Annotated in this window: 36 protein-coding genes and 10 pseudogenes; 33 read left to right on the top strand and 13 right to left on the bottom strand. The window is 65.0% G+C overall.

Annotation, left to right across the window (positions count from 1 at the left end; all coding sequences use genetic code 11):
* The 5 genes from FUT88_RS20615 to FUT88_RS20595 form a co-directional block, all read left to right on the top strand.
* On the top strand, nucleotides 1-1,997 hold a 1,997-nt coding region (locus tag FUT88_RS20615), incomplete at its 5' end, for a TonB-dependent receptor plug domain-containing protein (protein ID WP_261797235.1).
* Nucleotides 1,994-2,566 (top strand): YfiR family protein, encoded by a 573-nt coding sequence (locus tag FUT88_RS20610; protein WP_147217891.1) that lies wholly within the window; start codon nucleotides 1,994-1,996, stop codon nucleotides 2,564-2,566. The genes FUT88_RS20615 and FUT88_RS20610, both read left to right, overlap by 4 nt.
* Nucleotides 2,563-4,575 carry a putative bifunctional diguanylate cyclase/phosphodiesterase gene (locus FUT88_RS20605; protein ID WP_147217889.1) on the top strand — a complete coding sequence of 671 codons (2,013 nt, stop codon included), beginning with the start codon at nucleotides 2,563-2,565 and terminating at the stop codon, nucleotides 4,573-4,575. Before FUT88_RS20610 ends, FUT88_RS20605 begins: the two co-directional genes overlap by 4 nt.
* A gap of 73 nt (nucleotides 4,576-4,648) precedes the next feature.
* Entirely contained in the window at nucleotides 4,649-4,948 is a 300-nt protein-coding gene (locus tag FUT88_RS20600; RefSeq protein ID WP_147217887.1) for a type II toxin-antitoxin system MqsR family toxin, read from the top strand.
* Between the two features lie 2 nt (nucleotides 4,949-4,950).
* Nucleotides 4,951-5,352, top strand: a complete 402-nt coding sequence (locus tag FUT88_RS20595) for a type II TA system antitoxin MqsA family protein (protein ID WP_147217885.1) — start codon at nucleotides 4,951-4,953, stop codon at nucleotides 5,350-5,352.
* Nucleotides 5,353-5,414: 62 nt separating this feature from the next.
* Here the strand turns inward: FUT88_RS20595 and FUT88_RS20590 are convergent, their stop codons facing one another.
* The 4 genes and pseudogenes from FUT88_RS20590 to FUT88_RS20575 form a co-directional block, all read right to left on the bottom strand.
* Nucleotides 5,415-6,302 (bottom strand): EamA family transporter, encoded by an 888-nt coding sequence (locus FUT88_RS20590; RefSeq protein ID WP_147217883.1) that lies wholly within the window; start codon nucleotides 6,300-6,302, stop codon nucleotides 5,415-5,417.
* A gap of 394 nt (nucleotides 6,303-6,696) precedes the next feature.
* A pseudogene (locus tag FUT88_RS20585) lies at nucleotides 6,697-8,335 on the bottom strand (rhodanese-related sulfurtransferase).
* Nucleotides 8,332-8,999 (bottom strand): annotated as a pseudogene (locus tag FUT88_RS20580) (cysteine dioxygenase). Before FUT88_RS20580 ends, FUT88_RS20585 begins: the two co-directional pseudogenes overlap by 4 nt.
* A 60-nt stretch (nucleotides 9,000-9,059) precedes the next feature.
* A complete protein-coding gene (locus tag FUT88_RS20575) occupies nucleotides 9,060-10,268 on the bottom strand; it encodes an acyl-CoA dehydrogenase family protein (RefSeq protein ID WP_147217881.1) in 1,209 nt (402 codons plus the stop codon).
* Between the two features lie 197 nt (nucleotides 10,269-10,465).
* Between FUT88_RS20575 and FUT88_RS20570 the strand changes: the two genes are divergently transcribed.
* The 7 genes and pseudogenes from FUT88_RS20570 to FUT88_RS20540 all read left to right on the top strand — a co-directional run bounded on the left by FUT88_RS20570 (nucleotide 10,466) and on the right by FUT88_RS20540 (nucleotide 17,500).
* The gene (locus tag FUT88_RS20570) at nucleotides 10,466-11,557 is read left to right on the top strand and encodes an LLM class flavin-dependent oxidoreductase (protein WP_102067707.1); all 1,092 of its coding nucleotides are present in this window, start codon (nucleotides 10,466-10,468) and stop codon (nucleotides 11,555-11,557) included.
* Nucleotides 11,558-11,566: 9 nt separating this feature from the next.
* A pseudogene (locus FUT88_RS20565) lies at nucleotides 11,567-12,405 on the top strand (class II aldolase/adducin family protein).
* A 67-nt stretch (nucleotides 12,406-12,472) separates the two neighbouring features.
* Entirely contained in the window at nucleotides 12,473-13,480 is a 1,008-nt protein-coding gene (locus FUT88_RS20560) for an ABC transporter substrate-binding protein (RefSeq protein WP_102067705.1), read from the top strand.
* Nucleotides 13,481-13,523: 43 nt separating this feature from the next.
* The gene (locus tag FUT88_RS20555; RefSeq protein WP_147217879.1) at nucleotides 13,524-14,561 is read left to right on the top strand and encodes an ABC transporter permease; all 1,038 of its coding nucleotides are present in this window, start codon (nucleotides 13,524-13,526) and stop codon (nucleotides 14,559-14,561) included.
* Nucleotides 14,555-15,352, top strand: a complete 798-nt coding sequence (locus FUT88_RS20550; protein WP_147217877.1) for an ABC transporter ATP-binding protein — start codon at nucleotides 14,555-14,557, stop codon at nucleotides 15,350-15,352. Before FUT88_RS20555 ends, FUT88_RS20550 begins: the two co-directional genes overlap by 7 nt.
* 14 nt (nucleotides 15,353-15,366) lie before the next feature.
* On the top strand, nucleotides 15,367-16,533 hold the full coding sequence (locus FUT88_RS20545) for a c-type cytochrome (RefSeq protein ID WP_147217875.1): 1,167 nt from the start codon (nucleotides 15,367-15,369) through the stop codon (nucleotides 16,531-16,533).
* 25 nt (nucleotides 16,534-16,558) lie between these two features.
* A complete protein-coding gene (locus FUT88_RS20540; RefSeq protein WP_147217873.1) occupies nucleotides 16,559-17,500 on the top strand; it encodes an ABC transporter substrate-binding protein in 942 nt (313 codons plus the stop codon).
* On the opposite strand, the gene FUT88_RS20535 is transcribed toward FUT88_RS20540, so the two are convergent.
* Together FUT88_RS20535 and FUT88_RS20530 are read right to left on the bottom strand one after the other, a co-directional pair.
* The gene (locus FUT88_RS20535; protein WP_147217871.1) at nucleotides 17,497-17,862 is read right to left on the bottom strand and encodes a hypothetical protein; all 366 of its coding nucleotides are present in this window, start codon (nucleotides 17,860-17,862) and stop codon (nucleotides 17,497-17,499) included. The genes FUT88_RS20540 and FUT88_RS20535 overlap by 4 nt on opposite strands.
* Nucleotides 17,863-17,917: 55 nt before the next feature.
* Entirely contained in the window at nucleotides 17,918-18,814 is an 897-nt protein-coding gene (locus FUT88_RS20530) for a LysR substrate-binding domain-containing protein (RefSeq protein ID WP_147217868.1), read from the bottom strand.
* Between the two features lie 117 nt (nucleotides 18,815-18,931).
* Between FUT88_RS20530 and FUT88_RS20525 the strand changes: the two are divergent.
* The 9 genes and pseudogenes from FUT88_RS20525 to FUT88_RS20485 all read left to right on the top strand — a co-directional run bounded on the left by FUT88_RS20525 (nucleotide 18,932) and on the right by FUT88_RS20485 (nucleotide 30,343).
* A pseudogene (locus FUT88_RS20525) lies at nucleotides 18,932-19,992 on the top strand (SMP-30/gluconolactonase/LRE family protein).
* 183 nt (nucleotides 19,993-20,175) lie between these two features.
* The gene (gene kdgD, locus FUT88_RS20520) at nucleotides 20,176-21,114 is read left to right on the top strand and encodes a 5-dehydro-4-deoxyglucarate dehydratase (RefSeq protein WP_147217866.1); all 939 of its coding nucleotides are present in this window, start codon (nucleotides 20,176-20,178) and stop codon (nucleotides 21,112-21,114) included.
* 27 nt (nucleotides 21,115-21,141) lie between these two features.
* Nucleotides 21,142-22,713 (top strand): aldehyde dehydrogenase (NADP(+)), encoded by a 1,572-nt coding sequence (locus FUT88_RS20515; protein WP_147217864.1) that lies wholly within the window; start codon nucleotides 21,142-21,144, stop codon nucleotides 22,711-22,713.
* A 99-nt stretch (nucleotides 22,714-22,812) separates the two neighbouring features.
* Nucleotides 22,813-24,165 carry an MFS transporter gene (locus FUT88_RS20510; RefSeq protein ID WP_147217862.1) on the top strand — a complete coding sequence of 451 codons (1,353 nt, stop codon included), beginning with the start codon at nucleotides 22,813-22,815 and terminating at the stop codon, nucleotides 24,163-24,165.
* Between the two features lie 18 nt (nucleotides 24,166-24,183).
* The gene (locus tag FUT88_RS20505) at nucleotides 24,184-25,593 is read left to right on the top strand and encodes an enolase C-terminal domain-like protein (protein ID WP_147217860.1); all 1,410 of its coding nucleotides are present in this window, start codon (nucleotides 24,184-24,186) and stop codon (nucleotides 25,591-25,593) included.
* A gap of 41 nt (nucleotides 25,594-25,634) precedes the next feature.
* Entirely contained in the window at nucleotides 25,635-27,236 is a 1,602-nt protein-coding gene (gene garD / locus FUT88_RS20500; RefSeq protein ID WP_147217858.1) for a galactarate dehydratase, read from the top strand.
* A 1-nt stretch (nucleotide 27,237) separates the two neighbouring features.
* Nucleotides 27,238-28,082: pseudogene (locus tag FUT88_RS20495) on the top strand (NAD-dependent epimerase/dehydratase family protein).
* Nucleotides 28,083-28,086: 4 nt separating this feature from the next.
* Nucleotides 28,087-28,989: an SMP-30/gluconolactonase/LRE family protein gene (locus tag FUT88_RS20490; protein WP_147217856.1), complete on the top strand. Its 903-nt coding sequence runs from the start codon at nucleotides 28,087-28,089 to the stop codon at nucleotides 28,987-28,989.
* A gap of 52 nt (nucleotides 28,990-29,041) precedes the next feature.
* On the top strand, nucleotides 29,042-30,343 hold the full coding sequence (locus FUT88_RS20485; RefSeq protein WP_147217854.1) for an MFS transporter: 1,302 nt from the start codon (nucleotides 29,042-29,044) through the stop codon (nucleotides 30,341-30,343).
* An 18-nt stretch (nucleotides 30,344-30,361) separates the two neighbouring features.
* On the opposite strand, the gene FUT88_RS20480 is transcribed toward FUT88_RS20485, so the two are convergent.
* On the bottom strand, nucleotides 30,362-30,943 hold the full coding sequence (locus FUT88_RS20480) for a hypothetical protein (RefSeq protein WP_147217852.1): 582 nt from the start codon (nucleotides 30,941-30,943) through the stop codon (nucleotides 30,362-30,364).
* Between the two features lie 257 nt (nucleotides 30,944-31,200).
* On the opposite strand from FUT88_RS20480, the gene FUT88_RS20475 reads away from it, so the two are divergent.
* From FUT88_RS20475 to FUT88_RS27090, 3 genes and pseudogenes are all read left to right on the top strand, one after another.
* Entirely contained in the window at nucleotides 31,201-31,986 is a 786-nt protein-coding gene (locus FUT88_RS20475; RefSeq protein WP_147217850.1) for an MHYT domain-containing protein, read from the top strand.
* Between the two features lie 95 nt (nucleotides 31,987-32,081).
* Nucleotides 32,082-32,375, top strand: a pseudogene (locus FUT88_RS27215) (DNA translocase FtsK 4TM domain-containing protein); the annotation flags it as partial.
* 188 nt (nucleotides 32,376-32,563) lie between these two features.
* Nucleotides 32,564-34,812 (top strand): annotated as a pseudogene (locus FUT88_RS27090) (DNA translocase FtsK); the annotation flags it as partial.
* 240 nt (nucleotides 34,813-35,052) lie between these two features.
* Here the strand turns inward: FUT88_RS27090 and FUT88_RS20465 are convergent.
* From FUT88_RS20465 to tssJ, 6 genes and pseudogenes are all read right to left on the bottom strand, one after another.
* Nucleotides 35,053-35,565, bottom strand: coding sequence for a hypothetical protein (locus FUT88_RS20465; RefSeq protein WP_147217848.1), 513 nt, complete (start codon nucleotides 35,563-35,565; stop codon nucleotides 35,053-35,055).
* The gene (locus FUT88_RS20460) at nucleotides 35,519-36,148 is read right to left on the bottom strand and encodes a hypothetical protein (protein WP_147217846.1); all 630 of its coding nucleotides are present in this window, start codon (nucleotides 36,146-36,148) and stop codon (nucleotides 35,519-35,521) included. Before FUT88_RS20460 ends, FUT88_RS20465 begins: the two co-directional genes overlap by 47 nt.
* A 204-nt stretch (nucleotides 36,149-36,352) precedes the next feature.
* Nucleotides 36,353-39,057 (bottom strand): annotated as a pseudogene (locus tag FUT88_RS20455) (type VI secretion system Vgr family protein).
* 69 nt (nucleotides 39,058-39,126) lie between these two features.
* The gene (icmH, locus tag FUT88_RS20450; protein WP_027678922.1) at nucleotides 39,127-39,912 is read right to left on the bottom strand and encodes a type IVB secretion system protein IcmH/DotU; all 786 of its coding nucleotides are present in this window, start codon (nucleotides 39,910-39,912) and stop codon (nucleotides 39,127-39,129) included.
* Nucleotides 39,909-41,254: pseudogene (gene tssK, locus FUT88_RS20445) on the bottom strand (type VI secretion system baseplate subunit TssK). Before tssK ends, icmH begins: the two are co-directional and overlap by 4 nt.
* Nucleotides 41,255-41,269: 15 nt before the next feature.
* Nucleotides 41,270-41,968, bottom strand: a complete 699-nt coding sequence (tssJ, locus tag FUT88_RS20440; RefSeq protein WP_147217893.1) for a type VI secretion system lipoprotein TssJ — start codon at nucleotides 41,966-41,968, stop codon at nucleotides 41,270-41,272.
* Between the two features lie 334 nt (nucleotides 41,969-42,302).
* On the opposite strand from tssJ, the gene FUT88_RS20435 reads away from it, so the two are divergent.
* The 9 genes and pseudogenes from FUT88_RS20435 to FUT88_RS20395 all read left to right on the top strand — a co-directional run.
* Nucleotides 42,303-42,935 (top strand): hypothetical protein, encoded by a 633-nt coding sequence (locus FUT88_RS20435; RefSeq protein WP_092975583.1) that lies wholly within the window; start codon nucleotides 42,303-42,305, stop codon nucleotides 42,933-42,935.
* Between the two features lie 34 nt (nucleotides 42,936-42,969).
* Nucleotides 42,970-43,482, top strand: a complete 513-nt coding sequence (tssB, locus tag FUT88_RS20430; protein ID WP_009241817.1) for a type VI secretion system contractile sheath small subunit — start codon at nucleotides 42,970-42,972, stop codon at nucleotides 43,480-43,482.
* Nucleotides 43,475-44,959: a type VI secretion system contractile sheath large subunit gene (tssC, locus tag FUT88_RS20425; RefSeq protein WP_027678926.1), complete on the top strand. Its 1,485-nt coding sequence runs from the start codon at nucleotides 43,475-43,477 to the stop codon at nucleotides 44,957-44,959. Before tssB ends, tssC begins: the two co-directional genes overlap by 8 nt.
* Nucleotides 44,960-45,064: 105 nt before the next feature.
* Nucleotides 45,065-45,567: pseudogene (locus FUT88_RS20420) on the top strand (Hcp family type VI secretion system effector).
* 68 nt (nucleotides 45,568-45,635) lie between these two features.
* Nucleotides 45,636-46,109 carry a type VI secretion system baseplate subunit TssE gene (tssE, locus tag FUT88_RS20415; RefSeq protein WP_009241814.1) on the top strand — a complete coding sequence of 158 codons (474 nt, stop codon included), beginning with the start codon at nucleotides 45,636-45,638 and terminating at the stop codon, nucleotides 46,107-46,109.
* A 78-nt stretch (nucleotides 46,110-46,187) separates the two neighbouring features.
* Nucleotides 46,188-48,038 (top strand): type VI secretion system baseplate subunit TssF, encoded by a 1,851-nt coding sequence (gene tssF, locus FUT88_RS20410; protein WP_027678927.1) that lies wholly within the window; start codon nucleotides 46,188-46,190, stop codon nucleotides 48,036-48,038.
* Entirely contained in the window at nucleotides 48,002-49,093 is a 1,092-nt protein-coding gene (gene tssG, locus FUT88_RS20405; RefSeq protein WP_147217844.1) for a type VI secretion system baseplate subunit TssG, read from the top strand. The genes tssF and tssG overlap by 37 nt, the downstream gene beginning before the upstream one ends.
* A 39-nt stretch (nucleotides 49,094-49,132) precedes the next feature.
* On the top strand, nucleotides 49,133-51,856 hold the full coding sequence (tssH, locus tag FUT88_RS20400; protein ID WP_147217842.1) for a type VI secretion system ATPase TssH: 2,724 nt from the start codon (nucleotides 49,133-49,135) through the stop codon (nucleotides 51,854-51,856).
* 21 nt (nucleotides 51,857-51,877) lie between these two features.
* Nucleotides 51,878-53,114: type VI secretion system Vgr family protein (locus tag FUT88_RS20395; protein ID WP_147217840.1), on the top strand; the 1,237-nt coding region annotated here is incomplete at its 3' end.

Raw genomic sequence — 53,114 nt, 5'->3', positions numbered from 1 at the left:
CGCTCGACCCGAAGCGATGCGCGCAAATGTTTGCGGTGGCGGGTGCGTTGCTTTCACACGCGGCGCTGGCACAAACGGAAGTTGCCGACCTCACCGCATTGCCCATCGAGCAACTCATGCAGGTGCAGGTCGTCACCAGCGCATCCAAGTACGCGCAAGCCGCAAATGAGGCGCCAGCCAACGTCTCGGTCATCACCGCGGCCGACATCAAAGCCTACGGCTGGCGCACGCTGGCCGACATTCTGGGCAGCCTGCCGGGGCTCTACACCAACTACGACCGCAACTACACCACGCTCGGCGCACGCGGCTTCCTGCGCGCGGGCGACTACGACACGCGCTTCTTGTTGCTGATCGACGGCCATCGCACCAACGACCCGATCTTCGACCAGGCATCCGTCGGCTCCGAAGCCATCCTCAACGTCGATCTCATCGAGCGGGTGGAATACGTGCCCGGAGCCGGCTCGGCGGTGTACGGATCCAACGCGTTGTTCGGCGTGATCAACATCATCACCAAGCGTGGCCGTGACATTGACGGCGTGCAGGCCAGCGGATCGACGGGTAGCGCCAATGCGCGCGATGCCCGCGTGACGTGGGGCAAGCGGGCCGAGAACGGCGCCGAGTGGCTGCTGTCGGCCAGCGTGAACGATGCCCCCGGCCGCGACCTTTACTTTGCCGAGTTCAATCAGCCCGGCGTGAGCGACGGCGTCGCCCGCGGCATGGATTACGACCGCGCCAAACGCCTGTTCGCCAAGGGCAGTTTCGGCGAGTTCGGGCTGACCTTCGGTTACGTCGACCGCACGAAAGGCGTGCCGACGGCCCCGTACGACCAGAGCTTCAATGACCCGCGCTCGCGCACCGTCGATACGCGGCAGATGTTCAACGGCACCTGGCAGCACGCGCTGGACGACACGACCGACGTGTCGGCGCGGCTGTTCTGGGGGCGCTATGTCTCGCAGGGGGATTACGCATACAGCCCCCCTCCGGTCGGCATCAACCGCGATGTGTTCGACACCGCCTGGTACGGCACGGAACTCAAGCTCGTGACGCGCCGCATCGAACGCCACACGCTGGTCATCGGCACGGAGCTGCAGCGCGACTACCGTGATGCGATGCGCAATTTCGATACGGTGCCGTACGCGAGCTACCTGGACGACCATCGGAACAACAACCGCGTGGGCCTGTACGTGCAGGATCAATTCATGCTCCATCGGGACTGGGTGCTGGATACGGGCCTGCGCTACGACCACACGAGCTTCGCGCCGGGCATCTTCAGCCCGCGCGTGGGTTTGATCTGGCACGCCGCCCCAACGACCACCGTCAAGGCGATCTACGGCATGGCCTATCGCGCGCCGAACGATTACGAGCTGAACTATCAGACCAGTGCGCCCGGCGGCCAGCAGGTCACCAACGGACTGTCGGCCGAGCGCATCCGCACGTATGAAACGGTGCTCGAACAACAAGTGGCTGCCGGCGGCAAGGCGACGTTGTCGGTGTTTCAGAACAACGTTTCCAACCTCATCAGCCAGAGCGAAGACCCGAACACCGGGCTGCTCTTTTTCAGCAACGTAGCGCGCGTGCGCACGCGCGGCGCAGAACTCGGCTACGAGCAGAACTGGCCGGGCGGCACGCGGCTGCGCACGAGCTACTCCTTCCAGCGTTCCGAAGATGTCGATACCGGCCAGACGCTGAGCAACTCGCCGCGCCACATGCTCAAGCTCAACGCCACCACGCCCGTGTGGCGCGACGATTGGCGCGCCGGGCTCGAGGCGCGGTACATCAGCAACCGGCTGACGACGGCGGGGCAGGTGGGCGGCTACTGGATCGCCAACCTGACCTTGCTGGCGACACGGTTGGCGCCCAATCTGGAAATGTCGGCCAGCGTCTACAACCTGTTCGATCGACGCTATGCCGATCCGGCCGGGCCTGAGCTGATGCAGCGGTCCATCGAGCAGGATGGCCGTGCATTCCGCGTGAAATTCACCTACACCTTCCGATGAACAGCCCGCACGGCACCGCCCGACGCGCCCGATGGCCACGCACGCGCAGGTTGTGCGTGGCGCTGGGCGCCGTGCTGGCAGGCGTGGCATGCATGGGTGCCGCGCACGCGCAGATGCAGGCCAGCGAGGTGCAGGTCAAGGCGGCGTTCATCTACAACTTTGCGCTGTTTACCAACTGGCCGGCCGATGTCATGCAGGCCGATGCCCCGATGGTGGTGTGCGTGACAGCACAGCACCCGTTGCAGGCGGCCTTGGAAAAACTGACAGGAAAACCCGTGCGCGGACATCGCCTGGAAATCCGAAAGATCAATGACGGCACCGTTACCGGCTGCCATGTCCTCGTGTTCGACGCACGTGCCTCAAACGGTGTGCGCGTCGATCCGGCCTCGCCCGTGCTGACGGTGTCCGACAGCCCAAAGAGCCAGCGCGCACCCGGCAACCCCGACCCGATGATCGCGTTGGCGCTGCATGAGAATCGCGTGGTCTTCGACATTGATGCAGTGGCTGCCCGGCAAGCCCATCTGCAGCTCAGCTCGCAACTGCTGCGCCTGGCAAGGACGGTGCAATGAGCGAATCCATCACGACCCCGCGGCCGCGCCTGGGGCACTCCATGGTGCGGGCCAATATGGCCGGTGCCGGCGCGGCGCTGACCATCGCCGGCTTCCTGCTCATCGTGTTTCAGTTCATCGCACTGCATGCGGCGCTGGTGCGCGACGTGCATGTGCAGGCGCGCATCGTCGGGGCCAACAGCGTGGCGGCGCTGCTCTTCAATGACCGTCGTGCGGCAGAAGAAACGCTTGGCGCGCTGGAGGCATCGCCGTCGCTGCGCGCGGCCGGCATTTTCAGTGCACTTCGCAAGCCCTTGGCGCTGTATCAGCATGGCGACGCGGCGCCCGTGCTCGCCCCCGATGCCGCCATGCTGCGCGACTCGCATGTCTCCACGCTCACCACGCTGGAGGTGGTCGAACCGGTGGAGTCGGAGCGCCGCGTGATCGGCTATGTGGTGGTGCGCTCCAGCCTGACCGAGCTGTACATGCAACTGCTCGGCTATGCCGTGCTGACGGTATCGGTGGGCATCGGCGCGATGGGTCTGGCGTATCTGGTGATCGCCCGCATGCGCCGTGCGGTGCTGCAGGCCGAGGCGCACCTGGACTACCTCGCCCATATCGATTCCGTCACGGAACTGCCGAACCGGCACGCCTTCAATGAACGCCTGCAGGTCTCGCTCAAACGCGCGGGCCAGGCGGGCGCGGTGGGGCTGCTCCTGCTGGATCTGGACAACTTCAAGGTCGTCAACGACACACTGGGCCACAACAACGGCGACCGCTTGCTGCGACAGGTTGCGCGGCGGCTGAACGACGTGATCGACCAGGCCAACCTGCGCGCCGTGTTGTGCCGCATCGGCGGGGATGAGTTTGCGGTCATCGCAGAGCTGTCGGGCCGCGCGCAGATTGCCGAGACGGAAGCGGCAACGCTGGCCGATGGATTGGCCAAACGCATTCTGGCCGCGCTCGCGGCGCCGTTTGCGCTGGATCTGCATCAGATCTACGTGACGGCCAGCGTGGGCGTGAGCCTGTATCCGCATGATGCGCGCGACGTGCAGGCGCTCACGCGCAACGCCGACACGGCGATGTACCACGCGAAGAATCACGGCAAGAATGCGGCCGCAAGCTTCACGTCGGAGATGGATCAGCAGGCGCGCCGCCGCCTGCGCGTGGAAGCCGACCTGCGGCGCGCGCTCGACCGCGACGAACTGCTGCTGGCCTATCAGCCGCAGGTGCGCCTGCGCACCAAAGACGCACACGACGCCGTCATCTCCAAGGCCAACGTCTACGGCGTGGAGGCGCTGGTGCGTTGGCGCCATCCGGAGATCGGGCTGATCGGCCCGGGCGAGTTCATCGCCGTGGCGGAGGAAACCGGCCTCATCGTGCCGCTCGGACTGTGGGTGCTGCGCACCGCGTGCGAACAGGCCGTGCGCTGGATGCGCGAAGACGGCATCACGCTGCAGGTGGCCGTCAACCTGTCGGCGCGGCAGACCCGCGATCCGGCGCTCGTTGAAAACGTCATGGACGTGCTGCGCGAAACCGGCATGCCGCCGCATCAGCTCGAACTTGAAATTACCGAGAGCGTGCTGATGGAAGACATCGAAGACAACATCGCGCTGCTCGAATCCCTGCATGCGGCCGGCATCAGCCTGTCGATCGACGATTTCGGCACGGGGTATTCGTCGCTGGCGTATCTGCAGCGCTTCCCGATCCAGAAGCTCAAGATCGACCGCAGCTTCGTGCAGCGCATGCCCGGCGACGGCGAGGCCATTGCCGGCGCGGTGATCGCCATGGCGCACAGCCTGCGCATGCAGGTGGTGGCCGAAGGCGTGGAAGACCCCGACCAGCTCGCATTGCTGCGCGACGCCGGCTGCGATCTGGGGCAGGGCTACCTGTTCTCGCGTCCGCAGCAAGCCGACGCGTTGCTGGCGTGGCTCAACCGGCTGGACAATCCTGCGGACAGCGGCACTGTCGACGGTGCCGAAGAGGACGCCGTGCCCAGCGGCTCGTTGCCGTCGTCGTTGGCCGGATAACTTCTCTCGCAGAAACGTCGTTTTCGGAATTAACCTATTTGGTATACTAACCAACTAGGTTAAGTTGGCGTGCATGGAAAAACGTACGCCGCACGCCAAACTGTCGCTCATTCGCGAACTGATCCGATCGGGCAGCGTACGGGCGACACGCAGTGCATACGAGGGGGCGCTGGAACTCGGTATCACGGACTTGGCAGGCATGTGCGCAGTCGTCATGACGGTGACGCCGCAGTGCTTCTACAAGAGCATGACAACCCATGCCGACCACCGCGTGTGGCAAGACGTCTATCACGCCAGGGCGCACGGCCAGGACGTCTACCTGAAGCTGACCGTGGTTGATGGCGTGCTGATCGTTTCCTTCAAGGAGCTTTGACCATGAAATGCCCGAGCTGCGGTGCCGCCGAGCTGATTCATGACACACGCGATGTGCCGTACGCCTACAAAGGCGAGACGACTGTCATCCCGTCCGTCACTGGATCGTTCTGCCCTGCATGCGACGAGATCGTGCTCGAACGCGGGCAGGGCGACCGGTATGGCGAACTGGTGTCGGCGTTTCAGCGCCAGGTGAATGCCACCTATGTTGATCCGGCCTACATTGCGGCGGTGCGACGCAAACTGAATCTGGACCAGCGCGAGGCCGCCGAGATTTTTGGCGGCGGCGTCAATGCGTTCTCGCGCTATGAGACCGGGAAGACGAAACCGTCTCTGGCGCTGGTGAAACTCCTGAAGCTTCTCGACCACCACCCCGATCTGCTGGCTGAAATCAAGGCAGCTTGATCGCCCTCCAAAGAAAAAGCCCGCCAATGTGCGGGCTTTTTTTCGACCACCATCGGGCACGTTCAAGCAGCCGCCCGCCGCGCCGCCCGCGTAGCCCCAGCCGTCAGCACCACCACGGCCGCCAGGATGATGCCCGTTGCGCCCAGCGTCTGCGGCGCGACCACTTCATCCGCCAGCCATGCGCCCATCAGCAGGGCGATGGGCGGGTTCACATACACGTAGCTTGTTGCCATGACGGTGGACACGCGTTCCACCAGCGCCATGTAGGCGGTGAACGCGATGGCCGAGCCGAACACCACCAGGTAGCCCCATGCGAGCGCGGCATGCATGCCGATGTGGCTGGGCCACGCTTCGCCGGTGAGCAGGCTGAGCACGACGAGTGCCACGCCGCCAAAGGCCATCTCCAATACGAACGCCGTCATGCCCTTGGGCATGTCGATGCGCTTGGAGAGCTGCGAGCCGAACGACCATGACGCAATGGCCGCGGTCAGCGCGAGCACGCCGACCGTGCTGGCCTGGAACTCCGCGCCACGAAACAGCACCGCAATCCCGATGCTGCCCAGCGCAATCGCGCCAATCTCATAGGCACGCAGGCGGCCGCCGGCCAGCAGCGTCCAGAGCGTGGAGAACAGCGGCATCGACGCGATCATCACCGTGGTCGCACCCGACGAGATGGTCTGCTCGGCCACCGCCGTCATGCCCATGCCGCCCACCAGCATGAACGCGCCGATCAATGCGCAGTTGCGGACCTGGCGCAAGGTCGGCCGCTCTTCGGGCTGCTTGCGCTGTCGCAGGATGACCAGCGGGGCGAGCAGCACCGCCGCAGCCAGAAAACGCGAGCCCATCATCAGAAAGGGCGGCAGATCGGTCAGCGCAAAGCGGATGGCGAGATACGTTGTGCCCCACACCACGTAGGTGATGAGCAGGCACAGGGCGATGAAGGGGGACATGCCGGAACCTCTGCGAGGAAGTCCCGATGCTACTCAACGCCGGCTTATGCGCAAAACGAGTTTTGTTATCGCTCGTTGTGAGCGGCGTTAGCAAGCAAGTGAGCGGAGGCGTATGTGGAGTTTGAGACGCCAATCACGGGGTTCCAGACCTCACGTTCGGGGTGACGAACCCGGCGTGCGGGGTTTGGAACCCCATGCATGGCGTTCAGAACCTCAATGTTGGCGTTCGGACTACGAGATATCGAGGTTCTGAACGCCACCGGTCACGTTCCGAACGCCACCGATGGAGTTCGGAACCTCAAGCGCGGCGTCTGGAACCTCAAGCGTGGCGTGTTGGAACCCCAAGTGTCGAGTTCAGAACGCCAAGCGTGACGTTCCGAACCTTTGCGGCCCCTCAGATGACCCGGAACCCGTGCGTTCCGTCGCGCCGCAGCTGCTCCACCAGACCGAACTCCCAGTCGAGATAGGCCTGCATGGCGGTGCGCGGCGCGCTCGTGCCTTCATACGGGCGGCGGTAGCGGTCGATGCGGGGTGAGGCCAGGCGGGTCTCGCCGGCTTCAACGGGCAGACCGGCGGCCACCCATGCTGCGGTGCCTCCGTCGAGCACCCACACCTCGGCCTGCGTCAGCTTGGCAAGGTCGGCGGCGGCAAAGCGGGCGAGCTGGCTGGAGCCGCACGTCAGCACGTAGCGGCGGGCCGCCGGGATGCGCGCCAGCGCCGCGGGCAAGTCGGAGCGCACGGCAAACCACGCCCCCGGAATATGCCGCGCAACGTAGTTGGCGCTGCGCGTGACGTCGATGACGGCGGTGTCGCCCGCTTCCAGCCAGCCGGCCAAGGCGCGGGCGTCGACCGTGCGCACGGCCGGAGATTGTGGAGCGGGCGTCTGCCACGTGCCGGTGACGTTGCGCTGGCTGGCGTCGATCGGATCGACGACATAGACCTCCCAGCCCATTTGCGCGAGCCACGAGGCGGACATGTCGGCGCGCACGCCGTCGTCATCGGCCAGGACGATGCGGGCGCCGCGCACGGCAGCCGTGTGGTCGGTTTCCTGCACGAGCTGGCCGCCGGGCGCGCTGGCAAAGCCGGGCAGGTGGCCGGCGGCATATTCCTCGGGCGTGCGCACGTCGAGCTTGTAGACCGTGCGGTCCGGTGTCTCGAGTTTGGCAACCTCAGCCAGCGCAATGCGCGGCACGTTGGCGCGTTCGGCCACGGCGCGTGCATCGGCCTGGGCCTGCGCGCGCGTTTCGGCAGACACGTCCTGCGGGTGACGGCGCTGGCGCCATGGTCCAGCACTTGGTCGGCCAGCAGCCAGCCGATGGTGCCGTTGCGCAGTGCCGCCACCGGGTTGGGAATACCGGCATTCACGAGCGATTGCGTGCCGATGATGCTGCGCGTGCGCCCCGCGCAATTGACGATGACCTGCGTGTTCGGGTCCGGCGCCAGCTCGCGGATGCGCAACACCAACTCGGCGCCCGGCACGCTCGTCGCCGTGGGGATGCTCATGGTCTGAAATTCTTCATAGCGGCGCGCATCGACGATCATCACGTCGCGCTTGGCATCAAGCAGCGCCTTGACTTCCTGCGCGCTGAACGACGGCGTGTGGCGATGCGCTTCCACGTATTCGCCAAAGGCCTTGCTGGGCACGTTGACGTCCTGGAACACTTCGCCGCCGGCGCGCGCCAGCCATCGAGGCCGCCTTCGAGCAGGTACACGCGCGTATAGCCCAGTTCAGCCAGCTTGGCCGCCGCGCGCGGAGCGAGGTCCACGCCATCGTGCACGCCGTACAGCACGATCAACGTATCGCGGCGCGGAATGCGCGACCACGCTTCCAGCTCCAGCCGGGAGAGCGGCAGGTTGGCTGCCCACAGCGGGTGCGCTTGTGCGTACGGGTCTTCCTCACGGACGTCGACCAGCGCGATCTCCTTGCGGGCCAGCAGGGCGGCGCGCACGTCGGCATACGCCAGTGTCGGCACGTGGGTTTCGGCCAGCGGTGCAGCGACCGGCGATTCGATGGCGTCGATGGTGGTGCTCATGATGCAGGCGTGTCCTTGGAACGGTCCCAGAGATTGGGCAGATGGGTATTCGAATAGCCGGAGACGAAAGGCTTGCGTTCGCCGTCTTCCGTATAGACGGAGCGGTGGATGCCGCCGATGTTGCCGCCGTAGACGTGGATGCTGATCGACGTGCGATCGTCAAAGGCGTTGTGCACGCGGTGGATGTCCCCCACGCGCGGCGAGACGTGTTCCACAGCGCCCGGCTCCAGGCGGATGGCCGGGCCGTCGGGTTCCGGTTTGCCTTGCGCGTCGAGCTTGAACGGTTGCGAGTATTCAGCGCCGCGCAGCATGCCGATCAGGCCCCACGTGGTGTGGTCGTGGATCGGGGTGCGCTGGCCGGGCCCCAGACAAAGCTGACGATGGAAAAGCGCTCGCCGGAATCGGCATGCAGCAGGAACTGCTGGAAGTGCTCGGGGTGCGGCTGCGCGTATTCAGCGGGCAACCAGTCGTCGCGGGCGACAAGCGCGCCGAGCAGGGCTCCGGCGCGCGAGAGGATCTCGGCTTCGGTCGGCTGCTGATCCAGCAGGCGCGACAGCGCAGTCACGAAATCACGCAGCGGTGCGATGGACTGGATTGCGGGTGCCGCAGAGGAAACGGCAGCGGAAACAGCAGCGGAAGCGGCAGCGAGGGCGGGCGTGCTCATCGGCGGGTTCCTGATGTGGGGTTTCGGTGCATCTTGCTGGACTTGATGGGCGACGTCCAGCTAAACCCCGAGCGCAGTGCGGCCGGCTGCCAGCAGGATGGAATCGTTCTGCGGCGTGTGGATGCGGCTGCACAGCACATCGCGATAGTGGCGCTCGAGCGGGTTGTGGCGCGACAGCCCATGGTTGCCGGACAGCTGCAACGCCAGCTCCACGGCGCGGATCGCGTTGGTGGTGACGGTGTACTTGAGCAGCCCGCTGTCGGTCATGGAAAGCGGCGAGCCGGCATCTGCGGCCTCAGCTGCGTGATCGAGCAGGACGCGGTTGGTGCGCAGCGCGGCGGCGATCTCGCCCGCGGCTTCCTGCATGCGCGGCAGCGTGGCCAGCGGCCCGCCCAGGTTGGCCGGCGCACGCGTGTTCAGGAACGCGACAAGCCAGTCGCGCGCGGCCTGGGCCACGGCGTCGTACAGGCTGCCGAGCAGCACGTTCATCCAGGCTTGCTGGTCGAGCTGCGCGCTGGTGTCGGCTTGTGCGGCGCCGTGTACCGGCCATTCGGCAGCAGGGCGGATGTCGACGGCGTGGTCGAGCGGAATCTCCACATCTTCCAGGACGACGTCGTGGCTGCCCGAGGCACGCAGGCCCAGGTGGTTCCAGGTTTCTTCAATGCGGATGCCCGGCGTTTCCGGCAACGGGCGCGGCACGAGAAAGATCCCCACGCGCGGCTCGGCTTCATCGGTGCGTCCCCACACGGCCAGCCAGCGCAGCGCAGGGCTGCCGGTGCTGTAGAGCTTGCGGCCCCGGATGCGCCAGTTGTTGCCCACGCGCGTCGCCACGGTGGCGGGCAAGCCGCCGCGTGCGGGCGTGCCCAGGTCGGGCTCCACGCGCAGCGCGTTGATGAGCGCGCCTTCATTCAGGGCGGTGGCAAACACCTGTTGCCTCACGTGTGTGGGCCAGCGTGTATCGGCACGTGCGATGGCGCGGTGCTGCAGGTACGTCATGGTCAGCACCAACGCGGTGGCTGCATCGGCATGGGCGATGGACGCAATGATCTGGCGTGCCGTCTGCAGGCCGGCGCCACCACCGCCATGCGTTTGCGGGATGACCTGTGCAATCAGGCCCGAGGCGTGCAGCAGCGCGAAGTTGTCATGCGGGAAGCTGCCCTGCACATCATGCTCTGCGGCTGACGCGGCCAGCTGCGGAGCAATGGTGGCCAGCACTTCGGCAAGCCGGTCGGGCGGCGTTGGCAGGCGATGCAAGGGAGCAGGCGACATGGCGATGCAATGTGCGAAGCAGGTGACATTGGCGCACAGCGTATCCGGGTTGCCACGCGCCGCGAACGACCTATGCCGTATATGCAGCGTTGAAATTATTCGTTAGTGCAATGCGGGTGGTGACGTAACTTCATTCGCATTCATGGCGGGGCGCATTGCCTCGCAAGTCTTCTAACGATATGCGGAATGGAGCCAGCATGAGCGTCGATTTCATCGGCATGATCCAAAGCCAGAAGCAGTCGGAAATTCACCCGCCCGATCCGAACGGGCCCGTGATCGACCGCGATTACGTACGTGCCTTTGCACAGGCGCACGAGCAGGCCGGCTTTGATCGCATCCTTGTGCCGCACCATTCAACGGGGCCGTCGGCCACGCTCACGATTTCGTATGCAGCCGCGTTGACGGAGCGCATCCACTTCATGCTTGCGCACCGGCCCGGGTTTACCAATCCGACGCTGGCCGCGCGCCAGATTGCCACGCTGGATCAGTTCACCGGTGGCCGCCTGGGCGTGCACTTCATCTCGGGCGGCTCCGACAGCGAGCAGCGTCGCGATGGCGACTACCTCGACCACGACCAGCGCTATGCACGCACGGACGAATACCTGGGCATCCTGCGGCGCATCTGGACAGAGTCGAAGCCGTTCGACCACGAGGGCACGTTCTATCGCTTCGAGCAAGGTTTCTCTGAAGTGAAGCCCGCGCAGAAGCCCCATGTGCCGATCTACTTCGGTGGTGCTTCGGACGTGGCCGTCGAGGTGGCCGGCAAGCATGCCGACGTGTATGCGCTGTGGGGTGAGTCGCTCGACCAGGTGCGCGATCTGACAACGCGCGTGCGGGCGGAAGCCGCCAAGCACGGCCGCAGCATCCGGTTTTCTGTGTCGTTCCGCCCAATCCTGGCGGAAACGGAAGACGCCGCCTGGGCACGGGCAGAGAACATCCTTGAGCGGACGCGCGCGCTGCGTGTGCAGCAGGGCTACAGCCGAGGCGGCCCGCAACAGAGCGAGGGCGCACGCCGCCTGCTCGCGGCAGCCGAACAAGGCGAGCGCGTCGACAAACGTTTGTGGACGGCCATCGCCAAGGAAACCGGCGGACGCTCCAATTCCACCGCGCTGGTCGGCACGCCGGAGCAAGTGGCCGATGCGCTGCTCGACTACTACGACCTGGGCGTCACCACCTTCCTGATCCGCGGTTTTGATCCGCTGGAAGACGTGGTGGATTACGGCCGCACGCTCATCCCGCGCGTGCGCGAGCTGGTCGCGCAGCGTGATGCGCAGCGCAAGGCCGCGTGAGGCACGGGCATGAGCGCAGTCCTTTCCATCGAGCGCCCGGCATCGTCCACGCTCAAGCTGAACAGCACGCCGCAGCAGAAGTTCTGGTTTGATCCACCCGCCACGCGGCCGACGCTCGAGGCCGAGCGGCGCCATCGGCAGGAGCGCCTTGCAGGCGCGTTCCGCCTGTTTGCGCGGCACGGCTTCGACCTCGGGCTGGCGGGGCACATCACCGCACGCGATCCGGAGTTGACGGACCACCTCTGGGTCAACCCGCTGGGGGTGCATTTCTCGCGCATCAAGGTGTCGGACCTCCTGCTCGTGAACGCGCGTGGCGAGACCGTCATCGGCAACCGGCCGCTCAACAAGGCGGCGTTTGCGATTCATGCGGCGATTCACGAAGCGCATCCGCACATCGTGGCTGCGGCGCACACCCATTCGACCTACGGCAAGGCGTGGTCGACGCTGGGTCGGCCGCTGGATCCGCTCACGCAGGATGCATGCTCGTTCTATGAAGACCATGCGCTGTTCGACGACTTCACCGGCATGGTGGTCGATTCCAGCGAGGGCGAGCGCATCGCGCATGCGCTGACCAAGCCCGACGGCGGTACGCACAAGGGCGTGATCCTGAAGAACCACGGCATTCTCACGGCCGGCCCGACGGTGGAAGCCGCGGCATGGTGGTACATCGCGCTGGACAACGCTGCCCACACGCAACTGCTGGCCGAGGCCGCCGGCACACCGCAGCCGATCGATGCCGCCACGGCGCGCCACACGCACAGCCAGGTGGGCGGGCAGGAGGGCGCGCTGCACGCATTCGAGAGCCTGTACGCCGGCCTGGTCGCGGCGAGCCGGACGTGCTCGATTAAGCCGCCGCCTGACAGAACAGGTCGAACACATCCAACACATCGAACACATCATCACGGGGAGCATTCAATGAGCGAAGAGACCGCGGGCATCTCGCGCCGCAAGCTATTGCACGCAGCGGCCGCCACTGCGCTAGCCGCACCGGCATTGATCCTGGGCCGCAAGGCCTACTCGCAACAGCGCAAGCTGACGTTTGCCTGGAACCAGAACTCGTTTTGCCTGACGCCCATCGTGGTGGCGCAGGAACGCGGCTTCTTCGAAAAGAACGGGCTGCACGTCGACCTGATCAACTACAGCGGCTCGACCGATCAACTGCTCGAATCCATCGCCACCGGCAAGGCCGACGCGGCAGTCGGCATGATCCACCGCTGGCTCAAGCCGCTGGAGGCGGGCTTCGACGTGAAGATCATCGGCAGCTCGCATGGCGGTTGTGTGCGGCTTGTGGGCTCCAAGGCGGCGGGCGTCACGAACCTGGCGGCGCTCAAGGGAAAGACCGTGGGCGTGAGCGATCTTGCCGCGCCGGGCAAGCACTTCTTCACCATCTTGCTGGCCAAGAACGGCATTGACCCGGACAAGGACATCACCTGGCGCCAGTACCCGGCCGACCTGCTGGGCGTGGCAGTGGACAAGGGCGAGATCCAGGCGATTGCCGACGGCGATCCGAATCTCTACCTGCTGGAGAAGCGCACGAACGGCGCCTACGTGGAACTGGCCACCAACCTCTCCGGTGAATACGCGCGCAAGGTCTGCTGCGTGATCGGCGCACGCGGCGAACTGGTCCGCAATGACCGCCCGACGGCATCGGCACTGGCGCGCTCGATTGTGCAAGCCACGGATTTCGTCAACGAAAACCCGAATGAGGCCGCCAAGGTGTTTGCCAAGTATTCGCCCAAGGTGGCGCTTGACGACTTGCGCAAGCTCTACGCCACGCTCACGTACACACATCACCCGACCGGCGTCGACCTGCGCGACGAGATCGCTTTCTACGCGGAAGACTTCCGCCGCATCGGCGTCATCAAGAAGACCACCGATCCGCAGCGCCTGGCGCAGCACGTGTACGTGAATGTGCTGGCATGACGCACGGCGCGTGAGCATGTGAGTACATGAGGAACACATCGACATGAGCACCATCCCGCAAACACTGGAGGCGCCCGCCGCGCTCTCCAACCCATTTGCCGATGCCGTCGAGCGCGGAGGGGCATGGCGCACCGGCGCTGTGGCCGCATTGGCCTGGGCCGCCTTCGGGCTGCTGACGTGGCGCTGGCCCAACCACGTGGTCGGCTTCAGCGACTGGGCGTTCACGGCGGAGCTGGGCGTTGCCGCGTTGATTGTTGGCCTTGCGCTGTTCGTGGTGGCGTTGGCGGCGGGCCATGTGGCCCCGTTGCGCCCCGTGCAGGAAGCGCTGCAACCGGCCGGGCCATGGCTGATCGCCGTGCCTGCGGTGCTGGCGTTGTGGGAGGTGCTGACGGCCAAGTCCGGCGCATTGCCCACACCGTTCTTTGCGCCGCCGCAGGCGTTGATCGAGGTCTATTCGGAAGATTGGCCGCGTCTGGGCGACAGCGTGTTGAATACGCTCAAGCTGCTCGGCATCGGTTATCTGCTGGGCGCGTTGACGGGCTTTCTGGTGGGCGTGTCGATCGGCTGGTCGCGCGCGGTGGGCTACTGGGTGCATCCGGTGCTGCGCATTCTGGGGCCGCTGCCGGCGACGGCGCTGTTGCCGATCACGTTCTACTTCTTTCCGTCGAGCTATTCGGCGGCGGCTTTCCTGATCGCCCTGGCTTCCGGCTTTCCGGTGGCGGTGCTCACGTGGTCCGGCGTGGCGGGCGTGAGCAAAAGCTACTACGACGTGGCGCGCACGCTGGGCGCATCGAATGCGTTCCTGGTGCTGCGTGTGGCGATTCCGGCAGCGCTGCCGCAGGTGTTCGTGGGTCTGTTCATGGGGCTGGGCGCCTCGTTCACGGTGCTGGTGACGGCGGAAATGATGGGCGTGAAGTCGGGCCTCGGCTGGTACCTGACCTGGGCGCAAGGCTGGGCATCGTACGTCAACATGTACGCCGCGCTGATCGTCATGGCGCTGCTGTTCTCCAGCATCATCACGCTGCTCTTCAAGGTGCGTGACCGCGCGCTGGTCTGGCAGAAGGGGACGCTGAAATGGTAGCCGTGCTGGAACGCGAGGCGCCGGTTGCAGCCACTGTCGGGGCGCGCATCGACGTGCAGGGCGTCAGCCACTGGTTTGGCAGCCGCGCCAATCCGCTGCAGGTGCTCGACGGTGTGAGCCTGACCATACAACCGGGCGAATTCGTTGCGCTGCTTGGGCCAAGCGGCTGCGGCAAGTCCACGCTGCTGCGCCTGATTGCGGGGCTGGAGCCGCCCACGCGCGGCCGTATCCTGCAGGACGATGCGCCCATCAACGCGCCGGACCCTTCGCGTGTGGTCGTCTTCCAGGATCCGACGCTGTACCCCTGGCGGCGCGTGTGGGACAACGTTGCGCTGGGCTTGCAAGCGCGCGGCGTGCTCAACGCAGAGCGTGACCGCGTGGACGATGCGCTGGAACGCGTGGGCCTGGGCGGCTTTCATCGGGCGTTTCCCCATGAGCTGTCGGGCGGCATGGCGCAACGTGTGGCGCTGGCGCGTGCGCTGGTCAACGATCCGCAATTGCTGGTGCTGGATGAGCCGCTGGGCAAGCTGGATTCACTCACGCGGCTGGCCATGCAGAGCGAGCTGGTGACGCTCTGGCAGCGCGCGCGCTTCTCGACCGTGCTGGTGACGCACGATGTGGAGGAGGCGCTGTTCCTGGCGCAGCGCGTGGTCATCTTCAGCCCGCGCCCTGCGCGCATCACGGCGGAACTGACGGTGGATCTGCCTTACCCCCGCCATCGCGGCGACCCGCGCTTGAGCGCGTTGCGGCGCGAGGCGCTCGGTCATCTCGGCCTCGGCGAGACCTGGTAGATGGCGGCACCATCATGAGCGGGCCGCAAGCGACGGTCTGGCTCAACGCGCTGCTTGGCTTTCTGCAATGGGCGCAGCACGGCGTGCTGGTGCTGCTGCACACGCTGGGGCTGACCGGCGAGGCGCACGGGCAGCCGGCATGGCCGTGGGACGTGCGCATCGCCGGCGAGACTCTGTTGATCGATCTCGGGCAAGCGCGGCAGCTCGGCCTGACGCTGATTGCCTTGATGCTGGCATTGCTGGCCGTCGTGATCGCCGTGCTCGTGCGGCGGTGGCGGCCGGTGTCATCCGGCGTCGCGGCGGGCCTGCTTGTGGTGGCGCCGTGGCCGTCGGCGGTGGTGGTGGCGCCCGCCGTGCCGACGAGTTTCCATGTGAGCCCAACGGCGTTTTCGGTGGCGTCCATCACGCAGGGCACGCGCATCTACAACGCCGCGTGCGCAAGCTGCCACGGCGCAGACGGCCGGGGCGAAGGCCCGTTGGCCGCCACGCTCACGCGCTGGCCACCTACGGTGGTCGGCCCATTGCTTGGCCGTCATGCCGATGGCGAGCTGTTCTGGCATATCGCCCACGGCATGCAGGACACGCAAGGCGCATCCACCATGCCTGCATTTGCCGGTCGACTGAGCGACGCCGATATCTGGGCCGCACTCGACGCCATGAAGGTGCTGGCTGCGCGTGGCGGCGTGCGTGCCGGCGGCTGGCCACTGCCCGTGGCGCTGCCCGCGTTGTCGGTGCGCTGCGCAGACGCGCTGCCTCAATCCCTGGCGACGTGGCGCAACGGCCAGCGCGTGCGGGTGGTGGCCGTGGATGCGGCATCGCGCACCGACATCCCGCTGGAAGATCCGCGTTTCCAGACGTTGTTGATTACACCGGATGGCACGTTGCCGCCGCCAACGCGCGCTTTTGAGGCGCGTTGCGTGGCTGCAGGCGCTGACGCCTGGAACGTTTTCGCCACCATCGCCGGCGCCGAGCCCCAAGCGTTTTCCGGCACGCAGTTGCTGGCCGATCGCAACGGCTGGTTGCGTGCACGCGGCGCACCGGGCACGACGTGGTCCGATGCCGATTTCCTCTGCACCTCCGCTGCACGCGAAACCGCCCGCAGCACGAGCGGCCTCGATTCCTTGATCGCCCGCATGGACGCCGAACCGGTGCGCTATGTGAAAGGCGGCTTCATCCACTGACCCTCGACCGCATCGCTCCATCACCATGCCGCAACATCGACGACGTTTTCTGCAATCCACGCTGGCGCTTGCTGCCGCGCCTGCCTTGTCCATCGCGCAACCCCGCCTCGTGCTCAAGGCGGGCGACCAGAAGGGTGGCCTGCGCGCGCTGCTGGAAGCGGCCGACGCGCTCAAGGGCGTGCAGTACGACATCCAATGGACCGAGTTTCCGGCGGCTGCTCCGCTGGCCGAAGCGCTCAACGCGGGTGCAGTCGACCTGGGCCCGATTGGCGATGCGCCAGCCATCTTTGCCTTGGCGGCGGGTACGCGCATCAAGCTGATCGGCGCCAACCGATCAGACCCGTACGGCACGGCGGTGCTGGTGCGGCCCGATTCTCCGTTGAAGAGCGCGGCGGATCTGAAGGGTAAATCCATCGGTACCAACCGCGGGTCGATCGGGCATTTCGTGGCGCTCAAGGCGTTGGAGTCGGCGGGGCTGGGTCCGGACGATGCCAACTTCCGTTTCCTGCCGCCGGCCGATGCCAAGCTTGCGCTGGTCAACGGGTCGATCGATGCGTGGTCAACGTGGGAGCCCTACACGGCGATGGCCGAAACGGCAAAGCATGCGCGCGTGCTCGTCAGCGGGCGCGGGTTGTGGTCGGGCCTCAGCTACCTGGCAGCCACCGACGCTGCGCTGGCGGCCAAGCGCGATGCGCTGCGCGACTTTTTGCAGCGCGTGGTGCGTGCGCAGGTGTGGTCGTACCAGCATGTCGACAGCTTTTCGGCCACGCTGGCCCGCATCATCGGCATCGCGCCGGAGGCTGCGCGGCTGCAGTTCGCACGTCGACAGACGGTCTGGCGCGCCATCGATCCGCAGCTCATTGCGGAGCAGCAGCGCACGGCCGATTTCTACGTGAAGGTGGGCCTGCTCAAACAGCGGCTGGAGGTGGCCACCACGTTTGACACGGGGTTTCCGCTGATCGCCTAGCGGGCGTTGCCCGAATGGGATTCCGCACTGGGCCGCGAGCCGCCATGCGGGCCCGCCGTACCCGGCGCTTCTGCGACGTTCTTGGGCAGATTGGTGGCCGGCGTGACAGCGTCTGGCGCGTTGTTGCCGCCCTTGCCAAAGCGCGCCGCCAGACGGTCTTGCACTTCGGTCAGCTGCGCCTGCTCCTGCGCTTTCTGGGCGCGCTCCGTCTCGGCCTGTTGGGCAGCGGCGGCTTGCTCAGCCGGTGTGGGCGGCGGCAGTTTGCCGTGGGCGGGGTGCGACAAGGCAACCACGGTCAAGCCGATGGCCGCGGCGGCGAGCCAGATGGCGGTGCGTGGAATGGTCTGGGGTGTTTGCGGCATGGCGGTCTCCGTATCGGGGTCGCCATGGCTCCAGCAAGTGCGGTGCCGTGTGAGTTCAGCGCCGCTCGGCGAGGGCGTTGTGCAGCACCGTCTTGAGCACGTTGAAGACGGGGTTGTCGTTGTCCTTGCGATAGGCCATCCAGAGTTCCACCGGCTTGGCCGGCGTCGTGCGCACCGGGCGATAGACCACGCCCTCGAAGTGCAGCATGGCCGCTGCTGCGGGGATGAGCGCCACGCCGATGCCGGCACGCACCAGCGCCAGCATCGAGTGAATCTGGCTGACGTATTCCACGATGTCGGGCAGCACCTCCGCACGCTCCAGCAGGCCGCTGACCATCTGGTGGAAATAGCGCGCTTCGTATGGCGAATACATCAGCAGTGGCTGGCCCTCGCAATCGCGCAGGCTGGGGCGTTGCGGCCAGCTGTCGGCCACCGCTTCCGGCAGGGCAATCACGAGCGCTTCCTGCGAGCACGGCACGGCAATCAGCTCGCCGTGCTCCACCGGCGGGCGCAGCAGGCCGACGTCGATTTCGCGCGCATCCAGCGCCGCGAGCTGCGCGCCGCTCACCATCTCCTTCAGCGTCAGCCGCACGCCCGGTGAAGCCGCCCGCACGGCGCTCACGAGCGAAGGCAATTTGCCGTAGCCGACCGACGCGGTAAAGCCGATCGCCAACTGTCCGGCCGCGCCCGTCGCCACACGCCGGGCCGTGGCCGCCGCCTCATCCGCCAGGCGCAGGATGCGCGATGCGTCGGGCAGAAAACTGCGCCCAGCCGCCGTCAGCTTGACCGAGCGGCTGTTGCGCTCCAGCAGCTCCGTACCGACCTGGTGTTCCAGCAGGCGCACCTGGCGCGACAGCGGCGGCTGCGTCATGTGCAGGCGTTCTGCGGCCCGCCCGAAATGCAGTTCTTCGGCCACGGCGACGAAGCAGCGGAGTTGGCTGAGTTCAAACATCGATTCAAAACCTGTATGGATTGAGTCAGTGCTTATCTTGAAGCGGAAAGATCGCCGGTGCAAGAATCGGCTCGCCCTTCGGCTTGAAGGGCCAATGACAACCATCAGGAGACGAGCATGTCCATGGAAAGCGCGGAAGTTGGCCGTCGCAGGTTTCTCAAGAACGTGGCAGGGGCAGGGCTTGCAGCGGCCAGCGGCTTGGCCGGCGCGCAGAAGATCGAAGGGTTCAAGCCGAACGCGCGCTACCCCGACGTGGCGGTGGAAGTGCTCGACCCGAGCTTCCTGAAATACCGGCTCTACAGCAGCTCGGTAGAACAGCTTGCCACCGGCATGCGCTGGGCCGAAGGGCCCGTTTACTTTCCCGCCGGGCGCTACCTCCTGGTGAGCGACATTCCGAACAACCGCATCATGAAGTACGACGAGACGAACGGCGCGTTCAGCGTGTTCCGCGAGCCGTCGAACTACGCCAACGGCAATACGCGTGACCGACAAGGGCGCCTCGTCACGTGCGAACACTCCGTTACGCGCCGCGTCACGCGCACCGAATTCAACGGGAGCATCACGGTGCTGGCCGATCAGTACCAGGGCAAGCGGCTGAACGCGCCCAACGACATCGTCGTCAAGTCTGACGACAGCATCTGGTTCACCGACCCGACGTTCGGCATCAACGGCAACTGGGAGGGCTTCAAGGCGCCGCCGGAGCAGGCCACCACCAACGTCTACCGGATCGATCGAACGGCAGCATCCGCGCGATCATCACCGACCTCGTCAACCCGAACGGGCTGGCGTTTTCGCCCGACGAGAAGAAGCTCTACGTGGTCGAGTGGAAGGGCACGCCGTCGCGCAGCATCTGGAGCTACGACATCGCGCCCGACGGCACGGCGTCCAACAAGACCAAGCTGATCGACGCCAACGGCGCGGGCGCGTTGGATGGCTTTCGCGTCGACAAGGATGGCAATCTCTGGTGCGGCTGGGGCTCAGACGGGCGCGCGGGCGTCAACTCCGCCGACTACGACGGCGTGAAAATCTTCAACGCGCATGGCAAGCCGATCGGCTTCATCCACTTGCCGGAACGCTGTCCCAACCTGACCTTCGGCGGCCCGAAGAACAACCGCCTGTACATGGCGAGTTCGCACTCGCTGTATGCCCTTTACGTGGAGGCCGAGGGCGCGGTGTAAGGCGGCACTGACCGGACGCGGCCGCCCCGTCACGTGCGGCCGCAGCATCGGGATCAGCGACCTAGGGAAGACCCTGTATCAATACAAGATCTGTATTGATCGAGTTATTAGTTGGCTTGGACTTGAATCGATGCGGGTGCAAGAATTCGCTCATCAACAACACGCATTCATCGCGAGCGAGACATGTCCCGATACAGCCCCAAAGAATTCGCCCAACAGATCGGCTCCGGCCTGCTGTCCTTCCCGGTCACGCACTTCAAGGCCTCTGACCTGTCGTTCGACGAGGCAGCGTATCGCGCCAACCTGAACTGGCTGTTCAGCCACGATGCCGCCGGCCTGTTTGCAGCGGGCGGCACGGGCGAGTTCTTCTCGCTCACCGCGGCTGAAACCGACCGCGTGGTGCGCGCAGCCGTGGCTGAAACCGGCGGCAAGATTCCGGTGATCGCCCCGGCGGGCCGTGGCACGGCTGAATCGATCGAATACTGCAAGGCGGCTGAAGCTGCCGGCGCAGACGGCATCCTGCTGCTGCCGCCGTACCTGACCGAAGCGTCGGCCGACGGCGTGGCCGCGCACGTGGAGCAGGTCTGCAAGTCGACCAAGCTGGGCGTGATCGTCTACAACCGCGCCAACCAGATCCTGGACGAAAACCACCTCGAACGCCTGGCCGACCGCTGCCCGAACCTGGTCGGTTTCAAGGACGGCGTGGGCGATCTGGAACTGATGACCCGCATCTACGCCCGCCTGGGCGACCGCTTTACCTACGTTGGTGGCCTGCCGACCGCCGAGACCTTTGCTTTGCCGTACTTGACGATGGGCGTGTCGACGTATTCGTCGGCCATCTTCAACTTCGTACCGAAGTTCGCGCTAGAGTTCTACGCCGCCGTGCGCGCATTCGACAATGCCAAGGTCTACAAGATGCTCAACGCGTTCGTGCTGCCGTACATCCAGCTGCGCAATCGCAAGCGTGGCTATGCGGTGTCGATCGTCAAGGCCGGTATGAAGGTCATCGGCCGTGACGCAGGTCCGGTCCGTGCTCCCTTGACCGACCTGACCGACGCCGAAATGGCAGAACTGTCGGCGTTGGTGTCGCGCATTGCCGAAGTGGAAAAGCTGGCGGCCTGAGCGCAACCGAAAACACAAGGAATCGATATGCAATTGAGCGGCGAACTGTTGTTGGGTGCTGCCCGCGTAGCGGGTGGTGCCGGCAAGGTTCGCGCCATGAACCCCGCTACCGGGGAATGGCTCGAACCGGAATTCACCCTGGCCTCAAAGACTGATGCCGCACGTGCCGCCGAACTGGCCGCCGCGGCTTTCGACGTTTACCGCGAGACCGCGCCGGAAGCCCGCGCAGCGTTCCTGGAAGCCATTGCCAGCCAGATCGAAGCGCTGGGCGATGCGCTGATTGAACGCGCGATGGCGGAATCGGCATTGCCGCGTCCGCGCCTGGAAGGCGAGCGTGGCCGCACGTGCAACCAACTGCGCCTGTTTGCAAGCGTGGTGCGTGCCGGTGACGCCGTGGGCGCGCGCCTTGATTCGGCCCTGCCGGAGCGCAAGCCGCTGCCGCGTTCCGACCTGCGCATGCGCCGCATTGCGCTGGGCCCGGTGGCCGTGTTTGGCGCAAGCAACTTCCCGCTGGCGTTCTCGGTGGCCGGTGGCGATACCGCGTCTGCTCTGGCTGCAGGCTGCCCGGTGGTCGTAAAGGCGCATCCGGCACACCCGGGTACGTCCGAACTCGTGGGCCGCGCCATTCAGGCCGCGGTCGTGCAGTGCGGACTGCCGGAGGGTGTCTTCTCGCTCATCCTGGCGGACAACGATGTGGCGGGCGCACTGGTGGCGGATCCGCGTATCCAGGCCGTCGGCTTTACCGGCTCGCGCGCAGGCGGTCTGGCGCTGTTGCGCATTGCGCAGGCACGCCCGCAGCCGATTCCCGTGTATGGCGAACTGAGCGCCATCAACCCCGTCTTCCTGCTGCCCGATGCGCTGGCCAAGCGCGCTGCGGCGCTGGGTCAGCAGTACGTGGCGTCGCTCACGATGGGCGCGGGCCAGTTCTGCACGAACCCGGGTCTGCTGCTCGCCATCGATGGGCCGGAATTGGATGCCTTTGAAGCGGCTGCCGCTGCCGCCATGGGCGACGTGGCTGCGCAGCCGATGCTCACCGCGGGGATCCACACTGCCTACACGCGCGGTGTCGACAAGCTGGCTTCCGAGGCAAACGTGCGCTGCGTCGCGCGCGGGCAAGGCAGCGACCAGCCCAACCGCGGGCAAGCCGGCTTCTACGTGACCGATGCCAAGAGCTTCCAGGCGCAACCGGCGCTGCACGACGAGATCTTCGGCGCCACCGGCCTGGTCGTGCGCTGCCGCGATGCAGAAGAGTTGCGCACGCTGGCCGAATCGCTCGAGGGCCAGTTGACCGCCACGCTGCATCTGGACGCCGGCGACACGGCGATCGCACGTTCGCTGCTGCCGATTCTGGAGCGCAAGGCGGGCCGCATTCTGGCCAACGGCTGGCCGACCGGCGTCGAGGTGTGCCACGCCATGGTGCACGGTGGGCCGTGGCCGGCGACGACGGATGCACGCACGACTTCGGTCGGCACGGCGGCCATCGAGCGCTTCCTGCGCCCGGTGTGCTACCAGGATCTGCCGGCCGAACTGCTGCCCGAAGCCCTGCAAGATGCCAACCCGCTCAAGCTGCGCCGGCTGGTGGACGGAAGCTGGGCCTGAAGCCGTAACAGTCGAATAGCAAAAACAACACGCCGGGCCGCACAGGACCCGGCAACTTGACCCGACCGGCACGACGGGTGCCGGCTTAAGGAGGAGACGATGGACATCAAGGCCCCCGCAGTGGGAGCACAGGCCGTGCCGCGCGCTGAGCGCATGAGCCGCGTGCGTTTCGTGATCCTCGCGATGCTGTTTATCGTGACGACCATCAACTATGCCGATCGGGCGACCATCTCCATTGCCGGCTCGGCCATGCAGAAGGAACTCGGCATCGACGCCGTGTCGCTTGGCTACATTTTCTCGGCGTTTGGCTGGGCTTATGTGATCGCCCAGATTCCGGGGGGCTGGCTGCTCGACCGCTTCGGTTCCAAGCGCGTGTACACATTCAGCATTCTGCTGTGGTCGCTGTTCACGTTGGCGCAGGGCGCGATCGGCTTCTTTACCGGCGCCACCGCCATCGTCATGGTGTTCTGCCTGCGCTTCCTGGTGGGTGCGGCCGAGGCGCCGTCCTTCCCGGCGAACAGCCGCATCGTGGCAGCGTGGTTCCCGGCCAATGAGCGCGGCACTGCGGCGGCCATCTTCAACTCTGCGCAATATGCCGCCACGGTGGTGTTTGCTCCGCTGATGGCGTGGTTGGTGCACGCGTTCGGCTGGCATCACGTGTTTATCGTGATGGGCGTGGTCGGCATCGTCATGGCGGTCGTGTGGCGAGCCTTCGTGCACGAACCGAAGGACCATCCGGGCGTCAACCGCGCAGAAATCGAGTACATCGAAGCCGGCGGCGGCCTGGTCAACATGGACCGCGCGGGTGTGGCCAAGGCCGAAGGGCCGAAGCTCGGCTACGTGAAGCAGCTCCTGCAGAACCGCATGCTGATGGGCGTGTACATCGCGCAGTACTGCATCAATGCGCTCACGTACTTTTTCATCACGTGGTTCCCGGTGTACCTGGTGCAGGCGCGCGGCATGTCGATCCTGAAAGCAGGGTTCGTTGCGTCGATTCCGGCGGTGTGCGGCTTCCTGGGCGGCATCCTCGGCGGGATCATCTCTGACGCGCTGCTCCGCCGTGGCGCCTCGCTGTCGGTGGCGCGCAAGGTGCCCATCGTGCTGGGCATGCTGCTCTCCATGACCATGGTGATCTGCAACTACGTCGATGCGCAGGCTGTCGTGGTGGCGGTGATGGCGCTGTCGTTCTTCGGCAAGGGCCTCGGCGCGCTGGGCTGGGCGGTGAACTCCGATACGGCGCCCAAGCAGATTGCGGGCTTGTCGGGCGCGCTGATGAACACCTTCGGCAACCTGTCGAGCATCACCACGCCCATTGCCATCGGTTACATCGTCAACACCACGGGTTCGTTCAACGGTGCGCTGGTGTACGTGGGGATCCATGCGCTGGTCGCCATCGTCTGCTACCTGTTCATGGTCGGCGAGATCAAGCGTGTGGAACTGAAGCCGCTGTAAGCCACGGGAGCCTTGTAAGTGACGTTGCAATCGATCGAGTCCGGCGCGCGCACCCACACACCGCGGGTGACGGAGATGCAGGTGATTCCCGTCGCAGGCCGCGACAGCATGCTGCTGAACCTGTGCGGCGCGCACGCCCCGTTCTTTACGCGCAATCTCGTCATCCTGAAGGACAACGCCGGGCGCACCGGCGTGGGTGAGGTGCCGGGCGGGGAGGGCATCCGCCAGGCGCTGGAGCGCGTGATTCCGCTGGTGGTCGGTCAATCGATCGGCCGTACCAACGGCGTGCTGAACAGCATCCGGCGGGCGCTGGCCGGTGGCGGCAATGCCGCGCATCAGGCGACGGTGCACCAGGTGACCTCCGCTTCGGAAGCCGCCGTGCTGCGCCAGCCGCACGAGATCAACCTGCGCATGGACAACGTCATCACGGCGGTGGAAGCGGCGCTGCTCGATCTGCTTGGCCAGTTTCTGGAGGTGCCGGTGGCAGAGTTGCTCGGTGCCGGCCAGCAGCGCGATAGCGCCCCGATGCTCGCCTACCTGTTCTACGTGGGCGACCGCCGCAAGACCGATTTACCGTATCTGGATGGCGCGAACGGCACCGACGACTGGCTGCGCCTGCGCCACGAAGCTGCCATGACGCCCGCCGCCATCGCACGACTCGCCGAAGCCGCCACCGACCGCTACGGCTTTGCCGATTTCAAGTTGAAGGGCGGCGTGATGCGCGGTACGGATGAGATGGAAGCGATCGCCGCCATCAAGGCGCGCTTCCCACAGGCCCGCGTCACGTTGGACCCGAATGGGGCATGGTCGCTCAACGAGGCCATTGCGCTGTGCAAAGGCCAGGCGCATCTGCTGGCCTATGCCGAAGACCCGTGCGGCCCCGAAGCCGGCTACTCGGGCCGTGAGGTGATGGCCGAGTTCAAGCGCGCCACCGGCATCCCGACGGCCACCAACATGATCGCGACCGACTGGCGGCAGATGGGCCACGCCGTGCAGCTGCACGCGGTCGATATTCCGCTGGCCGATCCGCATTTCTGGACCATGCAAGGCTCCGTGCGCGTGGCGCAGCTGTGCGACGAGTGGGGCCTGACGTGGGGCTCGCATTCCAACAACCACTTCGATGTGTCACTGGCGATGTTCACGCATGTGGCCGCCGCCGCCCCAGGCAACATCACGGCCATCGACACGCACTGGATCTGGCAGGAAGCCGAGGAACGCCTGACGCACGAGCCGCTGCGCATCCAGGGCGGCCACGTGGCCGTGCCGGAGCGCCCGGGCCTTGGCATCGAAATCGACATGGACCGCGTCATGGCCGCCCATGCGCTGTACAAGACCCTGGGCCCTGGCGCGCGTGATGACGCCATGGCCATGCAGTACCTCGTGCCGGGCTGGACGTACGACCCGAAACGTCCGAGCTTGGGACGTTGAAACGAAACCCGTTTGAGTTTGAATCAATCACGGAGTCTGTGATGTCTGAACCGACGCTGGCCCCCGAGGCCGGCAACGCAACTGAAAAGGCGCTGACGATCCGCGTGCACGACGGTGACAACGTCGCCATCGTCGTCAACGCACGCGGCTTGCCTGCCGGCACGGCGCTCGCCGATGGCACGGTGCTGGTCGAAGGCGTGCCGCAGGGGCACAAGGTCGCGCTGGTGGACTTGGCCGAAGGCGATGCGATCATCCGGTACAACGAGGTGATTGGCTATGCCGTGAAGCCGCTGCCGCGCGGTAGCTGGGTCAACGAGCATGCCGTGAAGCTGCCGTCTGCCCCCGCGCTGGATGAATTGCCGCTGGCCACGCGCCCCGACCCCAAGCTCGCCAAACTCGAGGGCTACACCTTCGAGGGCTATCGCAACGCAGACGGCACGGTGGGCACGAAGAACGTGCTCGGCATCATGACCAGCGTGCAATGCGTGGCGGGCGTGACGGATTACGTGGTGGGCCGCATCAAGCGCGAGCTGCTGCCGCGCTTCCCCAACGTCGACGATGTGGTGGCGCTGAACCACGTGTACGGCTGCGGTGTCGCCATCAACGCACCGGCCGCCATCGTGCCCATCCGCACGCTGCAGAATCTGGCGCTCAATCCGAACTTCGGCGGCGAGATCATGGTGATCGGCCTGGGCTGCGAAAAGCTCGTGCCCGAACGTCTCGTGCCGGAAAAGCTCGCACCGGGCGGGCGCATTCCGATCGAAGTGGCCGGCACCGCAGATTCGCCGGTGCTGCGTCTGCAGGACGAAGCCTTCGACGGCTTCATCGGCATGACCGACGCCATCATGGAGATGGCCGAGCGCCGCCTGGAACATCTCAACAAGCGCCAGCGTGAGACCTGCCCGGCATCCGATCTCGTGGTTGGCGTGCAGTGCGGCGGCAGCGATGCGTTCTCGGGCGTGACGGCCAATCCGGCGGTCGGCTTTGCGGCGGACCTGATCGTGCGCGCGGGCGGCACCGTGATGTTCTCGGAGGTGACCGAGGTGCGCGACGCCATCCATCTGCTCACGCCGCGCGCCGTCGATGAAGACGTCGGCCGCGCGCTGCTGCGCGAGATGGCCTGGTACGACAACTATCTCAGCGGCGGCCAGACCGACCGCAGCGCCAACCCGTCGCCGGGCAACAAGAAGGGCGGGCTGTCTAACGTGGTGGAAAAGGCGCTGGGTTCGATCGTCAAATCGGGCGGCACGCCCATCGTCGATGTGCTTGGCCCCGGTGAGAAGGTGCGTCGCAAGGGCCTGATCTTTGCGGCGACGCCCGCCAGCGATTTCGTGTGCGGCACGCTGCAGCTGGCCTCCGGCATGAACCTGCAGGTGTTCACGACTGGCCGCGGCACGCCGTACGGCCTGGCCATGGCGCCGGTCATCAAGGTGTCGACGCGCAAGGCGCTGTCCGAGCGCTGGCATGACCTGATCGACCTTGATGCCGGCCGCATCGCCACAGGCGAAGCCAGCATTGCCGACATCGGCTGGGAGCTGTTCCACCTGATCCTTGACGTGGCGAGCGGCCGCAAGCAGGTTTGCGCCGACAAGCTCGGCCTGCATAATGCGCTGGCCCTGTTCAACCCCGCCCCGGTGACCTGATATGACGACTGAAGTGAACGTTCAAAACGATCCGCTCGACGGCGTGACCACGCGCTGCCACCGCCTGCTGCTGACCGGCGCCGGCGGCAACCTCGGCAAGGTGCTGCGCGAGCGTCTGCCCAAATACGCCGATTCTTTGCGCTTGTCTGATATATCAAATCTCGGCGAGGCGCGAACCGGTGAGGAAATCGTGCCGTGTGACCTGGCTGACGCGAAAGCCGTCGATGCGCTCGTCGCTGGCACCGATGCATCGTGCATCTGGGCGGCGTATCGGTCGAGCGGCCGTTTGAAGAGATCCTGCCGGCCAACATCGCAGGCACCTACAACCTGTACGAAGCCGCGCGCCGTCATGGCGTGCGCCGCATCGTGTTCGCCAGTTCGAACCACACCATCGGCTTCTACAAGCAGGGCGAGGTGATCGACAGTACCGTGCCCACCAAGCCCGATGGCTACTACGGGCTCAGCAAGGTGTTCGGCGAGCAGCTCGCCAGCTTCTATTTCGATCGCTACGGCATCGAGACGGTGGCCATCCGCATCGGCTCTTCGTTTGCCGAAGCGAAGGACCGCCGCATGCTCGTCACCTGGCTCGGCTATGACGACCTGGAGCAGCTCATCCGTCGCGCGCTGTTCGTGCCAAGCGTGGGCTTTACGGTCGTCTACGGCATGTCGAACAACCGCGACCGCTGGTGGGACAACCGCCATGCCGCGCACCTCGGCTATCAGCCCACGGAGACGAGCGAGATCTTCCGCGCGCAGGTCGAAGCCCAGCCGCCGCTGCCTGCCGATGACCCGGCCGCGCAGTATCAGGGCGGGGCGTTCGTCAAAGCCGGCCCGTTCGGAGACTGACGCAATGCAGCGGAACGTAGAGCCGACCGTCGAACGGATTGGCAACATGCAATGCGGCGTCGGCGAAAGCCCGATCTGGCACGCTGGCGAGCAGGCGCTGTATTGGACGGACATTCCGGGCCGCAAGCTGTGGCGCTGGAATTACTTCTCGGGCCAGGCAGACAGCTGGGCGCTGCCCGAGATGGCCGGCTGTATTGCCATGGCGTCCGACGGTTGGGCGATGGCAATGGAGACCGGCATCTTTCTCGCGCCACCGCCCCGCGCCGGCACGCAGCTTGGCCCGCTGCAGCGCCTCGCCACGGTGGAGCACGCACGCCCCGACATGCGCTTCAACGACGGCCGCTGCGACCGCCAAGGCCGGTTTTGGGCCGGCACGATGGTTTTCGACACGTCGCTCGGTCTGCCGCTCGGCAAGCTGTATCGGCTGGATGCGGAGGCTGCTCGCGCCGGCCGCGTCGACGTCGTCATCGACGATCTGATCGTGCCGAACGGCCTGGCCTTCAGCCCGGACGGCAAGACGATGTATCTGTCCGATTCGCACGCGAGCCGCCAGATCATCTGGGCCTTCGACTATGACATCGACAGCGGCATGCCGCACAACCGCCGCGTCTTCATCGACATGAACGCGCACCGTGGGCGCCCCGATGGCGCCGCGGTGGACGCCGACGGCTGCTACTGGATCTGCGGCAACGATGCGGGGCTCGTGCACCGCTTTGCGCCGGACGGCCGCCTCGATCGCAGCATCGCCATTCCCACGTCCAAGCCTGCCATGTGCGCATTCGGCGGGCCTGGGCTGGACACGCTGTTCGTGACGTCGATCCTGATCGGCGACGACCCGCTTTCGGGCGCCACGTTTGCAGTGCGCCCGGGCGTGACTGGTTTACCGGAACCCGTCTTGCACCTCTGAAACCGCAGTACGCCCCATACACAAGAAGAACGGGGGCTTTAGGAGACAACACATGAAACCCATCAAAGGCTTGCGCTGGTGGATCATCGGCCTCGTGCTGAGCGGCCTGATCATGAACTACCTGGCGCGCAACGCGCTGGCCGTGGCGGCGCCTGAAGTGAACAAGGTGCTGAACATCAGCACGCAGCAGTACGGCTACATCGTCGCGGCGTTCCAGGCGGCATACATGGTGATGCAGCCCGTGGCGGGGTACGTGCTTGACGTGCTGGGCACCAAGCTGGGTTTTGCGCTGTTTGCGGCGGCGTGGTCGGTGGTCTGTCTGCTGCACAGCACGGCGGGCGGTTGGCTGTCGCTGGCGGCGTTCCGCGCGATGCTCGGGATGACGGAGGCGGCCGGTTTCCCATCGGCACTGCGGGCAACGGCAGAGTGGTTCCCGGCCAAGGAGCGGTCGATCGCAACCGGCTGGTTCAACATCGGCTCGTCCGTGGGCGCGGTGGTGGCACCGCCACTGGTGGTTTGGTGCATCCTGCACGGCAACTGGCGCTTCGCCTTTGCCGTGATCGGCGGGCTCGGGCTGGTGTGGAGCGTGCTGTGGTTCCTGCTCTATCGCGTGCCGGCCAAGCACCATCGCTTGTCGGAAGAAGAGCGCAACTACATCCGCGCAGGCCAGGAAACACCCGATGACAACGCCAACGTGCCAAAGCCATCGTGGGGCAAGATCGTCAGCGGCCGCCGCTTCTGGGGCATCGCCATCCCGCGCTTTCTGTCGGAGCCGGCGTGGCAGACGTTCAACTATTGGATTCCGCTTTATATGGCCACCGAGCGCCATATGAACCTGAAGGAGATCGCGCTGTTTGCGTGGCTGCCGTTCCTGGCCGCAGACGTTGGCTGTGTGCTGGGCGGGTATCTGGCACCGTGGTTCCAGAAACGTTTTTCGGTGTCGCTGGTGACATCGCGCAAGCTGGTGATGGTGACGGGCTGCCTGTGCATGATCGGCCCGGCCTGCATCGGGCTTGCCACGAGTCCCTACACGGCGATTGCGCTGTTCTGCGTGGGCGGCTTTGCGCACCAGACGCTGTCCGGCGCGCTGTACACGCTCACGTCCGACATGTTCGGCAAGCACGAAGTCGGTACGGCCGTGGGGCTGGCGGGCATGTCGGGCTACATGGGCGGCATGCTCTTCTCGCTGGCGGTCGGCACGCTGGCCACGACCATCGGCTACAACCCGCTGTTTGTGGCGCTGGCAGTATTCGACATCGTGGCGGCCATCCTCGTGTGGACGATGCTCAACGATAAGCAGGCGCGCCCCGTGCCGATGCAGCCGGGCGGGACGGCACCGAGCACCGCGGCTTGATTCTGCTGCTCGCCCCGATCAAGCGGCCCGCTGAGCGACCTTTGGGTTGAGCTTGGCCGGGCTGAGCGGATCGAAGTCGACCCACTCGCCGTTGCGCCAGCGGCCTGCGGCTTCTTCGACATCCATACCGCCGACGCTGGCGAGGATACGCGCGGCTTCGGCTTCCCGGTCCGGTGTCACGCGCACGGCCAGCAGGACGCCGGAATGCCGCGTGCGCAACGTGGCATCGGCCGGCTGTGCGGGGTGGGGCTCGTCGCGTGTGGCGACCATGGCACCCGCCAGCGAACCGATATAGGCGCCCACCCCGGCCGCCACCACCGAGAACAGCACGGCCACGTGCAGCGCAATCAGCACGACCACCCCCGCGACAGCGCCAATCGCGGCGCCGATCGCCATCCCCTTGCCGGCGCCGGCATGGGCGCGTGCCGCACCCGGGTCGGCGTTGCGGTCGCCGCCAATCGGAAATGCCGCATGCTGGCCGGACGGGTTGACGAAGAAGACGTTCACGTCGTCCTCGGAAAAGCGTTGGGCGAACAGTGCACGCGCGGCCTCTTCGGCGCGTTCAAACGTATCGAAACGGGCTGCGACGATGAGCGACATGGGAACTCCTGAGAAACGCATTTCCCATAGCGCAAGCAAGTCGGGGGCCCGCGCCAAAAGTCGACCCAAAGTTACCTAGATCAGGTGATTGGCCGGGCAATCACTCGTGGCCATACTTGGCCCCCAAGGCCCGCTCGAGGCCATGCCAAATCCAGACAGACGATAACGAAAACGTGGCCGTCCAGAGCAACGGGCGGCCGGCCGATACCGCCCGGCAATCCGGCGGTCTTTTGGTATTCAAAACGGGAGGGTGTGTCATGTTCAACGGCTTTTCTGCGGTGCCGGGCGCGATCGTGCCTTATGCATACGACTGGCTGCTGGTGGGGCTGTCGTATCTGATCTCGGTGGCGGGGGCGTATGTGGGCTTGCGATGGTCAAGACGCGTGCGCAACAAGAACGGCACCCTCGACATGGACCGGTTGATCTGCGCCAGCGTGGCGCTCGGCGGCGGGGCGGTCTGGTCGATGCACTTCATCGGCATGGCGGCTTACCGGACACCCGTCCGGATCGAGTTCGATCTCTTCATGACCATGATGTCGCTGCTGGTGGTGATGGTGTTTGCCGCTGGCGGGCTCGTCATTGCGTCGCGCACCACGGGCAACCGCCTGCGCAACATTGCCGAGGGCGGCGTGCTGACCGGCCTCGGCGTGGCGGTGATGCATTACACCGGCATGGCCGCTGTGCATACGAACAGCAACTTCGACTGGGACGTCTCCATCATGGGCGTCTCGGCCTTGATTGCGGTCGTGGTATCGATGGTCGCGCTGTGGCTGGCAACAACCGTCAAGACACGCGGTCAGCAGTTGGGTGCGGCGCTGATCATGGGCGTGGCCGTCTGCGGCATGCACTACACGGGCATGACGGCCGGCACGATGATCTGCACGGGGCAGAGCTACTCGCCGTCGCTGTTCGCCATTGAAGGCAGCAATATCGGCTACGCGGTGTTTGCGCTGGCCGGCACCGTCCTGATGATCATTCTGCTGATCGAGGCGTCGCGCAGTGCAAGCAGCGCACGCGCCACCGCATCGGGCACGCTGCGCTGAAACGTGTTGCCAGAACGCCCGGCCGGGTGTTTTTCGGCTGGGCGATTCTCATGGCGGTGGCGCGCACCGCTACAATCGCGGCCTGGCATTTGTAGATGGCGTTTGAAATGGTGCTTGGCTGGTTTGGCATTTCCACCGTGTGGCTGCTGCCGCTGGTGTGGCGGTATGTAACGCGCGCGCTGGCGGGGGAGCGGGATTTCCTCAAAGGCCGGGGCACCGTGCGGCTCTGGCTGGTGACGCTCGTCGCGTTGAGCGCCAGCGCCGCGCTTGAAGCCCTGACTTCTGGCGCCGACCCGCAGGACAAGGCCGGCGGTGCTGCCGGGCGCGCATTGTCGTCGCTGTTCTCTCACATGCTGGGCTGGACGGGCGCGTTCCTCCTGATGCTCGGCGTGCTTGTCTGGGTCGCCCCCATGGTGTTCGGACGATCGTGGGGCCAGGTGCTGAACCGCCGCCGCGCCGCTGATGCCGAGGCGTCTTCCGAGCCGGTCACCCGCCACGACGAACCCGTTGACGATGGCTTGAAGCCGACCGCGCTCGGACTCGGCGGGGCAGGGGAGACGCGTTGGACCGCTAATGCCGGCCCCGCGCAGCCGGCGGTGCGTCACCGTGGCATCGAGGCGGTTTCTGCCCGACGCCAGCCCGCATGGCAGCCGCCCCCGCGCACGCGCCCCTCGCCGCCGCAGCCCGGCGAGATCTGGCCGCTGATCGATGCAAAGAAGGGTGCGCCGGCAGAGACGCCAGCAAGCGCCAAGGCGCGGCCCGCAGCTCCACCCACTCCGCCGCAGACGCCCGCGGCACGCCCAAAACCGCGTGCCACCATCGTCAGCAGCCCGTTCCATCAACCGCAACTTGGTCTGCAGACGCAGGCGCCAGCGCCAGCTCCGGCGGCCTCTGTGCCGCAGGCCGTGCCCGCTGCCGAGCCGCTCGTGCTCGCCGAGCCGACGGCGCCGGAGTTGGTGGAGGCGAAAGCCGACGTCGCAGAAACGCCCACCGTCGATCTGGATGCCGTACGCCAAGAAGCCGAGGCGCTCCTGGCCGAACTGCGCGGCCTGATGGCGCCCGCCGTAGCACCGACGCCCGCGCAGGAGGTCGCCGAGCCGATCGTGGAAGCTGAAGCCGCCCCGATTGTTGAAGCACTGCCCGAGGTCGAAGCGCTGCCCGCAGCACCGTCCATCGAACCGGCCGCGCAGCCGGAAGTCGCGCCTGCCGTGCCTACGCCCAAGCCGCGCATCGTCTTGCCGGCGTGGTGGGGGAGGTGGTGTCGCGCGCGGCGCCGGTCATCGCCTCGCGCCTGCGCCCGCACCCGCGCCAGCTGCAGCACCTGCGGCGCCACGCATCGTCGACTACCGCCTGCCGGGCGCCGGATTGCTGACCGCCGCATCCCCCAGCGCGGAATCCGTCTCCGCCGAGCATCTGGAAGAGACCAGCAACCTGATTGCCCAGCGTCTGGCCGAGTTCAAGGTGCCGGTCACGGTCGTTGGCGCGTCGGCCGGGCCGGTCATCACGCGTTTCGAGGTCGATCCGGCGATTGGCGTGCGCGGCGCGCAGGTCGTCGGGCTGATGAAAGACCTGGCGCGGGCGCTGGGCGTGACGTCCATCCGCGTCGTCGAAACCATCCCCGGCAAGACATGCATGGGCCTGGAGTTGCCCAATGCCAAGCGCGAAATGATCCGCTTGTCGGAAGTCGTGAACGCAGCGGATTTCCAGTCGCATGCGTCGCACCTCGTGCTGGCCATGGGCAAGGACATCACCGGCAACCCGGTGGTGACGGATCTCGCACGCGCCCCGCACCTGCTGGTGGCCGGCACGACGGGCTCCGGCAAGTCGGTCGCCGTCAACGCGATGATCCTGTCGATGCTGTACAAGGCCACGCCAGATGACGTGCGCATGATCATGATCGACCCGAAGATGCTGGAACTCTCGGTGTACGAGGGCATTCCGCATCTGCTCGCGCCGGTCGTCACCGACATGAAGCAGGCCGCGCACGCGCTGAACTGGTGCGTGGGCGAAATGGAAAAGCGCTACCGCCTGATGTCGGCGCTGGGTGTGCGCAACCTGGCCGGCTACAACCAGAAGATCCGCGCGGCAGAACAGGCCGGCCGCAAGGTGCCGAATCCGTTCTCGCTGACGCCCGATGCGCCCGAGCCCCTCTCGACGCTGCCGATGATCGTGGTCGTCATCGACGAACTGGCCGATCTGATGATGGTGGCCGGCAAGAAGATCGAAGAGCTGATCGCGCGCCTCGCGCAGAAGGCCCGTGCCGCCGGCATCCATTTGATTCTGGCGACGCAGCGGCCGTCGGTGGACGTCATCACCGGCCTGATCAAGGCGAACATTCCGACGCGCGTGGCGTTCCAGGTGTCTTCCAAGATCGACTCGCGAACGATTCTCGACCAGATGGGCGCCGAATCGCTGCTCGGCCAGGGCGACATGCTGTTCCTGCCGCCGGGCACCGGCTACCCACAGCGCGTGCACGGCGCGTTTGTCGCCGATGAAGAAGTGCACCGCGTGGTCGAACACTGGAAGCAGTTTGGCGAGCCCGAATACGACGACGCCATCCTCGCCGGTGATCCGGGGGAAGCTGCCGCGAGCGGCGATTTGTTCGGTGGCGAAAGCGGAGATGCGGAAGCTGATCCGCTCTACGACGAGGCTGCGGCGTTTGTGCTCAACACGCGCCGCGCGTCGATTTCTTCCGTGCAGCGGCAACTGCGCATCGGCTACAACCGTGCCGCGCGGCTCATCGAACAGATGGAAGCGGCCGGGCTGGTGTCGCCGATGGGGCGGAATGGGCAGCGTGAGGTGCTGGCGCCGGGAGGCGGGGAGTGACAGGCGGGTGTCTGCCACTCCTGAGCGGTGCGGCGCGACCGATTCATTGCGTCTTGCGGCGGACCTGAAGACCTTTGGCCGACTGGCGGTTTCCCAGAAACCCGGTCGGGTATCAACCGCCGCGATGTCGATGGTAGCTAGCAGCCGTGCAATCGCTACGCCGACTTGAGTCGGCACGCTTTGAGGTGCAATAGACAGATGCATGCCCGCCGAGCCATGGTAAGCGCAAAGATATCGGAGCTATGGAGCAACATACTCCACGTAGAACAACCAGTGATTTTTGCCCGTACGGATCGCCATAGCACGCTTGGCGTGCCTTGTAACCAGTGAACTCACGTCGCGGACTGGAACGCCATTACCAACTGACGGGCCCAAGAGAAAGGACCTCTCGTCGCCGGTAAGCCAAGGCCGGACAAAGTTCTGAAGAACCGAGGTGCTCCCAGAGTAAACCGGCAACGCAAGGATAGCAGTTTCGCCTGAATCTGCTATCACTGCGGATGCGACCAAAGAAACATAGTCAGTTGGACCAGGGATAGAGTCTCTCCCGCCTTCCGGAAGCGTGACCAATTCAAACTTTACCGTTTGAAGTTCACTATTGAACTTCATATATTTTGAAAATGACTCTTTATCGGTGTTTTCTTGCATTTCGCTTCTGGAGCAGCTGGTAAAAATAACCGCAAAGATAGCCGCAAAAAAGATATTTAATTTATATTTTATTGCGAATTCGACGGTTATCTTGAGGGCGCCTATCACTGACTTCTCCACTCTTGTTTGTGGTGGCTTCGATATTTCTTCCATCGCCTTCCCACCATGTCAATGTTCGGGATATTTTCCCGCGATTTGTGTACTGCTGGGCGAGACCTGTTATTTCAAAACGTCCATTGTCCGAATCTGGTATGCCGGTGGCGATATCCTTTGCGCCAGGATTGAAATTGTATCTGTCTTCCATGTGGATAACAATATCGGCTATGTATTTATCCTTGCCGGCTTTTGTGTCATGTTCTATTCGAATTTTTCCAGATAGCCAAACGAAATGGGCGCCAATGGCCTTCTGCCAGTTCTCCGTTCTCGGGTATGGCAATTCTGCGCTGGAACCTACCGCATAAGGATCGCCTGTAATCTCAAAAGAGTCTCTATTCTGACCGATCTTCTCTGCGTGGTATTTGAAGTCACCTTCAATAGAAATTAACGTGCGCCGTCCGCTTGGATCATTGTCTATGTAGCGCTGATAGCTGATGACTCGATCGGCACCATTCCCAAATAGAAAATGCCTGTAGGCTGCGGTCGCATCGGCAAGATCAGGGCGAAACGCTTCGGCACCTTCAAGCTTCGCCACCCATTTTGCAAGTGCTATGCGATCCGACGCCGTGGGGTCCCGTTTTGGATAGACATCGAGAAATCCGTTATCGTGCTTAATATGAGGCGGCGTCTCTGGCCCGAGATGGTATCGTCCCGACCTGTCAACCATTTGTATGTCAATGATGGTCGCACTGTTCTTTGTCTCATTGGTGGTGTTGGTGACAGTAGATCCCATAATTGATCATGCGATTTTTGCTATTCGTTTGCGAGCCTCTTTCCCCCAATGACATTGGACCATTTGGTCTTGAAGGGAAAGAGCCAGGTCGGTGTATCCATCTTTATCTGAGCGGCCGTGAACAAATGAGCCGTCTCGCAGTTCAATAAAGTATGGTAGGTCTGGAAGAGGTGATCCGTTAGCGGCATCTCTCAATTGGAACTTGCGCTGGAACGGCCCTGTTATTGCTGCTCCTGGTAGTTCGGCCATTTTGATGTAACTGCGATTTGGCCCCTCAAACGGATGCCCAGCCCCCTTCACCGACAACAACCCCGACGTCTCAAACGTCACCGCATTTCCTTCCAGCCGGATCAACGAATCCCCGCCATGCAGCACGATGTTCTGCTGCGCGAGGATCTCCACCGAATCGGCTGACGACGTAACAGTGACGGCCTTGTCTGCCAGCACGGCCAACGCATCGGTATGCGCCTGGATGGACACCGGCCCGCCTTCGGCAATCGCGCGGATGCCGTTGCGTTGGGCAAACAGGCTCACGCCCTTTGCAGCGGCAGCGGCGATGACATTGCCAGCGGCGAGGTGCCAGTCGGCCTGCGCGGTGCCGTGCAAGTGCCGCCCGGCGTAGACGGTGGTGGTGGCCTGCGAGGCGAGCGCGATGCTGGAGGGCGATTCGGTCACCAGCAGCGGCTGGCCGAATTTATCGACGGGCTGCTGTGAATCCTGGCCATTGACGTTGCTGGGGTACTTGCCGTCTTGCGCAGGGTCGAGCGCCTTGTCGATCGGCTCGAACGCTTCGTTGGCCGCCAAGGGCAGCGCTTGCTGGCTCGCGGCGGCATCCGACAAGCGCTGTGCAGTCTTCTGCGCGGCGGTGAGTTGCCCGCGCGCTTCATGGGCGTCGAGCAGCGTGCCGACGGCTTGAGCACGCGCGGTAGTCGAGAGCAGCAGGCCACCGCCGGCGCGGACCACCGCCCAGGCATCGGTGCGCAGTTCGGCGCCGGTGCCGCGCCACGTGCCGCGGTCTCCGCCCGTGGCGCCGTGCGAGGTGACATAGCCGAGATTGAGCTGGCTGTTGGCGGTCGAGCTGGCCAGGCGCGTGCGCAACTGGCCGGGGTGATCGTCAACGACCCACTGGTTGTAGCCGTCGCCGCCAAGGCCGTGCGAGTGCCAGCCGGACAGGGCTTGCCCATGCGGCGCATCGGCAGGGGCCCAGGGCAGGGCGTCTTGCGTGTTGTGCAACTGCATGGCGATCATCGGCCGGTCGATGTCGCGTCGATAAACGTCAGCAGCACCTGCGTGCCGCCGCGCGGCAAATGATTGCCGCCCCAGTTCGGGCCCGCGCTGGCGCTGGCCACGCGCACCCAGGCGGTGACTTGCGTGCGATCGTTGCTGGACGGGTCGGAAAACGCATTGACCTCCGGCGCGCGCAGCCACGGGAAACGCACGCGCACGCGATGATCGCGGTCGGTGGTGAGCGGCGCGCCATCGTCGGCAATGACGACGGCGGCCTGGCCTTCAGGCGCAGTCGGGCGGCGTCGATAGGGCGGCACGATGGGCGCCTCGGCCGGCACGGCGACGAAACGATTGCGGTAGCTGCCCGATTCGATCTCCGTGGTGGAGAGCAACCGTGCGATGTCGGCGCCGAGGTTGTTGGCGGCTTCGTGTTCCACCTGCAGCGTGACGAACTCGCTGTGCTTGCTGTCGAAATGCTGCGTGAGCGTGAAGCGCTGGCCGGCGCCCAATTGGCGCACGCTGCCTTGGCCCTCGTAGCGCAGGTAGGCGCCTTCGTGTGCCTGCATGCGAAGTTGCGCGGCGCGGCTGGCTTCTTGCGCATTCGAATATTGATACGAGCCCGAGGCTTCAAAGCGTTCCAGCGTGGGCAGTTCGCCGCCAGGGTCGCTGGCGCTGGCCTGGGCGCTGGTCGCGGCCAGTGCCTTGTAGTCCCACGAGGCGAGCGTCACGGCGTTGGTGCCGACGCTGTGCGCGTGCGAGAAACGCTCGATCGCGTCATCGCTTTCGGTGGCGTCAACGCGGTGGAAGCGGATCTGCGGCTGTGGGCAGGCTGGCCGTTGCGCATCGTTGTCGAAGATGACGACGGTGTGACGCGACTGCGTGCTGCCTTGCTGTTGCTTGTCGTCGCTTTGCTCGTGCTCGATGCGGAACGACAGGCCTTCCTCGGCCAGCAGCCGCATCACGAACGCATAGTCGGTTTCGCGGTATTGGCAGCAGATCGATCGTTTGGCGCACGGCTGCGTTGTCGCAATCTTGTAATGTGCGGTGGGGTATTCGCTGAAGACGTCTTCGATGATCTCGAGCGCGGTCTTGTCCTGGTAGACGAAGCAGTCGCTGCGCGTGCGCAGTCGGTCAAGCCAGGGCACGACGCGCAGGCGGTAGCGTGCGAGACCGCCGTCGCCGCCAAGCGATGCGCAATCGGCCACGTAACCATGCCACGCGCGTCGCTTGCCGTCGGCTTGCACCAGGCGCAGCGTGACTTCCTGTGCGGCGAGCTTGGCCGTGTCCAGATGCGCCGACGGGCTCAGGCAATCGATATGCAGGACGAACGAGGCCGACACCGCCTCGGTGGCGGTAAAGCGCTCCACGACGAGGTTGTCGGAAGCGAGCGCCGTCTCCAGGGTGATCTGGCGGGTCTGCTGCCCGAGCAGCGCGCCCAGGACGGCTTGTGGCACGGCGGCCGGCAGGTTGGACAAAGGCTTCATCGGAACAGCGTCGCGCTGGGGTTCGTGTTGCGGTTCAGCAGGAGGATGGCACGCGGCCCATCGTGGTCATCACGGCAGCGAAATCGTCAGGTGCGAGAAGCGCGGCCCGAGCTTGATGACCTGCGAATAGCCTTCCAGCGTTTCGTTGGTCTTGGCGTTCAGCGTGTGCGACAGCCCGAGGAAGCCCAGCAGCCCGATCAGCGCAAACACGGCGCCGAAAATCCACAGCGGCGTTTCGCGCTTGAGCATGTGCGCGACCTTGTCGGGCAGCGGCCAGTGGGGCGCAAACGCGGCGCGCTTGCCTTTGATGGCGGAAATCTCGTCGCCCAGGCGTGCGGTCAGGTAAGCCAGCTTCTCGGGCCCTTCGAGGATGTACTTGCCGCGAAAGCCCAGCAGCAGGCACATGTGGAAGACCTCCAGCGCCTGCAGGCGCGGCGCACCGTGCGCACGCAGTTCTTCGAGCTTGACGAAGAAGGTCTCGCCGGCGAGCTGTTCGCCAAACAGGACGAGCTGCAGCGGGCGGCGCTCCCAGGCCGGGCGGATCGCAAAGTTGGACGACAGGATGGTTTCGTCCACCGCGGCGCAGAACGCGTACTTGGCGTCGAACACGTCTTCGGCGGATACGTTCAGGCGCTTGGCGCCACGGTCGAAATCGTCGAGAAAGGCGCGCACGCGCGAGAGGAAATCTTCTGCGCTGGTCGGCTGCTGGGCATTGCGCAACTGGAACAGCATGAAGAAACCGTCGTACAGCAAGTCGAGCAGCGTGCGGGCGTGCGTGTTGGATTCACGTGCATCCGCCGCAGCGGTTGCCGGTGCTGAACCGCCAAACAGCGAAGGGGTGGAGGTAGCGCTCATGAAGTCACCGCGATCAGTTCAAGTTTGAGTTCCCGGATGCCGGCCGGGGCATAGATGGTGAGGGTCTGCGCCTGCAGCATGCGTTCGTACAGCATGCCGCGCGCTTCCACGGCGAAGTAGCACGCGCCCGGGCGCACCGGAATGGCGGGCGGCACCTGCGGCGTATACGTGAGCGGCACACCGGGCATGGACGACAGCACGAGCTTTTCGACGTCGTCGGGGGCGCCGACCTTGAAGCGCGCCGGAATGGCTTCCACCAGCTCGGCGGCCGGCATGTCTGCCGATACCGACAAGTAGAAGCTGGTCTGGTCGTCGATCTTGCCGGAGTCGATGCGGCCCAGGTGGAACGACGGGCGCGTCTCTTCCAGCGCAATCGCAAAGTAGCGCGTGGAGATGACGGTATCGAGCAGCTCGCGCACGATCGTGTCGAGCTTGGCAAACACCGGGCCCGGATTGTCGTGATCGTAGGCGGGCAGGTCGGCCAGCGTGTAGCTCTTGGTGAACGTCATGAGCGCGCCGGCCAGGCGCAGCATTTCCTGGAACAGCGCTCCGGGTGCAGGTCTGGGTGGTGATACAGATGTGACAGCGCCGCAAACGCCGCATTGGCCGTATGCAGCAGCCAGAACGACGCAATGTCGCCGGAGCGGAATTCGATGATGTTCTTGGTCGGCTCGCGGTGGAAACCGTACAGCGCGTTGACCTTGGCCTGCAGGGCGTCCAGCAGCCGGCGCAGGCGCTGATACAGCACGGCCGAGGCGTTGATTGCCATGCTGGGCGCGACGAAGTTTTCGTCCAGCTCAAAACCGCCGGTGCCGGTGCGCCGCACGCGCACCACGGGCAGCGAGATGAACTGCTCGCGCGGTTCCGTCTCGGCAATGAGCTTGACCGACTTCTTCAGATACGTGATGGCGGCGGGCTCGGCCTCTGTATATAGGTCGGCCGTTTCCTCTTCCATACCGACAAAGCGCGACACCGATGCGCCTTCGATCTGCTCGCGGTAGTTGCCGCCGTTGTCTTGCAGCGGATACAGCGCGATGTGGAAGGTCAGTTCCGACACGCCGGCGGGAATGGCGTCGAGCACCAGCGGCGGCGGCAGTGCATCGGCCTGCGGCGCGAAGTACAGCTCGCCGTCAGGAAAGAACAGCGACAGCTCGATCACGCGCAGCACGCCGCTGGCCAGCGCATCGGTATCGAAGCGCGCGTGGCGGATGCCCCACGCATACGGCTGGATGACTTGCGCAGTCGCATGCAGGCGCGACTCGTGATACGCGTCCTGACGCTGGAAGTGCTGCGGGCGCAGGAACAGCCCTTCGCCCCAGAGAATCTTTGCGGAGTAACTCACGTTGGCCCTTGTTGTTCAGCTACCGCAAACCGCGGGGGAGAGCAGGTTGAGATCGGTCAGCGGCGTGGCGCCAGCCGGTGTGGTCAGCGTGCCGGATGTCACCGTCATGGCGCAGGCGTGCAGCCCGATCACGATGCCCGACTTCTCGTTCTTCTCGGTGTTGAAGGCAAACTTCCAGCGCTGCGAAGCGGGGCTGCGGAACAGCGCCACGACGCCGAGCGTGGTGGCTTCGCGCGAGACCTTCTCGGTGAAGTCGTAACGCTGGCCTGGGATCAGCGTCATCTCACGCACGTTGACGAGGTCGGCGCCCAGCGTCTGCTTTTCGCGCGCCGGGTCGATGAAGGTGTCATACGGCGCCTGCAGGAAGCTGGTCGGGTCCTTCAATGCATACAGACGCACCACCACCGCAACAGGACGGCGGTCGTTGGCGGCGTTCAGGTTGTTGCCCGCCGTCATCTTGAGCGGCACTTCGCGCGGCGGCTTCTGCGCATCAGGCACGTTCGACGATTTGAGCCCCATCGCTTCCAGCGCGCCGTTGGCCGCACCGGCCAGCACGCTCGCACCGGTGGAGCAAGCCGCCAGGGCGGCCACGCTGGCGCTTACCAGGATCAGCTTGAACGCCGCTGCGAGACGGTGCTTCAGAGGCTGCTTCAAACGGCTGCCGCAGCCCGGCTGCCTCGCCGCTTGCCCCCAAGCAGCATCGAATTTCATCATCTTCATGCCTGATTTCTGAATTACTTAATTCTCTTTGTTTGACCGGCGCGGCGCCTGTGCAGCTAAAGGAAACCGGTGATTTGTTTCGATTTCTTAATAAAGCAAGGCGGAAGAATGTTTCGGTTTCTTAATAATCGAAGATCGTTGCTGGATGCGGCTCTAAGGTACTGAATACAAAGGATGTTTCGGTTCCTTAATAATCCGTTTTTGGTTGTCAACGGCAACGAGCGGAGTGTACTATTTCGCGCCAGTCGAGACCAACATTTAACTCGCCAATTCCGGCGAATTTGATTGGGTATCGACACACCGCTTTGAAACTTTGAAGAGTCTCGCCGTGGCCAAATCCTCGTCTACTTCCGTTCTCCGTTCCTTCATCGTGCTGGCTGCTGCCACCGCGCTCTTTGCGGGTTGTGCGACCAACAACCCCGGACCCCAAACCGACGAGGCCTTCGGCAAGAGCATGTCGGAGGCGGAAGCTGCGGCCAAGGGCGGCCAGCAGGACAAGGCGATTGATCTGTACCAGCAGATCGCCAAGCAGAACCCGACCCGTGACGAGCCGTGGGTGCGCATCGCGCAGATCCAGTTCGGCGCAGAGAAATACCCCCAGGCCATCCTGGCTGCAGAAGAAGCCCTGCAGCGTGACAACGCCGATCGCCAGGCCAAGAGCATCCTGGCAGTGAGCGGCCTGCGTGTCGCGCGCCGCTCGCTGCAGGAACTGCGTGCCGACAGCGCGCTGGCCGGCGACGTGAAGACCGACGCGCAGGTGCTTGCCAAGATGCTGCGTGACACGCTGGGCGAACAGGTCCTGTTCCCGGGCGAACAACCGGTCGCCAAGCAGCCGGTGCGCCGCCCCGCACGCGTTGTCCGCCGTGCAGCTCCGGCTGCGGAGCACGGCACCACGGCTGCGCCGGCAGCTGCCACCGGTGCTGCCAGCGGCAGCGCAGACCCGTTCGGCGCACTGCGTTAAGCACAGCGCTGGTTCGCATTCCTGGAGGAAGGTGATGGCCAAGAAAGAAAGCGTACAGAAGCGTCTGCAGAAGGTGCGTCCGCCGCGCGTGCAACTGACGTATGACGTCGAAATCGGCGACGCAATCGAGACGAAGGAACTGCCATTCGTGGTGGGCGTGGTGGCCGACCTGTCGGGCCAATCCGAAGTGCAGCAGCCCAAGCTGCGCGACCGCAAGTTCGTCAACATCGACCGCGACAACTTCGACGAGGTGATGAAGGGCGTGGAGCCGCGCGCGGCGTTCCAGGTGCCGAACACGCTGACGGAAGACGGTGGCCGCTTTGGCGTCGACCTGAAGTTCCGTTCGCTTGAGGATTTCAGCCCCGAAGCCGTTGTCGAGCAGGTCGAGCCGCTGCGCAAGCTGCTCGAGGCGCGCTCCAAGCTGGCTGACCTGCGCAACAAGATGGCCGGTAACGACAAGCTGGAAGACCTGCTGTCTGAAGTGCTGAAGAACACCGAAAACGCGAAGAAGCTGGGCGCCAAGCAAAACGGGGGCGAGGATGCTTGAGAACCAATCCGCTGCGCAAGGCGCCTCGGTTGCGGAAGAGGTGAGCCTGCTCGACAGCATCGTCGAGCAAAGCCGCGTCGCCAAGTCCGACTCCGAGCGTGAACGCGCAAAAGACATCATCGGCGAGCTGGCAAGCCAGGTGCTGAGCGGCACCGTGGTGGTGTCCGACAACCTGTCGGCCACGCTCGACGCACGTGTGGCCGAGCTGGACCGCCTGATCTCGCAGCAGCTGAGCGCGATCATGCACGCGCCGGAATTCCAGAAGCTGGAATCCACCTGGCGCGGGCTGCACTACCTCGTCAAGGAAACGAGCACCGGCCAGACGATCAAGATCAAGGCGCTCAACGCGACCAAGCGCGATCTGACGAAGGACTTCAAGACCGCCATCGAGTTTGACCAGAGCGCGCTGTTCAAGAAGGTCTACGAAGAAGAATTCGGCACCTTCGGCGGAGCACCGTTCGGTGCGCTGATCGGCGACTACGAAATCACGCGTCAGCCCGAAGACATGTACTTCATCGAGCAGATGGCGCACGTGGCTGCGGCTTCGCACGCACCATTCATCGCCTCGTCGTCGCCGGAGCTGCTGGGCCTGGAATCGTTTGCCGACCTGGGCAAGCCGCGCGACCTGGCGAAGGTGTTCGACACGGTCGAATACGCCAAGTGGAAGTCGTTCCGGGATTCGGAAGATTCGCGCTACGTCGGTCTGACGTTGCCGCGCTTCCTGGGCCGTCTGCCGTACAACCCGAAGGACGGCACCGTGGTCGAGAGCTTCAACTTTGTTGAAGACGTCGACGGCACCGATCACAGCAAGTACCTGTGGTGCAACGCCGCCTGGGCGTTCGGCGCACGCCTGACCGCTGCGTTTGACGACTTCGGCTGGTGCGCTGCCATTCGCGGTGTGGAGGGCGGCGGCCTGGTCGAAGACCTGCCGACGCACACCTTCAAGACCGACGACGGCGAAATCGCACTCAAGTGCCCGACCGAAATCGCCATTACCGACCGCCGCGAGAAGGAACTGAGCGACCTCGGCTTTATCCCGCTCGTGCATTGCAAGAACACGGACTACGCCGCGTTCTTCGCTGCACAGTCGGCGCAGAAGGCGAAGAAGTACGACTCCGACAGCGCCAACGCCAATGCGGTGTTGTCTGCGCAGCTGCAGTACATCTTCTCGGTATCGCGCGTGGCGCATTACCTGAAGGCGATGATGCGCGACAAGATCGGCAGCTTTGCCTCGGCCAAGAACGTTGAGACGTTCCTGAACCGCTGGATTTCGCAGTACGTGCTGCTGGACGACAACGCCACGCAAGAACAGAAGGCGCAATTCCCGCTGCGCGAGGCGTCGATCCAGGTGGCGGAAGTGCCGGGCAAGCCGGGCACGTACCGCTCGGTGGCGTTCCTGCGGCCGCACTTCCAGCTCGACGAACTGTCGATCTCGCTGCGCCTCGTGGCGGATCTGCCCAAGTCGGCCAACTCGTAATTCCTGACCGGACTCTCCCCGGGGGGGAATGTTCGGGCATAACCACCCGTTACGCTCGTTACCCGTTGCAGTACCAACAACCAATCTATTGAAGAGGGTCTCTGTATGAAGGATATCTACGTCAAGTTCGACAGCCCGGCAATCAAGGGGGAGTCGCAAGACAAGGATCACAAGGACTGGATCGAAATCAACAGCTGGTCGCAGGCCATCAGCCAACCGCGTTCGGCCACGGCTTCGACGCCGGCGGCCACACGGCTGAGCGTTGCGAGCACCGCGACATGGTCTTCACGAAGGATCTGGACGTCGTCAGCCCGCTGCTGTACCAGCACGCTTCGGGCGGCACGACCTTCGGTGAAGTGACCATCGAATTCTTCCGCGCAGATGGTGAAGGCAACCGCGTGAAGTACCTCGAAGTCAAGCTGAAGAACGCCATCCTGAGCGAAGTCGATTCGCAAGTGGTCGCGCAAGGCATCCCGACCGACACCTTCAGCCTGCGCTACGCCGCTGTGCAGTGGAAGTACACGCAGCAGAAGAGCGCCGGCGGCCAAGGCGGCAACTCGCAAGGCGCCTGGAGCCTCACCAAGAACGACAAGACCTACTCGGTTTAACGTTTGGTGTTCTCCTGATGACAAGAGCCGCAGCCGCCGTGCTGCGGCATCTTGTTTTCTAGCAGCATATGAAAGGCTTCGAACCCAGCCTGCTCGACAAGCTCTTCGACGACGAGCCGCACGCGCCCATGCCCACGGCATTGCGCCAGCTCTCGCTGGAAGAACTCAAGAGCACCGTGGCACGCGATATTGAATCCTTGCTCAACACGCGCATCGTGTTGGAAGAAGAGGATTTGCACGGCTTGCCCGAATGCAAGCGGTCGCTGCTCACGTATGGCCTGAACGATTTTTCCGGCCTGAGCCTGGCCAGTTTCTACGACCGCAACTACATCTGCCAGTCGCTCACCAAGGCGATCGAGCGGCATGAGCCGCGACTGCAGCATGTGAATGTGTCGCTGGAGATCAATGAACGCGCGACCAATGCCTTGTGCTTTGGGATCAGCGCGGTGCTGCTGGTGGGGCCCGCACGCGAGCCCGTGAGTTTTGACGCCATGCTGCAACCGTCGACGCTGCGGTATTCCGTTTCGCGCGGACGCGGCTGAGACTGCACGGACCTGCACAACGCACCACCCGCAACACGCTGAAGCACCCGCAGGACCGCCACCGGACCGCCACGAAGAATGGAAGAGCTGCTGCCTTATTACGAACGAGAACTGGCCTTCCTGCGCCGGTACTCGCGCGACTTCGCCGAGCGGTATCCGAAGATCGCCGGCCGCTTGGCCATGTCGGGCGACGGCTGCGACGATCCGCATGTCGAGCGGATGATCGAATCGTTTGCCTTCCTGACCGCACGTGTCAGCAAGAAGCTCGACGACGACTACCCCGAATTTACCGAGGCGCTGCTGGAGGTGCTGTATCCGCACTACCTGCGGCCCTTTCCGTCGTGCTCGGTGGCGCATTTCGATGTGCGCGGCGTGGCTGCGCAACTGAGCGCGCCGGTCACGATTGCGCGCGGCACGTTCCTCACCACACGCATGGTGCGCAAGGTCGAATGCCGCTTCCGCACCGCATACGACGTCACGTTTGCGCCGGTGCGCGTGGCCGGCGCGACGTTCGAGCGCGCAGTGTCGGCGCCGGCCGCCGTGCAATTACCCAAAGGTGCAACGGGCGCCATTGCGATCACGCTGGAATACGTCGGCGAGCGCGGCGGTTTCGAATCGCTGTCGATGGACAAGCTGCGCGTCTACATGGACGGCGAGCCGTCCTTCGTGGCCGCGCTGGGCGATGCGCTGTTCCTGCACACCGCAGCCGGATACGTGGAAGCCGAGCGCGCCGGCGTCTGGAAGCGCCTAATTTCCGTGCCGTTGCATGAAGTCGGTTTTAGCGAAGACGAATCCCTGATCGATTGCCCGGCACGCTCGCATCCGGCCTATCGGCTGTTGACCGAGCACTTCAGCTTTGCCGAGAAATTCAACTTCTTCGACATCGACCTGGCGGCATTGCGACGCGGCCTGACGCCGGGCGTGCCGGTGCGCCGTCTGACGCTGCATCTGGTGCTGAAAGACGTGCGCAGCGATTCGCACGCCGCGCGCCTGCTCGAGAACCTGCAGCCTGAGCACTTGCGCCTGCATTGCACGCCCGTGGTCAATCTGTTCCAGCAGAAGGCCGATCCGATCCGCATCGAACATACGGCGAGCGCTTATCCGGTCGTGGCCGACAGCCGGCGCGCGCACGGCTTTGACATCTACTCCATCGACAACGTGCAGCTGGTGCGTGAAACGACGGCGCACGAGAAGGTCACGGAGTTCCGGCCGTTCTACTCGCTGCATCACGGCGAAGAGCCCGGCCGTGCGGGGCATTACTGGCTGGCACGCCGCAATGAGCTGATCGCGCAGCGCAGCCCGGGATTCGAAACGGAAATCTCCATTGTCGATACGCAGTTCGACCCCGCCAGCCCGCAGACCGACACGCTCAGCCTGACCGTCACTTGCACGAACCGGGACTTGCCTTCGACGCTGGCGTTTGGCCAGCCCGATGGCGATCTGTCGATGGAAGGCAGTTCCATCGCTCGCAACATCACCTTTCTGCGCAAGCCGACGCCGTCGATGCGGTTTGGAGGCGGGCGCGCGGCGCAATGGCGATTGATCTCGCTGCTGGCGCTCAACCATCTGTCGCTCGTGCAGAACGGTCTGCCGACGTTGAAAGAGATGCTGCGCCTGCACGACCTGCCGCGCAACGCGATCTCTGCTCGGCAGATCGAAGGCATCGTCGCGCTCGATTACCAACCGGCGACGCAGTGGCTGGCCGGCAAGCCGTTCGCCACCTTCGTGCGCGGCCTGGAGGTTCGCCTCACGCTGGATGAAGACGCCTTTGTGGGCACCGGCATGCACCGGTTCATCCGTGTGCTGGACCACTTCTTCGGCCTGTACGTCCACATGAACAGCTTTGTGCAGTTGATTGCGGTCTCGCGCCGCACCGGCAAGGAATTGGTCAAATGCGCACCCCGCAGCGGCGAATCGATCCTGGTGTGATCCGGCGGCTGCTCCAGCAGCCGCACCGGTACCAGTTCTTCCAGGCCGTGCGCCTGCTGGAGCAGCTGTTCGCGCGCGAAGGCGGCACGGCGCCCGAGCAGGCGCTAGCCACGCGCCTGAGCTTTCGCAACACGCTGTCGCTGTCGTTTCCGCCCAGCGAACTGCAGCACATCGAGGCCGAGGGCATCACCGCAGAGATGCTTGAAACCGACGCCGCGTTCATTGCCGCGCTGGAAGAGGGCGCGCTCGATTCGCTGGCGATCACGCCCACGTTCTTCGGCATGCTGGGCGGGCAGGGCGCCTTGCCCTTGCGCTACACCGAAATCGTGGCCGAGCGCGAAAGCCTCTGGCGCGACCGCGCTGCGCGTGCGTTCTTCGACATCTTCTCGAACCGGGCAACGGCGCTGTTCTACCTGGCGTGGAAGAAATACCGCCTGCCGTTCCAGTACGAAGTCGACAGCAACAAGCATTACCTGCCGCTGCTGCTATCGCTGGCGGGTGCGGCAGACAAGACGCTGCGCCGCGATCTCTCCACCACGCCGGGGCCGATCCTCGACGAAGCGCTGGCCGGTTATGCCACGGCGATCCGGCATCGGCCGGTGTCTGCGGCGTACCTGCAGCGCGTGCTGTCGGATTACTTCCAGGCGCCGATGCGGGTGGAGCAGTTCGTCGGCGGGTGGTATCGCGTGCCGGCGTCGCAGTACACGCGGCTGGGCAGCACGAACAACCTGCTGGGCGCCACGGCGTTGGCCGGCGCGCGGGTCTGGCAGCGCGACCTGCGCGTGCGCCTGTGGGTCGGGCCGCTCAAGCGTGCGCAATACCGCAATTTCCTGCCGGGTGCCTCCGGCGCGCTGGCGCTGCGCAAGATGCTGACCATCCTGTGTGGCACCACGCTCGAGTTCGAAATCAAGCTGATCCTGCGCCAGCAGGACGTGACCGGCAGCACGCTGGACAACAGCAACGACGGGCGCCTGGGCTGGGACACCTTCCTGTGTTCCCGCCCCGCGCAGCAGGACCGCAGCGATGCGCAATACACCCTCGCGCCGCTGCATTGATACCGACACATTCATCGATTCTTTCGGAGCGCTGCCGCCATGGCCATCCCACTCAAAACCCTGATCGCCAAGCTGAATGCGACGAGCCGGCAAGCCGCCGAGCGGGCCGCGTCGCTGTGCATGGCGCGCGGCAACTACGAGGTCGATCTCGAACACCTGTTCCTGGCGTTGCTGGAAAACCGCCGCAGCGACTTTGCCGTGGCCGCGCGCGCCAGCGGCATCGACCTAGCCGCGCTGCAACGTGACCTGGAAGCCGAGATCGGCCGCTTCCAGACCGGCAACACGCGCACGCCGGCGTTCTCGCCGTACCTGCCGAAGCTGTTCGAGCACGGCTGGCTGATTGCCTCGCTCGATTCGCAAATTACGCGCATCCGCTCGGGCCATCTGCTGCTGGCGCTTTTGACGGAGCCCAGCCTGTCGGCGCTCGCGCAACGTGGCTCGCGCCTGTTCGGCCAGATTGAAGCCGACCGCCTGAAGCACGACTTCGATCGGCTGACCGCCGGTTCCGACGAGCAAGAGCAGGCCGTGGACATTGCCGACGACGGCGCAGACGCTACGCACGGTGAAGGTGGCAAGCCCGCCGCGGCGTTGACGTCCACACCGGCGCTGGACCAGTTCACCGTAGACCTGACCCAGTCCGCACGCGATGGCCGCATCGACCCAGTCATCGGCCGCGATGCCGAGATCCGCCAGGTGATCGACATCCTGATGCGTCGTCGCCAGAACAACCCGATCCTCACCGGTGAAGCCGGCGTGGGCAAGACCGCCGTGGTGGAAGGCCTGGCCCTGCGCGTGGCTGCCAACGATGTGCCGCCGCCGCTGCAAGGCGTGACGCTGCGCACGCTCGACATGGGGCTCCTGCAGGCAGGCGCCAGCGTCAAGGGCGAATTCGAGAACCGCCTGAAGAACGTGATCGACGAGGTGAAGAAGAGCCCGAAGCCGATCATCCTGTTCATCGACGAGGCGCACACCATCATTGGCGCGGGCGGGCAGGCCGGGCAGAACGATGCGGCCAACCTGCTCAAGCCGGCGTTGGCGCGCGGCGAGCTGCGCACGATTGCGGCCACCACGTGGAGCGAATACAAGAAGTACTTCGAAAAAGATGCCGCACTGGCGCGCCGCTTCCAGGTCGTGAAAGTGGAAGAGCCCAGCGAGCCGCTGGCGGCCGCCATGCTGCGCGGCATGGCCGGGCTGATGGAGCGCCATTTTGGCGTGCGCGTGCTGGACGAGGCGATTACCGAGGCCGTGCGGTTGTCGCATCGCTATATCAGCGGCCGCCAACTGCCGGACAAGGCCGTCAGCGTGCTGGACACGGCCTGCGCCAAGGTGGCGTTGGGCCAGAGCGCCACGCCCGGCGCCATTGAAGACGACCAGAAAACGCTCGAACGCCTGCAAGGCGAGATCAACGCGCTGGAGCGCGAGCAAAGCGCCGGTGCGGAGCACGACGCGCGCCTGAAGGCGCTGAACGAGCAGCGCACTGAGCTGGAGCGACGCGTCGCGCAGAACACCGAACGTCTGGCGCAGGAGCGCGCGCTGGTCGCACGCATTCAGGCGCTGCGCGAGGCCCGCGAAAGCGATACCGCGCAAGCTGGCGAGGAAGACGCATTGCCCGTGGCCGCCAACAGCGACGTCGTCTCGATCCCCAAGCGCAAGCGCGCTGCCGACAAGACGGACGAGCAGGACGAGCTGGCCAAGCTGCTCGCCGAGCTGCGCGCGCTGCAAGGTGAATCCCCCATGGTGCCGCTGCAGGTGGACGGCCATGTCGTGTCGGAGATCGTCTCGGCCTGGACGGGCATTCCGCTGGGCCGCATGGTCAAGGACGAGCTGCGCACGGTGCTGAACCTCAAGCCGCTGCTGGCTGCGCGCGTGATCGGGCAGGACCACGCGCTGGACGCCATCGCGCAGCGCGTGCGCACCGCCACCGCCAACCTGGAAGACCCGAACAAGCCGCGCGGCGTGTTCCTGTTTGCCGGTCCGTCGGGCGTCGGTAAAACGGAAACGGCACTGGCACTGGCCGACATTCTCTACGGTGGCGAACGCAAGCTCATCACCATCAACATGAGCGAGTACCAGGAGGCGCACAGCGTGTCGGGCCTCAAGGGCTCGCCGCCGGGTTATGTCGGGTATGGCGAAGGCGGCGTGCTGACCGAAGCCGTGCGTCGCAACCCGTACAGCGTCGTGCTGCTCGATGAAGTCGAAAAGGCCCACCCCGACGTGCTGGAGATGTTCTTCCAGGTCTTTGACAAGGGCGAAATGGACGACGCCGAAGGCCGCCCGATCGACTTCCGCAACACCATCATCATCCTCACGTCGAATGTCGGCTCGCAGGCCATCATGCAGGCCTGCCTGAACAAGCCTGCTGAAGAACTGCCCGATACCGATGCGCTGGCAGAGCTGCTGCGCCCGACGCTCTACAAGGCGTTCAAGCCCGCATTCCTGGGGCGCATGAAGGTGGTGCCGTATTACCCGATTTCCGACGATGTGCTGGCAGAGATCATCACGCTCAAGCTGGGCCGTATCCGCGATCGCGTGGCCATCAACCACAAGGCGACGTTCCAGTGGGACAACGCGCTGGTTGAATCAGTGCTCGCTCGCTGCACGGAAGTCGATGCCGGCGCCCGCGCCGTCGACCACATCCTCAACGGCACGTTGCTGCCGCAGATCGCCGAGTCGGTGTTGACGCGCATGGCCGAAGGCGGCAGCGTCGAGAAGATCAAGGTCGGCGTCGGCAAGAACGGCGAGTTCAAGTACCGCATCAACTAAGTCGCTTCGCTGGAGCACATCATGGTCTCTCCGACCGAGTTGGCAAACCTGCTACGTGCGTCGTTCTCCCAGGCGGATCGGCTGCTGCGCCTGGAAACGCCGCTGGGGCCGAACGTGCTGCTGCCCGAACAGGTGGATGCAGCCGAGCACATCGACGCAGGCGGCTTCCGGCTGGAACTCACGGCGCTGTCCGACAACGCTGACATCGATTCGGCCAAGCTGCTCGGCCAGCCCGTGCGGCTGGATCTGCTGACGCAGCAAAGCCGAAGCGCGCTGCGGCCGTTCCATGGCCACGTGACGCGCTTCGAGCAGGTGGGGGCGAACGGCGGCCTGGTGCGCTATCGGCTGGTGATCGAACCTTGGCTCGCGTTCCTGCGCCATCGGCAAGACAGCTTCCTGTTCCAGGACATGTCGGTCATCGAGGTGATCGACAGCCTGTTTGGCGACTACCAGGGCCAAGGCCGCCTGGTCCCCGCCTGGCGCTGGGCGTTGCGCGACAGCTCGGTCTACACGCGCCGCAGCGTCATCACGCAATACGACGAAAGCGACTTCGATTTCGTCACGCGTCTGCTGGCCGAAGAAGGGCTGTTCTATTTCTTCGAGCACGAAGCCAAGGACGGCGATGCGCTGGGCGTGCATCGCATGGTCATTGCAGATTCCAATGACGTCTTTGCCGACAACGCGCAAGCGAGCATCCGCTTTGGCCGTGCAGATGCCACCGCCACCGAAGACGTGATCGACCGCTGGCAAGGCGCCCGCCGCTGGCAGACGAACGCCGTGTCGATCGCCAGCTGGGACTACCGCGCCAACGCCAAGCGCACGGCGCAACTCGGGGCGCAGCAGCAAAGCAACGATGGCCCGCAGCTGACGTTGCAAGACACGGATTACCCCGGTCAGTACTGGTTTGAAGACAACAACCAGGCGCAGCGTGTGGCGCGGCTGATGATGGAAGCGCTGGAGCTGCGCGACAAGCAGTTCGACGGCGAAGGCACAGCCCGCACGTTGGCGACCGGCACGCGCTTCCAGTTGCTCGATCACTTCGATCATGACGATGGCGAGCAGCGCTTTGCCGTGTTGGCCGTGAAGCACCAGGCGCGCAACAACTTCAACGACCGCTTCGGCCAGGTGCTGACCGAAACGCTGGGTGCACTGCGCGGCGGCGATGTGCTGGCCGCGGGAAGCAACCATGCCGCAGGCGACGACGCGCCGTTCTATCGCAACCATTTCACCGTCGTGCGCGACAACGTGCCCGTGCGCC

Origin of the sequence: Ralstonia sp. TCR112 (assembly GCF_007997035.1) — a bacterium.
Classification (GTDB): Bacteria; Pseudomonadota; Gammaproteobacteria; order Burkholderiales; family Burkholderiaceae; genus Ralstonia; species Ralstonia edaphi.
Note: the sequence above shows the minus strand (reverse complement) of the source record. Positions and strands in the feature narration are given on the sequence as shown.

Coding starts and splice junctions, on each gene's coding strand:
- FUT88_RS20475 (WP_147217850.1), top strand. CDS start 31,201: ATGTTCAACGGCTTTTCTGCGGTGCCGGGCGCGATCGTGCCTTATGCA.
- FUT88_RS20515 (WP_147217864.1), top strand. CDS start 21,142: ATGCAATTGAGCGGCGAACTGTTGTTGGGTGCTGCCCGCGTAGCGGGT.
- FUT88_RS20545 (WP_147217875.1), top strand. CDS start 15,367: ATGAGCGGGCCGCAAGCGACGGTCTGGCTCAACGCGCTGCTTGGCTTT.
- FUT88_RS20535 (WP_147217871.1), bottom strand. CDS start 17,862: ATGCCGCAAACACCCCAGACCATTCCACGCACCGCCATCTGGCTCGCC.
- FUT88_RS20485 (WP_147217854.1), top strand. CDS start 29,042: ATGAAACCCATCAAAGGCTTGCGCTGGTGGATCATCGGCCTCGTGCTG.
- FUT88_RS20550 (WP_147217877.1), top strand. CDS start 14,555: ATGGTAGCCGTGCTGGAACGCGAGGCGCCGGTTGCAGCCACTGTCGGG.
- FUT88_RS20490 (WP_147217856.1), top strand. CDS start 28,087: ATGCAGCGGAACGTAGAGCCGACCGTCGAACGGATTGGCAACATGCAA.
- FUT88_RS20480 (WP_147217852.1), bottom strand. CDS start 30,943: ATGTCGCTCATCGTCGCAGCCCGTTTCGATACGTTTGAACGCGCCGAA.
- tssJ (WP_147217893.1), bottom strand. CDS start 41,968: ATGATGAAATTCGATGCTGCTTGGGGGCAAGCGGCGAGGCAGCCGGGC.
- FUT88_RS20530 (WP_147217868.1), bottom strand. CDS start 18,814: ATGTTTGAACTCAGCCAACTCCGCTGCTTCGTCGCCGTGGCCGAAGAA.
- garD (WP_147217858.1), top strand. CDS start 25,635: ATGTCTGAACCGACGCTGGCCCCCGAGGCCGGCAACGCAACTGAAAAG.
- FUT88_RS20590 (WP_147217883.1), bottom strand. CDS start 6,302: ATGTCCCCCTTCATCGCCCTGTGCCTGCTCATCACCTACGTGGTGTGG.
- FUT88_RS20560 (WP_102067705.1), top strand. CDS start 12,473: ATGAGCGAAGAGACCGCGGGCATCTCGCGCCGCAAGCTATTGCACGCA.
- icmH (WP_027678922.1), bottom strand. CDS start 39,912: ATGAGCGCTACCTCCACCCCTTCGCTGTTTGGCGGTTCAGCACCGGCA.
- tssB (WP_009241817.1), top strand. CDS start 42,970: ATGGCCAAGAAAGAAAGCGTACAGAAGCGTCTGCAGAAGGTGCGTCCG.
- tssH (WP_147217842.1), top strand. CDS start 49,133: ATGGCCATCCCACTCAAAACCCTGATCGCCAAGCTGAATGCGACGAGC.
- FUT88_RS20570 (WP_102067707.1), top strand. CDS start 10,466: ATGAGCGTCGATTTCATCGGCATGATCCAAAGCCAGAAGCAGTCGGAA.
- FUT88_RS20540 (WP_147217873.1), top strand. CDS start 16,559: ATGCCGCAACATCGACGACGTTTTCTGCAATCCACGCTGGCGCTTGCT.
- FUT88_RS20595 (WP_147217885.1), top strand. CDS start 4,951: ATGAAATGCCCGAGCTGCGGTGCCGCCGAGCTGATTCATGACACACGC.
- tssF (WP_027678927.1), top strand. CDS start 46,188: ATGGAAGAGCTGCTGCCTTATTACGAACGAGAACTGGCCTTCCTGCGC.
- FUT88_RS20600 (WP_147217887.1), top strand. CDS start 4,649: ATGGAAAAACGTACGCCGCACGCCAAACTGTCGCTCATTCGCGAACTG.
- FUT88_RS20575 (WP_147217881.1), bottom strand. CDS start 10,268: ATGTCGCCTGCTCCCTTGCATCGCCTGCCAACGCCGCCCGACCGGCTT.
- tssE (WP_009241814.1), top strand. CDS start 45,636: ATGAAAGGCTTCGAACCCAGCCTGCTCGACAAGCTCTTCGACGACGAG.
- tssG (WP_147217844.1), top strand. CDS start 48,002: ATGCGCACCCCGCAGCGGCGAATCGATCCTGGTGTGATCCGGCGGCTG.
- FUT88_RS20510 (WP_147217862.1), top strand. CDS start 22,813: ATGGACATCAAGGCCCCCGCAGTGGGAGCACAGGCCGTGCCGCGCGCT.
- kdgD (WP_147217866.1), top strand. CDS start 20,176: ATGTCCCGATACAGCCCCAAAGAATTCGCCCAACAGATCGGCTCCGGC.
- FUT88_RS20610 (WP_147217891.1), top strand. CDS start 1,994: ATGAACAGCCCGCACGGCACCGCCCGACGCGCCCGATGGCCACGCACG.
- FUT88_RS20605 (WP_147217889.1), top strand. CDS start 2,563: ATGAGCGAATCCATCACGACCCCGCGGCCGCGCCTGGGGCACTCCATG.
- tssC (WP_027678926.1), top strand. CDS start 43,475: ATGCTTGAGAACCAATCCGCTGCGCAAGGCGCCTCGGTTGCGGAAGAG.
- FUT88_RS20555 (WP_147217879.1), top strand. CDS start 13,524: ATGAGCACCATCCCGCAAACACTGGAGGCGCCCGCCGCGCTCTCCAAC.